The organism is Akkermansia sp., assembly GCF_020860705.1.
Classification (GTDB): domain Bacteria; phylum Verrucomicrobiota; class Verrucomicrobiia; order Verrucomicrobiales; family Akkermansiaceae; genus Akkermansia.
This window is the reverse complement of sequence record NZ_JAJBTT010000042.1, coordinates 1-56,519: the sequence shown is the minus strand read 5'-3', so window position 1 is coordinate 56,519 and position 56,519 is coordinate 1. Positions and strand designations below refer to the sequence as shown.

The window sequence follows — 56,519 nt, the reverse complement described above, 5'->3', positions numbered from 1 at the left end:
GCCAGCGGGTGCCCGCAAGAAGAGTAAGAAGCAGGCAGATGAGGGCCGGAACGGCAAAAATGACGTAGCGGTCGTTCGGCACGCTGCGCACTTCCTCCCGGCCTTCCGTGACGTCCAGGCGGTCCGCGATGTCCTTGACGAAGCGGTTCAGCGCCGCTCCGTCGGAAAGCTGCACGTATTGGCCGTCCGTCTGTCTTGCCAGATATTGCAGGCTTTCCGGATTGAGCTTGGAGATGACGTGCTGGCCGCGGCGGTCGCGGTACAGGCCGGAGGGGGATTGTTCATCCGGAATGGTGGTGCCGATGGTGGTGCCGATACCGGCCGTCACGATGATGAGCTGATGCTGCCTGGCGGCTTCCGCCGTCTTGTACGTGATGTTGACGGTGTCTTCCCCGTCGCTCAGGATGACCAGGGCGTTTTTAGCGTCCGTCTCCTTGTCCCGCTTGAAGGTCTGGAGGGCCAGCCGCACGACGTTTTCCAGGTTGGTGCCCCCCTGGGAGACCCAGCCGAATTGAAGCTGTTCAATGGTTTCCTTTAACGCGTTGTGGTCATGCGTAAGGGGCATGAGCAGGACGGCGTCTCCGGAGAAGATGATGATGCCGAAGTTGTCTCCCGGCAGGGCGTCCAGCAGGTCGTAGGCTGCGGTTTTCGCTCTTCCCAGACGAGTGGGGGAGGCGTCCTTGCTGAGCATGGAGCGGGAGCAGTCAATGGCAATCAGGATGTTGCGTGATTTGGGGATTTCCTTTACCTCCGTATAGCCGTCCACCGGGCGGGCGATGGAGAGGATGGCGAAGATGGAGGCCAGCACGGCAAAGATGACGGGAAGCACCCTGTGCCAAGTGGCCGGAGCGTGAACCAGCTCCTGCCTGTAGTCCGGGGAGACGAGCACTTCCCATTTTCTGGAACGGCGGCGCCACAGCCACCATGCCGCCGCTGCCAGCAGGGCCGGTAGGATGAGCGCGTACAGAACGTTGGGATAAAGAAAGGTCATGACGGGTGGAGGATGGTGTTACGGGGCGGGAGCGGGTTTGAGGACTTGCAGGGAGAGCCCCAGAAGCGTCAGCGCGGCGCCCGTGACGAGGAAGTACATGAAGTATTCTTCAATGTGGCGGACGGTCTGCACCTTGGCCTCGCTTTTTTCCAGCTTGCCGATGGAGGTGAATGCCTTGTTGAAGGAGGCCATGTTCGTGGCCCGGAAGTGTTCCCCGCCCGTTAGCTGGGCTATTTTCCGCAGGGTGGGTTCGTCAAATTCGCTTTGCACCACCATGCCGTTGGCCAGGGTGCCTTCTTCCGTGCCCACGGCGATGGTATAGATTTTAATGCCCAGCTTGGCCGCGTTTTCCGCCGCTACCAGCGGAGATATCTGGCCGGAGTTGGAGGCTCCGTCCGTCACCAGGATGATGATTTTGGATTTGGTGTTCTTCCGGTCATCCAGCCGGGTGGCCGCCGCCGCAATGGCGGAACCGATGGCCGTGCCGTCCGCCTGGATCATGCGCGGATGAAAGTCCCGGATGATGCTGTTGACCAGGGCGTGGTCCAGCGTGAGCGGGCAGAAGGATTTGGTTTTCCCGGCAAAGCCCACGATGCCGATGCGGTCGTCCGGGCGGCTGTCCACGAACTGGGTAATGACGTGCTTGGCAGCCACCAGGCGGTTGATGGGCATGCGGTTGAGGACCATGTCCGGAGTTTCCATGGAATAGGAAAGGTCAAAGGCGATCATGATGTCAATGCCGTTGACGGTGCGGAAGGTTTTGTCCTCCACTTTCTGGGGGCGCGCCAGGGCGATGGCTAGGGCGGCGGCGGCCAGCACAAAGCAGACGGCCCCTATTTTCCCGGCCAGGGACTGTGGCGTGCGCGCCAGGGAGGAGATGAAGCGTACGGTGGGGTAGGTAATGGAGCCTTCCGCGCCCCGCCTGCGGCGGAGGATGATGAGGCACAAGATGAAGGGAAGGACGTAGAGCCATTCAGGTTGTGCGAATTGGAAGTGTTCCGTCATGGTGTGCTAGCGTTGGTTGGAGCGTGGGGAAGTCTTTTTGACGACGAGGTCCGTTTCCTCTTTCGTGCGGTGGGCGTCCGCCTCTATGTCGTTGATGAGTTGGACTGTGTTGTCCGCCAGTTCGTTGACCAGGGAGTCGTTTTCCGGGGTGTCCGGTTCATATTTCAGGGAGGCCATGCGGTCCAGCAGGTCGCGCGTGGGGGCCTGGAGTTCCGAGGGGAGCGCGGTGAGCGCGTCCGCGCGGCGGTTGAATTCCTGCTGGGTTTCATACAGCGCCGGGTCCTTGGTTTCCCCCACCAGGTATTTCCGGAGGAGCAGGGAAAATTCCACGGCGGCCTGCCTGAGGGAGGGGTGCGTTTCCCGGAGGACGGTGATGTCCCGGATGGCGGTTTCCGCCGGGCTGAGCGGCGCGGCGGGGGTGCGCCCTTTCCGGCGGATGAGCACGATGACGGCGATAGCGACGGCCAGCAGGATGGCGGCCAGCATGATCCAGATGCCCCAGGCGTCCCAGAAGCCCGCGTGCAGGTAGGCGTCCGGGGCCTGCGTCTCCATCAGGGAGGGAAAGGCCGGCGGTTCCGGAATGGCCGTGGGGGGAGTCTGGAAAGTGGCGGGGGCTGGCATGGCTGGCAGAGAAGGGGATTAGCGTGAGAATTTGCGGGACCTTCTGGAAAAGAGGCCCTGGAGGGGCGGCATGAAGTTGTCCGTGGTCTGAAGATCCAGAAAGTCGATGCCCAGGCGGCGGAAGTCCTGCGTCCATTTTTCACGATGCAGGTGCACGACGTTGGCGTGGGCATCCCGGACATCCTGGCGGGAGAGGTTCAGGAACATGCTCCGGCTGGTTTCCGGGTCTTTCAGGATGACGCGCCCGGCGTCCGGAAGGTGGAGTTCCATGGGGTCCGCGATGCGGATGGGGATAAAGTCGTGCTTGAAGTTGAGCTGGCCCAGGGCGGCCTTGTTGTGCTCGCTCCAGAAGTCACTGATCATGATGACCATGGCCGCCTTTTTCTGGGAGAGGACGAGCTGCCGGGCTACGTCGGAGATGCTCTGGTCGGCCCCGTCGTTTTCACTGGCCACGATTTCACGCACGATGCGCAGGGTTTGCTTGATGCCCTTGGCCGGGGGGATGTAACGGGAGTGGCGGTTCCCGTAAATGAGAAGGCCGCACTTGTCCCCGCTCTGGGCTGCGCTGAAGGCGAGCACCGCCGCCACTTCCGCCGCGTAATCCAGCTTGGAGACGCGGGCGGCGGAGGAGGCGTAGTGCATGGAGCCGCTGACGTCCACCGCCAGAATGACGGCCTGCTCCCGTTCCTCCCGGAAGCGGCGCACGAAGGGGGAATTCATCCTGGCCGTGACTTTCCAGTCAATGAAACGGGGATCGTCCCCCGGCATGTATTCCCGGAAGTCGTCAAAGTCCAGCCCCTGGCCGCGGAAGCCGGACTGGTATTGGCCGGCGAAGTTTTCCGTGGCCAGATGCCTGGCGCGCAGTTCAATGCGGCGCACTCGCTTGAGAATGTCTGAGGCTTTATCCATGAAGTGATCCTCCCTGTTTGAATTCAATCAGGTTCCGGTGAGGCGGCCCGCAGGGCCTGAAGGATAAGGACGGGCGGCGGGACGCCCGCCTCCGTGCCGTCACGGTACGGGGACCTTCGTCAGGATGTGGTCGATGACGTCATCCGTGGAGATGTTTTCCGCCTCCGCCTCATAGGAGAGCAGAATGCGGTGGCGCAGGATGTCATGGGCCAGGTCCTTGATGTCCTGCGGAGTGACGAAGGAGCGGTGGTGCATGAAGGCGTTGGCGCGGGACGCCAGGGCCAGGTTGATGGTGGCACGGGGGGATGCGCCCGCGCGGATGAGGCCGCGCAGTTTCACGTCCACTGTTTCCGGGAAGCGGGTGGCGCGCACCAGGTCCACGATGTAGCCGCGCACGGCGTCGTCAATGTAAATCTGGTTCACCAGGTCGCGGGAGGCCGCCACCTGTTCCGGCGTGGTGACCGGGGAGGTTTCCGGCGGCTTGGCGGAACTGGCCATGAGGTCCAGCACCTGGAGTTCTTCTTCCCGGGAGGGGTAGGTGACCAGCACCTTGAAGAGGAAGCGGTCCAGCTGGGCTTCCGGAAGCTGGTAGGTGCCTTCCTGGTCAATGGGGTTCTGCGTGGCCAGCACCAGGAAGGGGTCCGGCAGGCGGTAAGTGGTTTCACCCAGCGTCACCTGGCGTTCCTGCATGGCTTCCAGCAGGGCGGACTGGACTTTGGCCGGGGCGCGGTTGATTTCATCCGCCAGGATAAGATTGGCGAAGATCGGGCCTTTTTTGGCAGTGAACTGTCTTTCCTCCGGATTGTAGATCATCGTACCCAGCAGGTCCGCCGGCAGAAGGTCCGGCGTAAACTGGATGCGGGCGAATTGCGCGTGCAGCGTGCCAGCCATGGCTTTTACGGAGAGCGTCTTGGCGAGGCCGGGCACGCCTTCCAGAAGCACGTGCCCCTTGCACAGGAGGCTGAGGATCAATCTGTCTACCAGCGCCTGCTGGCCGATGACCACCTTGCCAACCTCCGTTCTGAGAGCAGAAATCCACGATGAGTTCGCGGCGATAATTTCGTTGAATTCTCGGGTGTCCATGATTCTTAATAGCGGGTGAGACAGTCTGCCGGGTGCTTGCGTTGAAAAATTCCGATTATTTCCCAAGGGCAAATCCGGTTTTCAACAAAAGGTCTTCCTGGAAATGGGGGGCCATCATCTGGAAGCCCACGGGGAGTTCCTTCCCTCCTTCCCTTACGGATCCGCAGGGGATGGAGATGGCGGGCAGCCCGGCCAGGTTGGCGGGGATGGTGTAAATGTCCGCCAGATAGGTCTGAAGGTGGTCCAGCGCGGAGTCCCCAATTTTGGGGGCGGGGGCCGGGGAAGTGGGACCTACGATGATGTCCGCCCTGGAAAAGGCTTCCGCAAAGTCCCTGGCGACCAGGGAGCGGACCTTCTGCGCGCGGGAGTAGTAGGCATCGTAGTAGCCGGAGCTGAGCACGTAGGTCCCCAGGATGATGCGGCGCTTGACTTCCGGGCCGAAGCCTTCTTCACGGGTGCGTGAGAAGAGTTCCATCAGCCCGCTGGCGTCTTCCGCACGTTTGCCGTAGCGCACGCCGTCAAAGCGGGAAAGGTTGGAGGACGCTTCCGCACAGGCTATAATATAATAGGCGGCCACGACGGCGTCCGCATGGGGAAGGCTGATTTCCACCAGTTCCGCGCCCAGGCTTTCCAGCTGCTTCAAGGTGTTCTGCACGGCTTCCGAAATGCCCGGATGGTTGCCGGAGGTGAAGTATTCCGCGGGAATGCCCACCTTCAGCCCCTTGATGTCCCGGCCCAGGGCGGCTTCAAAGTCCGGAACGGGCTGGTCTGCGGACGTGGAGTCCTTCGGGTCGTGCCCGGAAATGGCTTGCAGCAGGATGGCGGCGTCTTCCACCGTTTGGGTCATGGGGCCGATCTGGTCCAGGGAGGAGGCGAAGGCCACCAGCCCGTAGCGGGAAACGCGCCCGTAGGTGGGCTTGAGGCCCACGATCCCGCAATGGCCGGAAGGCTGGCGGATGGAGCCGCCCGTGTCGGAACCCAGGGCGGCGATGGCGGTGGCGGAGGCCACGGCGGCGGCGGAACCGCTGGAGGAACCGCCGGGGATGTGATCCGGGGCGTTCGGGTTGCGCGTGACGCCGAACGCGGAGTTTTCCCCGCTGGCCCCCATGGCGAATTCATCCATGTTCGTGCGGCCCAGGGGGATGCCGCCCGCCGCTTTCAGCAGGCGGATGGAGGTGGCGTCATAGGGTGCGGTATACGTGGAAAGGAGGCGGGAGGCGCAGCGCGTCGGCTGGCCCAGGATGCTGATGTTGTCCTTGACGGCGATGGGGATGCCGGCCAGGGGGCTGTCCGTATCTGCCTCCGCCGCGGCCCGGAGGGCGGCCTCGCGGTCAAAGGAGATATAGGCGTTGGTGGTCCGGTCCGCCTCAATGGCGTCCGCTGCCAGGCCGACGAGTTCAGCGGGGGAGAGTTCCTTGCGGCGCAGGCGGTCGCGCCACTGGGCCAGTGTGCCTTGAATGCTTGACATGAAAAAGGGAGGGGTAAGAACGGTTGAAACGTGAAAAGGGGAAGACAGGTCGGGGTCAGGCGGATTCCACCACTTTGGGCGTGCGGAACTGTCCCTGGGACTGCTGGGGGGCGTTGGAAAGGGCTTCCTCCTGGGAGAGGCCGGGTTCCGGCACGTCCTTCCGCATCATGTCCATGGCGGGCAGCGGATGGTTCATGGGGGAGATTCCCGTGACGTCGTAGGATTCCAGCTTGGTGATGTAGGCCAGGACTTTGTCCAGGTCCTTGGAGAAGAGGGCGGCCTCTTCCTCCGTCAGGTCGATGCGCGCCAGTTTGGCAATGTAGGCTACGTCTATTTGGGGCGTGCTCATGATGGGAACGTGCGTGATATGGGAAAAGGGAGGGAAGGGATGCTTACTGCTGTTCCAGCAGGCGGACGATCCAGCAGAAGGAGGCGGCGATGGCGCAGACCAGCAGGCCCAGCAGCATGAAATTTTCACGCAGCTCCCGCCTCATGTTGGTGGCGCGGCCGTCGCGGGCCACCACGGCGCGCAGGGCGCGGTTCTGGGTGCCTTCCCGCACGCGGTCGGGAGGGGGCATGGTGTTGCGGTCCAGGCGCATGCGGGTTTGCTGGGCCGGGCGCTTGAGAGAGGCTTCCAATTCCTGGATGCGGTTCTCAATTTCACGTGAGGCGCGGTCCAGTTCTGCCAGTTCGGAGGAACGGCGTTTGGTTTTTCTTTTAATCATGATGCGGAGGGGCTGAAGATCCAGATAAAGAAGAGGATGATAAGGGCAATCAGGAGCAGGGGAAGATGGAAGGACAGGCCCTGGAGGAACTGGGTCATGAATTCGCGGGAGCTGATGCGCACCTTGCTGGAACGGCGCACCCCCGTGAGTACCTTGGTGTGCTGCATGCGGGCGCACTGCTGGACGGCGTCCGCGAATTCCTCCTCACACCGGTCCATGACCTGCTGGCCCTGGTTGATCAGGTTTTCCGTGTTTTCAATGGGCCATTCATCCGGGCGCACGGTGCTGAGCATTTTCAGGCTGCGCGTCAGGGTCATATGGATCTGCTCCAGTTCATTGCTTTCCTGGCGAAGGCTTTCCACCTCCCTGGCAATGAGGTCCGCGGCGTTGACCATGCGGTCGCCCAGTTCATTCTGCTGGTCCATGAACCGTGCCTTGCGCAGGTGGCTTTCCTCCAGGCGGCGGCGGGAGCTTTCCACCTCCTCCTTTTCCTTCCGCAGCTGTTCCAGCCTGAGCTGGGCCTGTTCCATGTCGGCATCCACCTGGTCGTCTGCCTGGGGATGGTAGCCGGGCTCGGCGTCCATGCGGCGGTATTGGGGATTGCTAGGTCTCATATGCGGTAAAAATGATGCGGGCCGGTTACGGGGATTGCAGTGTTTCCGGCCAGTATGGGTGTGCCGGGCAATCCCTGCACGTGTTATTATTTAACTTTCACAAAATAAATCAAGCCAAGAAGAAGGTAAAAAGTGATTTTCCGGATACGGCCGCGGAAGGGAATGCGGCGGCGTTTTTTCTCCCGGCGGCATGCGTCCGGACGGGCTGCCGGGCGGCATTCCTCCCCTCATTCCCGCAAAGGTGGACTCCGTGCGCTTTTTTTATGGTCAAGGGCATGGGATTGTTGGTATGTAAGAAACATGCAGTCTGACACGGTAGAATGTAAGCCGACCATGTGGTTTACCGGCAGGGCGGTTATCATGGCGCTCATGTTCCTGGGGTTCGGAGTGTATTTTTATTACGATGCTGCCACGGGGTATCCTCAAAAGAACCTGGAGTTTTTCATGCACAAGGCCTTTGTGGACGCCGGCGCCCTGTTTGACCGTGAGGTAAGCGGGAAAGGGGCGTCCCGGGAGGACTGGGAACGCACCGTCCTGGCGCGCACGGTGGAATTCCCGGAGGGATACCAGGTGCCGTCCGGCGTGGACAGGGACGGAACGCCGTGGCCCGCCGTGCTGGCGGATTACGGGGTGATGTCCGCTCCCGGCAAGGGGTGGAGCGCCGCATGGCAGTCTTATTCCGGAGAAATGCGCTACCCCATCAAGCCGGTGGACCATCCGTATGACGACTCCAAGATTTTTGAACAATGGGTGGCCGGGAGCGTCTGCCTGGTGCTGGCCATGGTGGCGCTGTTTTTCCTGGTGAGGACCCGCGGGCGGAAAATGGTTCTCAATGACGGTCAGGTAACGGCGGCTGGCAGGGTGTTCCGCGTGGAGGATATCGCCCGGCTGGACTTGCGCCGCTGGAAGATGAAGGGGCTGGCCCTGGCGACGCTGAAACCGGAATGCGGAGGCGCCAGAATCAGGCTGGACGGCCTGACTTACGGCGGTTTCCGGAAGGAGGACTCCCCCCATAACGCGGAAGATTTCATGAAGGCCCTTCTGTCCCTTTACCAGGGAGAGATTGTTGATTATGAAGAAACTCCGGATTCAGCCGACACGTCTGCCCGGAAGGATGACGAGGAACATGCGGAGCATGATGCTGTATGAGCGATTCCCCCCCCACTGGAAAAAACGCCCGTGACCGTGCGTTTGGCATCGCCTGCTGGACGCTGGGCGCGCTGGCGTTCGTCCTCCTGCTGATGGTGGGCGTTTCCTTCAGCCTGTCCGCCCGCACGGTGGTCATGGAAAAAGTGGTGGAAGTTCCCGTGCCCGTTCCGGCGGATGATCGGCCGCAGGAACCGTCCGGGAACGTTGAAGCCGGAGACGTTGCGGAGGCAGTCCCCATCCCTGCGTCTTCTTCTGAAAAACCCCGTTCCGTGGAGGAAATGCTCCGGGATGCCGACTTGTCCGATCCGGCGCGCGATGCCGCGCCTGCGCCCGCGGCGGCCTCCGTGCCGGGAGGGGAAAGCGTTTCCGCCCAGCCTCCCCTTTCAGCGGAGAATCCGGAGGAAGTCATGCCGCCCATGACGGAGGAGGTGGCGGAGCTTGTCAAGGCGGCGCGGTACGCCCAGATAGACGGGGACTTGAAAGTGGCGGTGGTCAAGCTGGAACAGGCCCTGAGGCTGGAACCGGAAAACCCGGTGGTGCTTTATTATTACGGCCTCACGTATGAATGGCTGAGGAATGCGGACAAATCCCGGGAGTTTTTCCTGAAGGTGTACACCCAGCGGGAAAAGGCGGGGAAATACTTTGCGCGTGCGGCCCAGCACCTGCAGGCCGGTTTTTCCAGCCCCGCAGACCTGCGCGGAGATATGTCCTTCGGCACCATCCTGGAATACCGGGACCCGGAATGCCCCGCCGGGGAGCGCGTCAAGCTGATCGTGCCCATCCTGATGAAGGACGGCCTGAACGTCAGGCCGGAGGACCTGCGCGTCATCATCCAGTTTTTTGACAAGGTGAACGGAAAGAAGGTGGAAAAGACGCATGCCCCGGAACCTGCCTCCCGGTGCATCACGGAACCTGCGGACTGGGCGGACGGTGAGGAAATCATGGAGGTGACCTACTACATGCCTCCTCTGACGGAAGAAGAGACGATCGCCTACGGAAGCCTCAAGTATTACGGGTACACCGCCAAATTGTACTATAAGGGTGAACCGATGGATTGCCATGCCTCCCCGCCTGTGCTATTCTTACTGGAACAGATGAACCAGAGCTCCCCTTCCGGCATGCCTGAAATTTATGACGGCGGCCTGCTTCCCCCCGTGGAGGCCGCTCCGGTTTCGGACTCCTATGACTCCCTTCTCCCTCCCTGATGCCTGAATTATCCATGTTCGACCTCCCTCACAACTTTGGCGACTATACGCTGGTGGCGTTCATCGGCCGCACGCGCGGGGGCATTCTTTACCAGGCGATCCAGCAGGGCATGGACCGCTCCGTGTTTCTGGAACTGCTGGATCCGGACAATGCGGAAGGCGTGGACGTGGAGGATTTTCTGATGAAGGCCCGCACGCGCGCGGCGGTCAGCGTGCCGGTGCTGGGCACCGTTTATGAGGCTTCCCAGGCGCAGGGTTACTGGTTTGTCACCAGCGAGCAGCTGGGAGGGGCCTCCCTCCAGTCCATGCTGGACCGCGGGCAGACCCTGTCCATGAAGGACCTGCTGAAAGTGATTGAAACGGTCGGCACCATGTGCGGCAAGTATGAACGCCTGCAGACCGCCTTCCACGTCATGGAGCCGCGCCACATCTTTCTGGATGACAAATCTACGGTGCGGCTGATGAATACGGCCGTGCCCGGCAATTTTCATGAGGAAGTGTCCCGTGCCCAGATGAAGCGCCTGGGGGCCGACCTTCTGCCCCTGGTGACGCCTGACGTGCCCGGAAGCACCCGCATGCGCACCCTGCTGGAATGGCTGCAGGAAGGCCAGAACGGCAAGCCGATGCAGTGGGACCAGGTCATGGAGCTGGTGGCTGCGGTCCGCGAACAGCTGGGCCTTTCTCCCCGGGCCACCACCCACCGCTATACCGTTCCCGTGGACCCCCGCAGAAAATCCGGGGCCTGGATGCTCTGGACGGGAATCGGCCTGTTGGGCGCAGGGGCTGCTGCCGCTGCCATCCTGCTGTTATTTCCGCGGGAGGAAACTCCTGCACCGGCGCCTCCCCCGGCTCCGAAACACTATCCTGATTTCTCCGCCAGCGACCACACGGAAGCTCTCGTGGACATTCCGGACGTGGGGCAGCTGATCGTGGGAGCCCATGAAATTACCCTGGAATCCTACCGCCTGTTTCTGGACCAGTGGGCGCGCCTCACTCCGGAACTGAGGGAGAAATATTCCCATCCGGACCAGCCGGACAAGCAGACCGCCATGCATGTTCCCGAGGACTGGGAAGCCATGTGGAAGGCGGCCACGACCCCGGGGGAAAAATGGAAGGGCAGGAAAATAACCCCCCGCTCCCCCGTCGTCAACGTCACCTTCTGGGATGCCTGGGCATATGCGAGCTGGAAGCCCGTCGCCCCTGGAGAGCCGCGCTACCGTCTGCCTGCGCTCCGGGAATGGATGGCCCTGGGGGCCATGATGAACACGAATGAAAAAGGGGACAAGACCCTGGTGATTGACCGGTACAGCAATGATTACGATTTAAAGACGGGCGTGTGCGGGATGGCTTCCGGCGTGATGGAATGGACTTCTTCCATGGAAAAGGACCCCGCGCGCGTGAAAGAGCCGCCTGGCCCGGTGGCCTGCGGCGGGGACTGGAGGCAGCCCGGCATTACCAACCGCGTGGAATACCTGCGCTCCCGCGGCGAATGCCGGGATAACCTGGGCTTCAGAATCGTGCGGGACGTCCGCTGACTCATTTAAAACACCTACTTGACACATACCATGAAACACATCCTTGCAATGCTGCTGCTGGCCCTGGCTGGGGCGTCCGGGGCCCTGGCCCAGATTTACGTGAAAGTCGTTCCGGAAAAGAAAACCTTCCTCAGCGGGGAGGCCATGTACATGCGGCTGACGATAACCAACAATTCCGGCGTTCCCATAGAATTGAAGAGCCAGGAGTATTCCTCTTGGCTGGACATCCATGTGGAGCACTCCACCGCGGGCGCGGAAATGCCCCAGTCCAAATTTGCCATGTTCCCTCCGCTCAAGGTTCCCGCCGGCATGAGCGTCTCCCGCAAGATTGACCTGCGGCACTTCTATGACCTGTCCCGTGAGGGGAACTACCATGTGCAGGCGGTCGTGAAAATGCCCAACCAGAAGGACATCTTCGCCTCACAGAAATCCCTGTTCGCTGTCCGGACCGGCACTCCCATGTGGTCCCAGACCGTAGCCATTCCGGCCAGCGCCAAGCGGTGTTCCTTCTCCATCTGCACCATTGCCGTGCGGGGAATCCAGAAACTGTACGTGCAGACGAAGGATCCTGATACGGGCGTGGCCTATAATGCCGTGTGCATCGGAGACTGGCTGGGCACGACGCGCCCGCAGTGCATGGTGGACGGCAAGGCGAACGTGCACGTCTTCTTCCCCACCACTCCCATGCTGGGAGCGTATGCCCGCATCAACTACCGCGGAACCATGGAAAAGCTCCAGTATTACAAGAAGGTGATGGGCACCCCGTCCATGGTCTTCCTGCCGGATGGCAGCGTGCGCGTGACCGGGGCCGTCCATTATGATCCCACCGTGCAGCCCAAGACGGTGCCGGATGCCGCGGACGTTCCTGGCATGTAAATGTGTTGTTTGGTGCGGTTCTGCGTGGGAGCAGGCGCACGGGGGACCGCCCGGTTCTTCCTGTCGGAAAAAATGGTTCAGGAATTTCCCTGCGGCTTGTTCCCCGGCTGCGCTGCGTTTTTCAAAATACGCTGCACGCTTTCCTGCACCACGCGGATGGGCAGGGCGTAATTTTCCGCCCGGTTTACTCTGGCAATGTTCATGCCGACGAGTTCTCCCCTGAGGTTCAGCAGCGGGCCTCCCATCAGCGTGTACCGGGAAGGGGTGTCATGCTGGAGGACCATGGGAAAATCATCCCTGCGCCTGCTGAAACCTCCGCTGATCTGGTCGTTGGGATTCTGGGGAGTGTTTTCCCCCAGGGCCTGCCGCCGGGAACCCAGCGTAATGGTATAGGAAATCTTTTTGCCTTTGCGTTTGACGTTCAGCGTCACTGGTTCCCCGATTTTTTTCTTGGACAGAATGGGGGAAACGGCTTCCAGCGTGGTGATGGGCGTGCCGTCCACGGACAATATCTCATCCCCGGCCATGGCTCCGGCCCTGGCGGCGGGGCCGTCCTTGATGACCTCCTGGATAGAGCAGGGAGTGCCGAAAATCACGCCCATGTAGGCCGTGTCCCCATTCGGAATGGGGCGTTGCGCCGCGCTGATGGTGCCAATCTGAGGCCGTCTGGAACTGCGGGTGGTGGAACCGTTGCTGACAACCAGCGTACCCATGGCAGCCTCATGGCTGACGGGGCCGGGAGCGTCCAGGCTGGCGGCGTCCACCTTGATCAGGGCGATGTCCGTGGCAGGGTCCGTGCCTATTTCCTTGAAATGATCGTACTTGGCAGAACCTATCCGGATGACCAGGTTCTGGTGGGAGTGGAATTCCGAGGCCTTGGTGGCGATATAGCCGTCCGGGCTCAGGATAACGCCGTAAACTACCACGTCATGGCCGGAAAAAAAGACGGCGCTCAGCTCCTGAAGCCGTTGGCGGATGGGTTCAATCGTCTTGAGAACGATTTTTCCGTTGATGCGCTGTTCAAAATCCAGGCTTCCGTTGAACCCTTCCGACAGGGCGGAGGGAATCAGGGAACAGGCCAGAGGAAGCAGGCAGGCGCAGGAGGGGAATTTCATGACCATGGGAAGACTAGCTGTCCTGTTCCGGTGAGGGGGGAGGGAGGGCCTTTTCTGCGGGGGGCGGTTCCATCAGCGCGTCGAATTCCTTCATGGGAACGTGGAGGTTGTCTTCCAGGCCGGAACCGACCCGGCTGTGAATGCCGATCAATTCTCCGTTCAGGTTGAAGAGGGGGCCTCCGGAATCCCCGCGGATCAATTTGCAGTCTGTCTGGATGACGCCATTCTTGAGGGAAACCACCCTTCCCAGGCGCACCATCGGGCCGCGTTTCCGGTCCAGGCCGCCTCCGTGGCCCAGGGCGAACACCCAGTCTCCCACGCGGGGCAATTTTTCCGCCCTCTCCACCCGGGGGAGATTCTTGTTCAACTTGGTGGTGATTTCAGCCATGCCGGCGTCGGACCCGCTGTTCTGTGCCGTGGTTTTTCCGGGCAGGCGCGTTCCGTCCGGCAGGATGATCTTGAGCACGGTGTCCTGCTTGTCCACGACGTGGGCTGCGGAAAAAATCAGGCCTTTTTCCGAAACCAGAACGCCGGTGCCGCTCCCGTTGTTCACTTCAATGCAGACCAGGGCGGGAAGAACCCGGGGAAGCATTTGCTGGAGCTGGTGTTCAATCCGCTGCAGATCTTCCACGGACTGCGGCGTCGTGGAAAGAATTCCGGCGCCGTCGTCAGACTGCGCCAGCGCCTGCGTGGCTGGAACCAGCAGGGCCGCTCCATAGAGAACGGCGGAAAAACAGGGTTGCCGGAAGGCTGTGTTCATGATGGCCGGGGCTATTGTTCAGCGGCGGGAGCTTCCGTCTTCTGCTGGCCTGCCTCTCCGTTTCCCACCAGGGAATCATGATAATGCATGCCGATGAACAGACCGGCCAGTGTGATAAGGGTAATGAGCAATTCCTTCATGCTGCCACAGCATAGAATTTGTCCTTTCCTCTGACGAGAGAATTTCATGGATAAGCCACACTTTGATGCAGTTCGGCAGGAATGGGAAGGAGAGAGAGTCTGGAAAATGCCAAAATAAAGATTGCTTTTCCCCGCAAGGGGCGTATAAACCTTCCAGCGGTCGTTCCGGTCCGCTAACCCATCCAAAGCGGATGTAGCTCAGGGGTAGAGCGCAACCTTGCCAAGGTTGATGTCGTGGGTTCGAATCCCATCATCCGCTCCATTTTTTCTTTTCCAACTTGCTCCTTCCGGGCAGTTTTTTTGTGTTCATTTACTGATTTTGGCGATGAGCCAAAATAGGCAGAGCTGAATCTCTGGGTTCTGCTTTGATTGGGGACGCATTCCTTGAGCCAATAGATTACGCTATGCCCAATCATTCACTGAATCAGTAATGACCACTTATAAACGTATTGACTGCCATTCCATTATTGATATAGTGAAAGTGGTTCTGGGTATTAAAGTTATTTCGCCATGAATATATTATTTCCAATAAGCGCATGTGCTCTTCTGCTCTCCGTTCATCCTTCCATGTCGGCGGAAGAAAAAAGCATTTCTCCTCCTGGCGACCAAGCCATCACGATCCCCGATTCCCTCGACGGCTACACGCTGACTATGACGAGCAAAAAGATAAAATACGTCCATATCAGCTTTTATACTCAAAGTCTTGACAATAGAGCAATCATTAGAAATGGAGGAATTGGAGACTACTACGAAAAATATAAAGAACGTGTATCATATACTTCCGATTCCTCCTATAATGCCACGATCGTATTTTCCAAAGGCCAATGGACAAAGGGGCAAGATTCAGAAAGTTATACTTGTGAAAAAATAGGAAAGGACAGATTGATTATCAAATCCGTAAAGATAGAAAAAGGTGTTCCCTGTGCGGTTGAACCCTATTTATTCCTTTATTTTAAGACATCTGATGCAGGCAATGCTTATATTTTTGAGGAGGAAAGTATAGGGGGAAACATCTCATTCATGTTGAAAAAATTTTCAGAAAAACAGTAAACGGAAAGGGACTGCCCGAGACTGGGGCAGCCCTTCTGATTGCTAAATCGGGAGGAAGTCTCCGCAGGACGATTTTCCATGTTTCATCCTAATGAAACATGGAAAATTGCGTTATTGAGCTACGGCGTTTTATCCATCATTGTTGCAGCAATGGGGAAAACAGAAGGAGAAAAAGAACATATGTTCCGGAATCAGCTCAGGCGCCGGTTCGGATGGCATATTCTTTATCCACCATGTAGTCGTAAATGCCTGATGCGATGGCTTCCGTAATCTCTTTGTGCATATAACAAAGAAAAGGGGCACCTGACGGTGAACTAACGAAGCCTGCTTCAACAATGACTGATGCATCCGTTACCTTGCACCACGCCATAGTAGAACCATCTGTATCATATCTTTGGTGATGAGGTATATCAGTCATTTTGCTGTTGATGCGCGCGGACAAGGCTACGGCTTCTGCGTTCGTTTTTACCTTAACGCATAAATGGCCGAGCACATTTTCATCATTGTAGGCATTGGGATGAAGTCCGACCGCTACCTGAGGTGTCCAAGACTTCACTGTCGTAATCATTGCATTGAAGCCATGATCCTTACCCTGGGATGGATAGTTCCCTCTGTTGAATATTCTTACAGAAAGCTCTGTGGAATCGGCAGCCTGTGTTTGGTGCGCTCAAATTCGTTGTAAATAATATCTCCGACCGTTTGAGCGTGTCTTGATCAATAATCGTATTCTCCTTCATAATTTTCATTAAAGGGTGGCTGAAACAGAGCTCCGGGATCGCCACCACCGTGACCTACTTCAATAGCAATTCTTATTTTTCGTACTCCTGACGAACTGTTGGCCTCCTGGGGACACTCGATGTGGAAGGGAGGCTGGAATTGAACATGTCCCGGTTCTGGGTCATCATTTCTTTGGCTTCATGGGTATCTGATAATTCAGTTTGCCTGGTATTATTGTTTTGTTTCTCGTTTGGAGGCTGGGCTACTGTCTTTCCCAGCAGACACCTGTCTCCCGGGAAAATCTTTTATTGATGTCTCTTCTTGCCTTGCCGCACAGCGCTGCAAGAAAGAAGACGCCTCCATCCTTGACACCATTCCATTCACCCCGCAACCGAGAAATTCCCATTTACCCCTCTATAGCTAACCGGCCACCGGAAATCGTTCCCGCTCCCTCTCCAACATCTCATTTCCTCTTCATCCTGAAAATTCCAAAAAACGTCTCCGCCACATCCGGAATTGCATATGGTAAAGGGAATTTCGTTCTTTGATCATCCCTTCATCCATCATCATGAATGAAAAGGAGCTCAGAACCTGGTACCCGGTAAAGTATTTCTCAAAAGCTCGTTCAATCGCTTGTCCATCTACTTTCCTTGGTAGCTTACTTCTGGAGAATTGTGCAAAGCTGAAACTCTGGATTCTGCTTTGATCGGTGACATATTCTGTGAACCTATAGATCACGCGACTATAATTGGGCGAAATCCAATTAAGTGGAAAATCAACAATGATCCATGATAATCATGTTGATTACTATTCCATCATTGATATATAGTAAAAATGATCCTGATTATTAGAGACAATTTACCATGAATATATTATTGCCAATAAGTGTATGCGCTTTTCTGCTCTCCGTCCATCCTTCCATGTCGGCGGAAGAAAAAAGCATTTCTTCTCCTAGCGACCAGGCCATTACAATCCCCGATTCTCTTGACGGGTATACGCTGACCATGACGAGTAAAGAGTTAAAATACCTTTATATCAGCTACTATCAGCTTGATCTTGACAATGGTGCAATCGTCAGAAATGGAGGAATTGGAGACTACTACGAAAAAAATAAAGAAAACAAAATACAAGGAGCATATACTTCAAATTCTCCCTACGATGTTACCATCATATTTTCCAAAGACCAATGGACAAAGGGACAGAATTCAGGAAGTTATACTTGTAAAAAAATAGGGAATGACAAGTTGATCATCACATTGGAAGAGATAAAGAATGGGGAACCTTCACTGGTTACCTATCTATTATTCCTTTATTTTAAGACATCTGATGCGGGCAATGCCTATTCTTTACTGGAAGAAAGTATAGGGGGAAACATCTCATTCATGTTGAAAAAATCTTCAGAAAAACAATAAACGGCTATTTCAAATGGTTGTCGTATTTCCGGTTTTTCCGGAACACGCATAAGTAAATGCAGGAAACGGAAAAGGACTGCCCGAGACTGGAGCAGCTCTTCTGATTGCTAAATCGGGAGGAAGTCTCCGCAGGACGATTTTCCATGTTTCAAGAAGGGAATCGTGTGTTTTATCCCGAAGGAATCTCATGCCCCTTTCCTTGACCAGGAGGAAGAAAGACGCAATGCCGGAAAATAGCGTCACACTATTTTATCAGATAATTACCTGATAAATGCCCTCACGTCCGATTCGTGTGATGAATCGCCCTCCATCCGATACGCCTCTCCATTTTTCCATCTGTGGCCTGCTTCATCAAGAGCAGGCTTTTTATTAGGGTCAACGCCAAAATCGGTGGGAAGAATGATTGTTTCAATTCCTTTTACTTCACTCTTGCGAATGCTTATCCACCGACCGATGTTGACGTTGAGCCGAAAACCCTGGACAATACATAGAAGAAGGGAAATTCCTTTTCCGCTGCGCTTCGGAAAATATTTCAACCCGAAGGCCGGGAAACCGGGCAGGCCCGGTTGATGGAAAGCACAGCTTGAAACCCGCAGGGTGAGTGAATCCAAAGGATGAACGAATCAAACCTTCGTTCCCACGTGACGAAGGTTAAGACATCTCCGCCTTCCCCTGTTTCCCCTCACTCCCAACGGCTGAATATGGAGTTATTCCATCATTGTGGAAAGATGGAAGAAGGCGGAGCTCCGGGCAAATCGGCGGAGTACATTTTCCTTCGGCAGGGCCGGACAGCCTGCCTTGTGTGGAAAGGAATGGAGTCCGTCGCGCTTACCTCCATGTTTTCATTCGGCCTTGCAATTGTCTTGGTATCCAAAGGGACGGGCAATAAACGCCGGAACAACCTGTTAATCAGCCCTCCGGGAAGTTATGGTAAATGTTATGTATCTAGGCTATGAATTTCATGACCGTTGGCACTTGGCCAAGAGGAAAATGCTTAGGATATTCGTTCCAGGGCCGTCGGTTATTTGTTCCGTTTCAAGAACAGTTTTGCCAGGTATTGACGGACGGGTTCATCGTAGAACTTCAGGCAGAGCCAAGCCAGCAGGATGCTTCCGATGACGACGGCCAGGGCGCCGGGAAGGGATTCAGAGAAGGAGAGGTCGCCGTTTTTCACCCATGCGTAGTACAGGTAGATGAACGGGTAATGCACCATGTAGAGGGGGTAGGAGATGCTGCCCAGGAATCGGCATATTTTGTCCGTATAGGGATCGGTGATTTTACCGGAAGCGCCGAAGAGGAGGATGAGCGGGAAGAATACCGCGAAACACGCGGTTTCATAGAGGCTGTTCATCCAGAAAGCGTCTTCTCCTCCCAAACGGGGAACGGCCAGCAAAATGGCGAGGGACAGGCCGCATATCCAGAAGGATCCCTTGATGTTGACCGGTTTGAACAGGCGGAACAAGAGCAGTCCTGCGGAGAAGGAGTACAAGAGGCGCAGGGAGCCGCCCGTCCATTCCGTTCCGGTCATGGCAAATCCGGAGCATATGTCTCCATTAGGCCCCCAGAAGCTGAAGGAAGCCAGTCCGCACCCGGCCAGGACAACCAATACCGCCAGGGAGCGCGTAGAGAGTTTCCGGATAAACAGGGCATAGAGCAGGTTGCCGATGTATTCGAAAAACAGCGACCAGCTGGGACCATTGAGCGGATACATTTCTCCCAGGCCGCGAATTTCAAGGCTGGGAGGAGAAGGGATCAGCAGAACGTTGACAAAGGTGGCGACCAGCAGGGAGATGACCGTGATTTGCGATACATCCCACACGGAACAGCCTTGAAAGTAAAACAGGAGCGCGCCAATGGCCGCCCCTATGGCCACCATGGGCTGCAAGCGTATGAGCCGCCGCTTGATGAATTCTTTCGTCGTCATCGTTTTCCAACGGTTGTCATAGGCGTAACCGATGACAAAACCGGAGAGCATAAAGAAAAAGTCGACGGCCAGGTAACCATGGTTGATGATTTGGTCCACATGGCTTGTTGCGTATGCTTCAAAGATATGGAACCATACGACGACGATAGCGGCCACTCCGCGCAATCCGTCAAGAATATGGTAGTGATGTTTTTCGCTTCCGGGTGGAATGGGGAAATTTTGTGCTTTCAACATAGGAGCAGCAGTTTTTAATTTTGTTTTCGGTTTGGTTGGAGAGATCAGCCCATTTCCCGCTCCGGATTGGTTCGTACAAGGCAGAACCTATCCGGAGGCGCTATTGTCGCGTTACCTAAGCAAATACCATTTCCCCCTGCAAGTTCTTTCATTCATTGTCCCCTATTTGTTGTGGAGCAAGGCGCAGACCGAAAGACCGTTTCCGGAAGGAGAAAATCATCCACAGGTGCCGGAAGGCGCGGGCATGGGACGAAGAGCAGGACGTCCTTTAGCACAGAAGTATTTTCCGGGAGCCGGTTTTCAGTTTGCTTTCCTGCACACAGAGGTCTTTTCCCAAAAAGCGGCAAAGAGAGGGTATGAAAGAGGAATTCGGTTGCGCGTGACAGGGGGAACGGTGGCAGAAGGAAGGCGACAATAATGGGGCAGGCGATCGCCCGGAAGGGGCAGGAAAGAAGGGAGAGCCCAATATTGCCGAAGGAAACGGGGGCATCTTAATGAAGCGGGCAACCCTATCCATTTTATTCAGGATGGAACCGTCTCCTGATCTTAACGGCGTCCAGAATGGCTTACCTGCCCGGCCAGCGTACAGTCACAGATGCCGAGACATGCTCCCGGAGCACGGACGTTGGCGCTGTAGGGGAAGGAAGAAACAGGGGCCAGCATGGCCGGTGGAACCGGAGTGCCGGAAGCAATTTTTTCGGGAACAGGCAGATGGAGTTTATCCCTTGCGATAGTTGGCAAGCGTTTCCACATATACTCCGGAAATGCTGCCTCCGTCGATGGGGTCAATGTCCTTGAACGCGGGATTGATGGGTTGCAGCACGTGTTCCGTTTTCCCTGTTTTCGCGTTTTTCCTGCATACCAGCTTTTTCAGGGTGACGCCGCGCCCGTCATTGTATTCCACGATCGTGCCCGGTTTGGGGATGGGCGGGGCCGTATGGCGCCGCATGACCACCAGCGCACCGTCCATGATGAGGGGTTCCATGGATTTTCCTTCTACGCGGACGACGTATTCATTCCTGCCCAGGGGCTTTTTCAAGTAAATGGTGGACGGTACGGTATCGCTTTCCGACAGAGAACCTGCGGCAATGTTGCCGACAATCTGCGTACTGTATTCGTGAACGGCGTGTCCGGCAGGGACCGGGAATTTTTCAATCATGGGAACGGAGGGAGTTCGTTCAGGGCGGCGTTGATGCACGTCCGCAGCTTCATCCGCCAGATCCGTCAGCCACTGGCGGAGGGGAACGCCTTTTTCAGAGGCTGCCGTTTCATACTTCCGCATGCGTTCCTCCGTAATTTCGAGCACCAGGCGGTTGAGCTGAATGGGAACGTCTTCCGGCTGAACGGGGGTGCCTTGAGACATCAGGGAGTGAATTTTTAAAATGGCGTTTGCAGGAAAGGGGCCGGAAGGGGAAAGCCAGTTATTCACCGTTCCCTTTTCCGTGCCGCATTCCCTGGCCAGCCAGTCACGGTCCTTGCCAATGGCTTTCAACCAGTTTTTCACATCCTCCTTTGTCGGGGTCATGGCTTAATGATACACGATTTTCGTGAATTGTCGATAGAAAGAAATAAATTAAATTCGTGAAATTAGGTTGACTGATTAACGAAAATCGTTAAAAAGGCGTTATGAAGTACATGCCTTTAGACCTTTCCATGATGAAGCCTGAGCCGTTTCCCTGTCCCCTGGGCATGAGGTCCGACCTTTATTCCAACAGACAGCCTCCGGAAGAAGAAGGATGGCGTGGCCGGATCCATTCGGTTTTCAGGGGGGCGCAAGCGTTGATCCATCAATGCAGGGCAAAGATGGAACGGGAGAAAATACTTCAAACCATTTTTTCCATTGCAGGAGCCTGCGCTTTTGGCCTGCTGGCTGTCGGAGTATTCTGGCTGGCTGTGGAAATGGATAATTCCGATTTGCAGGCGGCCAAGGCCTCCTGTGCCGAGAGGCAGTAAGCGTGCTTATGCCAACTCTCCGGAACGGTTCCTTTTTGATGCCGTATCCGGAGAAATTCGGGGCCATGTTTGATGAAGAACCCGGCATTTTCCTCCGGTGGAAACGGCCCTGTGCAGGCATGAAAAGTTCAGATGGGGAACCGGCGTCTGCATGGATTTTCTTTTCCTGCTTCCCCTGACTCTTATTCTGGAAGATTACGGCGGTACAGAGAAGATCGGCCCCTTGTCCGGCAAGTTGTCCACGGACGGGGCTCCCGCCATGGGAGAACCTTTCCGCGGGGCGATTGCCTATTACGACCCGTGGGGCAATTTGTGCATTTTCAGGAAGGATTTCAGGCCCTCCGGCAGCCTGGTCATTCCGGGAAGCGTGGATGGGGAAGACCTCAAGTTCCTGGATGTTCCCGGGAAGTTCCGCGTGACCATTGACGTGAAGCGATGACTACGCCAAGTACCGTTCCAGCGCAGAGGAAGCGGTCAACAACGTAGGCGCTTAGGGGAACCTGTTGGTAACCGTCGTTTTGGGTGCGCGGCCGGAGTGAAAGGGAAGAATGAAGATGTTTTCATGTATCCCCGTTGATGGGGAGATTGTTATGACAGTTAATATTTGCTGAATATGAAAACATTATAAATGATGAACCAGAAAATGCTAAAAATGCTTTGCATTACAGTTACTATAACGAATAGCCTGAAGAAAGAAAGAAGAAGGCATGGAGGGCGGCCAGCCCGTTCCCCATCTTTCTCCGGCTCTCTCCTTTTCCGGAAATCGGCCGCTGCTTAAACGGCACGCCATGAAGGCCGGAAGAACATTTTACCAGATCATCACCATGACCAAGAGAATTATTAAAAACACTTCCTACGAGGGGGAGCGCCCCTTGTTCGCCTCCCATCATTTGAGGCTGGAAGACGTTACGATTTATCCGGGGGAGTCCGCCCTGAAGGAGTGCTCCGACATTGAAGCCGTGCGATGCGAGTTCCAGGGGAAGTACCCTTTCTGGCACAATGACGGGATCCTGATTCAGGACTGCCTGTTCAAGGAAGGCGCCCGGGCCGCCATCTGGTATTCCCGGAACCTGCGCATGAAGGATACGCGGGTGGAGGCCCCCAAGATGTTCCGGGACATGGACGGAATGGTTCTGGAGAACGTGGTCCTGACGGATGCCCTGGAATGCTGCTGGCACTGCCGGAATGCGGAGTTGAGCAATGTGCAGGCGGACAACGGAGATTACCTGTTCATGCATGGGGAGAATATCCGCATTGACCGGTTCCGCCTGAACGGGAATTACTCCTTCCAGTATTGCCGGAACGTGGTGATCCGCGGGGCGGAGATCCATTCCAAGGATGCCTTCTGGAATACGGAGGATGTTACGGTGCATGATTCCGTGCTGGACGGGGAATACCTGGGCTGGCATTCCAAAAACCTTCGTCTGGTGAATTGCCGGATCTCCGGCACGCAGTCCTTGTGCTACGCGGAAAACCTGGTGCTGGAGAACTGCACGTTCGGGGAGGATGCTGACCTTTGCTTTGAGTGTTCTTCCGTCCAGGCGGAGATCAAGGGACGCGTGCACAGCGTCAAGAATCCGCGCAGCGGCCGCATCGTGGCGGAAGGGTATGGGGAAATCATTCTGGACGAGCACTGCAAGGCGCCGGGCAACTGTTCCATTGAAACGGGGAAAAAACAATCGGGAGAAGCCGCATGAAGTACGATTTTGATACCGTTGTTCCGCGCCGCGGCACGAATTCCTACAAGTGGGATTCCATGCCGCAGGCGGATATTCTGCCCATGTGGGTGGCGGACATGGATTTCCGGACGGCCCCGGCCGTGACGGAGGCCCTCCGGAAGAGGGCCGAGCACGGCATTTTCGGCTACACCCGGGTGCCGGATTCCTATTATGAGGCGGTCACGAACTGGTTCGAACGCCGCCACGGCTGGAAGATCAATCCGGAGTGGATGATTTACACGACGGGGGTGGTTCCCGCGCTGTCCGCCATTATCAGGGCCCTGGCGTCTCCGGGGGACAAGGTGCTGGTGCAGACGCCCGTGTATAACTGCTTTTTCTCCTCCATCCGCAATAACGGATGCGTGACGGAGGCCAATCCGCTGAAGTACGAGAACGGAAGATATACGCTGGATGTGGAAGACCTGGAGCGGAAGGCGGCCGATCCTGCCGTCAAGCTGATGCTCCTGTGCAATCCGCATAATCCCGCCGGACGCGTCTGGACGAAGCCGGAGCTGGAGACGATCGCGGCCATCTGCCGGAAGAACGGCGTTTTTGTGGTGTCTGACGAGATTCATTGCGAATTGACGTATCCGGGGCATCCCTACACTCCTTTCGCCTCCCTTTCAGAGGATGTCCTGCTCCATTCCGTCACCTGCATTTCACCCAGCAAGGCGTTCAATCTGGCGGGCATCCAGATCGCCAACATCGTCGCGGCGGATGAAGAGGTGCGGAAGAAGATTGACAAAGCAATCAACATCAATGAGGTGTGTGACGTCAACTCCTTCGCCGTGGATGCGCTGGAAGCGGCCTACAACCACGGGGAGGACTGGCTGGAGGAGCTGAAGCTTTACCTTTACGGGAATTACGGGACGGTCAGGGATGTGCTGAAGGAACGCCTGCCGCAGCTCCGCGTGCTGCCGCTGGAGGGAACCTATCTGGTCTGGATAGATTGTTCCGCGCTGGGGCTTGCCTCCGGGGAAGTTGTCCGTCTGCTGGAGGAAGAGGGCCGGGTGCTGGTGAACGGCGGGGAAATGTATGGGGAGACGGAGGGGTGCTTCATCCGCCTGAACATCGCCTGTCCCCGGAAATTGCTGCTTGAGGGGCTGGAAAGAATTTGCCGGACCCTGGGCGGCCGCGTTGCCGGAACATGAACGCTCCCGGCGTACGGAGTCTCTTACCAATAGGGAGAAGAACAATCAATCATCAATCACAAACAATCAAGTTACCATGGGAAACAATCTGACTAGAAGAGCGTGGCTTCAATCCTCCACCGCCATCCTGGCCTCTCTGGCGCTGCCGGAGTACGCCCTGGGCGCCGCAGGGGAGAAGAACGGGGCCTCCAGGGTATGGATGACGAAGGAGATTTCTCCTGAGGCTCTTGTAAGGATTTACCAGGCTCTGGGGCGACCGGCTTCCGGCAGGGTGGCCGTCAAGATCAGCACCGGGGAACCGGGCGGCCATAACTTCCTGAGTCCGGATCTGATCAAGGATCTGGTGCATCACGTGAAAGGCACCATTGTGGAGTGCAATACGGCTTACGGCGGCAAGCGCTCCCGGACGGAGGACCACCTTAAGGCGGCGAAGGACCACGGTTTTTCCGACATTGCCCGGGTGGACATCATGGACGCGGAGGGAGAGTTCACCATTCCGGTGAAGGACAGGAAGCACCTGGAATTCGACATCGTGGGGAATCATTTGAAGAACTATGATTTCATGATCAACCTGGCCCATTTCAAGGGGCATGCCATGGGCGGCTTCGGCGGGGTGATCAAGAACCAGTCCATTGGCGTGGCTTCCGCGGGCGGCAAGGCGTACATCCATTCCGCCGGAAAAACGCGGGACGTTTCCGCCGTGTGGAACAATCTGGCCAAACAGGATGATTTTCTGGAGTCCATGGCGGCTTCCGCGCAGGCGGTGGCCGATTACTTCGGGGACAGGATTTTGTACATCAACGTTATGAACAAGATGTCCATTGACTGTGATTGCGACGCCCATCCCCATGATCCGGAAATGAAGGACATCGGCATTCTGGCCTCCACCGATCCGGTTGCGCTGGACCAGGCCTGCCTGGACCTCGTTTACGCCGTCAAGCCATCCGAGGGTGACAACAGCAAGCCCCTGATAGAGCGTATTGAGAGCCGCCATGGCCGCCATACGGTGGATTACGCTGAACAAATAGGCCTGGGCACCAGGAAGTATGAGCTGAAGGAGCTGCCGCCGCAGACAGTCGCTTGACGAAACATTTCCCTTTAATATTAAGAAAATAATACCAACAGAAACAATGATGGAAGAAGTTACATTGAATAACGGAGTGGTCATGCCCATCCTGGGCTTTGGAGTTTTTCAGATACCTGACGCCGCGGAGTGCGAGCGCTGCGTTCTGGACGCGATCGACGTCGGTTACCGTTCCATTGATACGGCCCAGATTTACGGCAATGAGGAGGCCGTAGGCCGTGCGGCGGAGAAGAGCGGGGTGCCGCGAGAAGAGCTGTTCCTCACCACCAAGGTGTGGATTACCAACGGCGGTTATGAAAAGGCGAAAGCTTCCATAGACGAATCCCTGCGCAAGCTGCGCACGGATTACGTGGACCTGCTGCTCATCCACCAGCCCTTCAACGATTATTACGGCACTTACCGGGCCATGGAAGAGGCGCTCCGGGCCGGCAAGGTCCGCGCCATCGGCGTGAGCAATTTTTATCCGGACCGTTTTGTGGACCTGGCGGAGTTCTGCGAGATCAAGCCCGCCGTCAACCAGGTGGAAACGCACGTGTTCAACCAGCAGGTGAAGGCCCAGGAACTCATGGCCAAGTACGGTACCCGGGTGGAATCCTGGGGGCCTTTTGCGGAAGGGCGCAACGGATTTTTCACGAACGCGGTGCTGAAGGACATCGGAGAGAAGTACGGCAAGACCGCGGCGCAGACGGCCCTGCGCTTCCTGATTCAGCGCGGGATCATCGTCATTCCGAAGACGACCCACCGGGAAAGGATGGAGGAGAATTTTAACGTCTTTGACTTTGAACTTTCCCAGGAAGACATGGGAGCCATCGCCAGGCTCGACCGCGGGGAAAGCCTTTTCCTGTGCCATCAGGATCCGGAATCCGTCCTGTACCTGATCAATTACGGGAGATAGGGTCAGGGAAGAGAGAAGGAAAGCCCTGTCCCGGCCGGGATAGGAGCCGTTGGGCTAGGGGAAGCCTTTTCTTTCCTGCGGCCATGGCAGGAGACAGGGAGCGGCCCGGAGGCCGTCTCCGGATAGGACGGCATGGCATCTTCCCTTTCACGGTAGGGGGATGCCGCCGGGTTTCCCTCCCTACGGCCATACCAATTCAGCGGAGTTTAATGAATTTTTACTGAAAAAACACATGATACTGATTTTCGGGGCATTGCTCGCCGTTTACGTTTTCTGCCGCGCCATCCTGCCATTGCGGCTGAAATGGGGCTGGAAGCTCCTGCTGGCCCTCCTTCTGGCGGTGGCTGCCTTTAAATTCCATCTGCTGCATTTGTTCGGCGGCCCCATGTTCTTTTCCCCGGTTCTGCCTGAAGGAATCCTGCTGGCGGCCGCATGGCTGTTTTCCGTTCTTTTCCTGTTCTTTTTCCTGCTGCTGGCGGCGGACGTGGTGCGCGGCCTGTATCTGCTGGTCCTGCTTTGCCTGCGTAAGAAGAGGACGGAACAGTTCCGCATCATCGGCAACCGGGTGAATCTTGCCCTGCTGGTTCTTGCCGCCGTGCTGGCTACCGTGGGCATCATCGGCGGCACCGGCGTGCCGCAGGTAAGGGAGGAAACGATTGCCGTGAACCATCTGCCGGAACGTGCGGAAGGCCTGACGGTCGCTGTGCTGGCGGACCTTCATGTGGACGGCATCACGCGGGCGGACCGCATCAGGAAGATCGTGCAGCGCACGAACGCCCTGAATCCGGACATCGTTATTATTGCCGGGGATTTTGTGGATGGAACGGTTCCCGTGCATGGGGAGGACTTGAAGCCGCTTGCGGAGTTGAAGGCCAGATACGGGGTGTTCGGCGTGCCGGGCAACCATGAGTATTATTCCGGGTATGAGGAATGGATGGAGTTTCTTCCCTCCCTGGGTATCAGGATGCTTTCCAACGAGCATGTGCTGACGGGAGGGGACGCCGTGGTGCTGGCGGGAGTGACCGATCCTGTGGCCGCCATCATGGGGAGGGAGGAGCCGGACATCGGCAAGGCCCTGGCGGGAGCTCCGGAACGGGGCGTGCGCATTCTCGCCGCCCATCAGCCGCGGCTGGCGCCGGAGGCGGCGGAACACGGCGTGGACCTTCAGGTTTCCGGTCATACGCATGGAGGCATGATTTCCGGAATTGACCGGATTGTGGCCCGGTTTAATGAAGGCTTCGTTTCCGGATTGTACACGGTAGGAGGCATGAAGCTGTATGTCTCCAACGGGGCGGGAATCTGGAACGGTTTTCCCATTCGCATCGGCGTTCCTTCGGAAATCGTGCTGCTCCGGCTTCGGAAAGAGTAGCAAGAGTGTGGAGAATGCAGAATTTAGAGTAGGGTGGATGCAGTCTTTTGGAAAGATGAAAAAACATATTGACTTATAGTTACTCTAACCTTTAGAGATGGATAAGAAACAAGACTTGTGCAGGAAGACTGCCGGATGAAACCGTGTTTCACCGCAGGCCGTTTTCCGCCTCTTCTTTCAATCAAGACCATTCAATATATGAAAACAATATCAATCATATGCACGCTGGCAGCCGCCCTGATGACGGGGGCGGGCTGCTCAGGGGAGGAACAGCCCAAGGTTTCCGCGGAACCGGGAAAGGTTCTCATTGCCTACTATTCCTGGGGCGGCAATACGAAGTACGCTGCTTCGCAGATTCAGAAGGCGACGGGCGGAACCCTGTTTGAAATCAAGCCGGTCAAGCCTTACCCCTCCGAATACCGGGAATGTACCGTACAGGCCAAGAAGGAGATTCAGGACGGAGTTCAGCCGGAGCTGGCTGCCAAGGTGGAGGACATCGGCAAGTACGACGTGATTTTCATCGGCAGTCCCAACTGGTGGAGTTCTCTCGCGCCTCCGGTCGCCTCTTTCCTGTCGGGCCATGACCTTTCCGGAAAGACGGTGATCCCGTTTGTGACGCACGGGGGAGGCGGCATGGCGCACTGTGAGGAGCAGGTGCGCAAACTGTGCCCCAAGTCCACCGTTCTCAAGGGCGGGGCCTTTTCCGGAGCTGGCATCCGTACGGCAAGGGCCGCTCTGGTCAAGTGGGTCAATGACACGATCACCATCAACAAATAACGCTCTCCATGAAACGAATCCTGATGGGAATGGCTTTTTCCCTCGCCTGTCTGATGAACCTTTCAGAAGCTCAAACCATGAATAACGATACAAGCGCCTTGTCGCCACAGGAACGGCAGATCGCCGCCATCAGCGCCCATACGGCCAGGGGGGACATGCCCGGCCTCCGGAACGCCCTGGCTGCGGGGCTGGACGCCGGCCTGACCCTGAATGAGATTAAGGAAGTCCTGGTCCAGATGTATGCCTACTGCGGTTTCCCCCGCAGTCTGAACGCCCTGAATGAATTGATGGCCCTGGCGAAGGAGCGCGCCGCGCGAGGCATCAATGATACGCTGGGAGCGGAGGCGGGAGCGCCTCCCGCCGGAAAGAGCATTGACTTCGGCACGGCCAACCAGACGAAGCTTTGCGGCGCTCCGGTGAAGGGAGATCTCTTCCTGTTTGCCCCGGCCATTGACGAGTTCCTGAAAGCGCATTTGTTCGGGGATATTTTTGGCCGCGACAACCTGGACTGGAAAACCCGGGAGCTTGCCACTATTGCGGCCCTGGCTGCCATGACGGGAACGGAAAGTCAGTTGAATTCCCATATCCGCATCGGCAGGCACAACGGCCTGACGGACGAGCAGGTGGAGGCCATTCTGGCGGTGTCCGGTGCGGCGGCGCAAAAAGACGTCTTCCCCAAAGGGGAGCCGGCTCCGGCCAATTTCACCGGAAAAGCCTGGGTAGCCATGCTGGTGGACAACAAGAATTACGACATGTCCGCCTATAACGTCACCTTCGCTCCGGGTACGCGGAACAACTGGCACAGCCATTCCGTGGGGCAGGTGCTGCTCTGCACGGAAGGCGCGGGGTATTACCAGGAGCGCGGCAAGGCCGCACGGCGCCTGGCTTCGGGGGCCGTGGTGGAAATCCCGGCGAATACGGAACACTGGCACGGCGCCGCGCCGGACAGTGAATTCGTCCACCTCGGCATTACGCCCAGGGCGGCTTCCAACAAGACGACATGGGGAGGCCCCGTGACGGATGCGGAATACGCGGAGGCGACGGGGAGTAAATAAAGACCCGGGATTTTCCGGAGTTCCCCTCCTTTCCCTCCGAAGCGGGGGCAGGGAGGGGAAATGTTTTCTCCTTAACGGAAAAATAGAGCGTCCTGGAATTTCACTGAAATTCCAGGACGTTGCCTGTTACGGTTGTTGATGGAAGGGGTTATTCCTCCGGCGCGATGTTCGGTTCGTTTGCGCTGAGGTGGTTCAGCGGATTGCAGCTGTCCGGCCTGCGGTTGTTCAGGAGGTCCTGATAGAATTTCTTCTTGTACTTCAAGACTTCCATTTGTTTTTTCAGGATGCGGAGCTGTTCCCGCAGGCTTTTCTCCTGCTTGAAAATCAGTTCGGCGCGTTCCGGAATGGTGGTGTCCCCTTCCTGGCACAGGTCAATGTAGTGCTTGACGCCCTCAATCGGGAGGCCCGTCATCCGTAGGCAGTGGACCAGGCGGAGCCATCCCAGCGTGTAGTCGGAAAACATGCGGGCGTTTCCTCCGCTGCGGTCCACGTCCGGGATTAGCCCGGCGTTTTCATAGTAGCGGATGGTGTAGGCGGACATTTCCATCATTTCCGCAACCTGCTTCACGGTATATTTGGGGGTTCGGTCATGAGAGGGTCGATAGGTGCAGGATTGATTCTTCCGGGTGATCATCGTGTGGTGGATTGCTTATAGTTACTCTAATATACCATCCGCCACGACCTGGCAAGTTTTCCCCGTGTTTTATGGTTAATAACATGTTTATATACAGGGAAAACAACAGAAGCCTGGTTCTGGTGCCGTAGGGAGTTTTTTTTAACTCTGTTCAGCCGGATTGAAAAAACGGAAAAAGCATGGCACAGGAAAGACAGCTGTTTTTTAAACGCCCGGACATGAAAAAGGCTGTTCCCGTTCCGGAACAGCCTTGATTCACCGAAAGAAAGCATATTTCAGGACCGCACTCTGCGGCGGCGCAGCATCAGGCCGGCGAGGCCCAGCAGCCCCAGGGAGGCCGCCGCCGGTTCGGGAACGGCTAACGTCCCTTCCAGGGAAAAGTCTTCAATAGTGGCGTTATCGCCTCCGTTGCCGCCAGTGCTTCCCACAACGGCATAAACCTTGCCGTTGCCGTTTTCCTTCATGGCTTTCAACTGGTCTTCCGTGAGGTCATAGTGCACGTTCCAGGGGGTACCGTTATTGTTCCTCGTTTCCTTGCAGAGTTCCACCATTTCCCCGTCATTGGTTTCATACCAGACGGAATAGGTGTACGTGCCGGTAGTTCCGGAAGGGGTGAGGTTCATGCTGAAACTCAGGCCGGAATAGTCCTGGATGTTTTCAATGGTCATTTTCAGGCCGAAGCAAACGCCCGCCGTGCCGTTCATGCTGGGAAGGTTGATGGTCTGGTCCTCCGGGTTGGAGGTGGCGTTCCCCCAGCGCATGTCGCCGTTGCCGGTGGTGGTGTACCATCCGTCAGAACGGGAACCGAGCCAGTTTTTAACGTCGTCTCCCGTAATGCTGCCGCCGGAAAGGCGGCCGTTGGAGTTATAACCCTGGCCGGTCATGGAGCCAATGTCCGGCATCAGCTCGACGGTTGCAGCGGTAGCGACGCCTGTCAAAGAGACTACGGCCAGGTGGATGATGAGGTATAATGCTTTCTTCATATTCGTGTGAAATGATTGAACTATTCGCACGCTACCGGATTAGCAATCCGCGGAGTTCCGGAGACGTTTCAATCGGAAACTTTTAAAAGAGAAAATACCTGTTTAACAAATACTTGCACGTTTTTTACGGCCACCTGTCGCCTGGGGATTAGTGGGAGTTAGGGCCTCCCGGCCCTAATAGATATTTTGGCGAGCAGGATGGCTGTTATTGAAGGAGAGCTTCCGCTGCGCTCCAGAAAAGCTTTCAACTACGAAAGGCAGGAGCCTTCCGTTCCCAGTCGCCGGAGGCGCAAATCTGCTGTGAGCAAACATTTCCGCCGTTTTTTTGCAAGTTTCTCTCCTGGGAATTAGGGCCTCCCGGCCCTAATGGATACTCTGGCGGAGCGGAGTGAAGGCTAGTAACCGAGAGCTTCCGCTGCGCTCCAAAAAAGCTTTTAACCACGAAAAGCGGGAGCCTTCCGCTCCCAGGCTCCAGAGGCGCACATCTGCTTCCTGAGCAAAAGTTGACGATTCACGGAGGATGGGCAAGGGAAATTTTCAGGAAACGTTTTTCTTCCAAATGTTCTGGCTTGACTCCGGATTGCTAATCCGAGCGTGGGTCTTTTCTATATTTTGGATGATTGAAAAAGAAAGTATTATGGAAACGTTAAGAAGATTTTCTTCTCCTTTGTTAATGTCTGTAGATAGGGGAAAAAGGGGACAAAACGTCTCCATGAAGGGAGGTGAATGGAGGCGGTATTTTCGCCGTCCGTTTCCTGAAGCTCAGCTTTCACCGGCTTTTCATTCGCCGGACAGAGAGGCCCGGTAGCGAAGTATCTGGAACGGGAATTCCGGGAAATCCCGTGGCGAGGGTTCAAAGGATTTGACGGACTATTCCTGCTTATTACAATAGGGGCCGCTCCAGCATGGAGCATGCGCCATGATTATTGCCTCCCTTTCCGATTCCTTCCGTTATGAGACGCTGAATCCCCTTTTCAAGCGGGCCTTTGATTTTGTCAGGGAAGCCGATCTGGATTCCCTGGAACCGGGGCCTCATGTGTTGGAGGAGGACGCCCTGATCGTCATGGTGAATGAGCCGTTGATGAAGAAGCCGGAGAAGGCGCGCATGGAAGTGCACGACAGGTTCATTGACATTCATGTCCCCCTCTCGCGGGAGGAAGGGTTCACCTGGAAGAACCGGGCGGATCTGGAAACTCCCTCCGAACCGTTTCATGTGGAAAAGGACGCTCAGCATTATGACGATGCGGCGGATGCCTCCTTTGTCGTGAAGCCTGGGCAGTTCGCCGTCTTTTTTCCGGAGGACGCCCATGCCGGCTGCATCGGGGAAGGGACGATCCGGAAACTGGTGATTAAAGTCAGGACGGCCTGACCCGCATTCCGGAAGATGATCCGGAGATGGGGCCAGGCCGTTCATCAGCTCCCGGGCAGGCTTGTCTGCCGCCGGGGCAGCGGTTCAGCGTTTATTGTTCATCTTCCACCCTGGCGTCTTGCTTGGGATCCTGAGGAGCGTTTTCCGGAATCCAGACGGCTACGTTGCCGCCGTGGACGATGAATTGTCCGTTGCCTTCTTCGTCAATGGTGACGGTTTCCTCCACGTTGCCGGTGGCTTCCTTCCAGGTTTCTCCCGCGTGCGTCTTGCCCACGTTCATGACCTTGTCTCCGTCCTCCCCGTTGGAGATGAGCACGGCCACGCCGGAATGCGGGTGGTCTTCATCCCCCACGCGGGTGAAGCCGATGGTGTTCGGGTGGTCAAAGTAGTAATTCTGCTCGCCGAAGGCATGGTTTTTGCGGATTTCCAGCAGGTTGTCGATGATGCCGCGGTGCATGGGAGGATTGCCGCTCACTCCGTAATAGTCCCCGTAAAAGATGCAGGGGTAGCCTTCTTTCATGAGCAGGATGAGTGCATAAGCGGAAGGCTTGAACCAGTCTTCCACGGCTGATTCCAGGGAACTGCCCCACTGGGAGTCATGGTTGTCCACAAAGGTGACGGCCAGAGTGGGATGGTTCTGGACCAGCGTATCGTCCAGAATCTTGGACAGGTCGTAATCACGGCCCTGCTTGGAAGCCTGGTACATGTTGTAGTGCAGGGGCACGTCAAACAGGTCCACCTTGTAGCGTTCCTCCTTCAGGTAGGCGTCCAGGGAGTCCTTGTCCTGTTTCCAGTATTCCCCCACGGCATAGAAGTCTTCCCCCCTGTCCTTGCGCACGGCAGCCAGGAATTTTTTAATGAACTCATCATTGATGTGCTTGATGGCGTCCAGCCGCATGCCGTCCAGATCCAGTTCACGGGACACCCAGACGCCCCATTTTTCCATCTCCTTCACCACTTCCGGATGGTCGAAGTCCAGGTTGGCGAACATGAGGTAGTCATAATTGCCGTTTTCCTCATCCACGCCCTCGCTCCAGTCCTTGCCGTCCCCCATGATCTTGAAGATGGCGGTTTTTTTCGTAGCTGCGTCGTAATCCGTGCCGGTGAAATGGTACCAGTGCCATTTGAAGTCGGAATACTTGTCTCCGCGGCCGGGAAAGTTGAAGCCGGTCCAGCCTTCGATTTCATAAGGGTCCGTGATTTCCTTCTCCCGGTCCCCCTGGTCCACTTCCTTCACCATGAATTTTTCCGTATAATCGGCTCCGGCCTTGTGGTTCATCACGGCGTCCAGGTAAACGCCCACATGGTGTTCATGAAGGGCCTTGATGGCGTCCTGGAGTTCCTGCTTGGTGCCGTACTTTGTCCGGACCGTGTTCTTCTGGTCGAATTCCCCCAGGTCGAACAGGTCGTATGTGCCATAGCCCACGTCATTTTGCTCCTTGGCCTTGTAGGCCGGCGGAATCCAGACGGCCGTGACGCCGATTTCCTCCAGATGGGGAGCGTCTGCCTTCAGCTTGTTCCAGAACTGCCCGTCATTGGGCAGGTTCCACTCAAAGTATTGCATCATGATTCCGTTTTTCATTTTGTCAGATTCCTTGTAAGTTGATTTCGTATTGGTCTGTCTTGAGGCTTGCCGGCTGATGGGAAAAGCGGTTCCCTGGCGCCGGGCGGCACGGCTCCGGAGGATGATTTCACACGGAGACCTTAACAAGATAGATTCCAAAAAACGCGGCGCGTTCGGCATACTGCCGGTGTTATGTCCCGCAAAAATGGCGGGGAAGGGGATGAAAAGCGGGAAAAAAGAGGCTTTTCCGTCCAGCCGTTCCGCGTTCCGGGAAGGCCAGGGGACGGCTGCTTACGCTTCCGCCAGATAATGCCTGTTTTTCAGGCGGTAGTATTTGAGGAACCGGCGAATGAACAGCAGGGTGACGATGAAGGAAAGCACGTCCGCCAGCGGGAGGGAGGCCCAGACGCCGTCCTGCCCCCAGAACCTGGGCAGCACCAGCAGGAACGGCAGCAGGAAGAGCATCTGGCGTGTCAGGGAAAGGAAGATGGCCAGCCGGGGCTTGCCGATGGCCTGGAAGAAGTTTCCGATGATGATCTGGCTTCCGATGAGCGGAAAGGCCAGCATGCAGATAGTCAGGCCGTTGGCCGCCAGGCCGATGAGAGCGGCGTCATCCGTGAAGATTCCGGCAATGCCGCGGGGAAAGAGGATGCAGGCCAGGAAGCCCAACGTGGTGAAGGAGGTTGCCGCCAGGACGCCGTATTTGAGGGTGAGCAGGACGCGGTCCGGCTTCATGGCCCCGTGGTTGTAGCCGATGATGGGCTGCATGCCCTGGGTGAGGCCTATGACGAGCATGGCGAACAGGATGAGGATGCGGTTGATGATGCCGTAGGCTCCGATGGCCAGGTCTCCCCCGTGGTCTGCAAGCTGCCTGTTGATGGCGACGGTGACTGCGCTGCCGCATACGTTCACCAGGCACGGGGCCAGGCCGATGGACAGGATGCTTGTAACAATGGCTTTTTTCAACTGCCAGATTCCATGGCGGAAGCGGACCGTGCTGGCCGGATCTGAAAAATGGAGCAGCACGCGCACCATCCCGGTGATCTGGGCAAGGAGGGTGGCCAGGGCGGCCCCGGTGATGCCCCACTTGAACCAGAAAATGAAGATGGGCGCCACGGTGATGTTGATTCCCACGGAGAGCAGGGTGGAGCCCATGGCCTTTTTCGGGTAGCCGGTGGCCCTCATGACGTGGTTGAGGTTGAAGAAGACGTACGTGACGGGCAGCCCCAGCAGGGTAACGAGCATGAAGTCATACGCATAGGAGAGCGTTTGCCCGCTGGCCCCGAAGGCGGTCAGGATTTCCTTCAGGAAAAGAAGCGTGGGAATCGCCAGCACCACGGCGGCGATCAGGCTCATGATGAGGACGTGCCCCAGCGTGCGCTCCGTTCCCTCCTGGTCTTTCTTTCCCAGCCGGATGGAGCTGATGGCCGCCCCGCCGATGCCCACCAGCGTGCCCAGCGCGAAGGTCAGGTTCATGATGGGGAAGGTAACGGCCAGGCCGGAGAGGGCCAGGGGCCCCACGCCATGGCCGATGAAGACGCTGTCAATGATGTTGTACAGGGAATACACCACCATGCCGGCGATGGAGGGCAGGGAGTACTGGACCAGCAGACGCCATATGGGGGCATTTTCCAACTCTGCGATATTGCGTGACTGGGCTGCCATGAAGGGACCTCCTTTTCAGACGGGAGGCAAACTATAGGAATGCCGGAAGGGGTTGTCAAGCTGTCCACCCGTCCGGAGAGGAGCCATTTTTCTGCCGGATCAGCCGAAAGGCCTGTTTTTGATTGACTGGGGAAGCTTTTGGAGGTTGATTCCTTTCCGCCATTTTTCAGGAATACGCCATGTCTTTATCCGTTTTCCCTTTCCTGCGCGCCGCCGTTTGCGGAGCCGCCCTTCTGTGCGCCTCATGCCTGCCCATGCTCGGCACCGGGCAGATGCTGGCAGGCAGCAGCCTTGCGGACGGCCTGCTGTCCACCTCTTCCCTGGAACTGGTCTGGAGGGGAGACCTTTGCTCCTTTCCTTCCTCCGGGCTGGAGACGCCCCGCGGCTTCAGGGTCTCTCCCGCTGATTCCTATTCCCTGCTGATGGAGGCAAGGCCCGGCATTAGCGGGGAATGGGCCTGCTACCGCGACCGGAACAATTACTACTGGTCTTTCGTTGCCGGGAAGAAGGAGGATGAAGCTGGGCTGTATGCCGTGCGCCACGGGGTAGCCGTGAACGGAATTACCGGGGAAATTGAAGACCGCCCCGCTGTGCAGGCTCCCCCGTCTCCCTCCGTCATGTAGGAGGGGGTTCTGGTCTTTTTGCAAAAATCGCTCTAAAAAGCCCGTTTTACGGATAGCTGAACACGATAGGTTTGACAGGCGGGGGGTGTTGCAGGCGTATTATTGGCCGCATGAAGTTCCTTTTACTCTCGTTTGCATGGCTGTGCATGGCGTGCGCTGGTTCGTGGGGGCAGGATACGGCTCCTTCCTTCCCGGCCAACGGGGCCAATTATAAATTGTTCCCGGCGGACCAGCCGCCGCTGGTTCCCAAGCCCCAGCAGCTGCGCTGGGACGGCAAGGCCATTCCCGTGCAGTCCGTGCGCATCCTGGCTCCTTCTCCGTCCAAGACTTCCTATCCGGAGCAGATGAAGTTCATCGTTTCCGAATTGAAATCCTTTCTGGCAGACCACCGCGTGAAGGTGGCTCCGGACGGGGCGTTTGCCATCAAGTTCGTGAAAGGGGACGTCAAGGCCGGCACGGAAAATCCCAAGCTGAAGGAGGAGGCCTATTCCCTCCGCGTGACGCCCGGCGGCGCGCTCATTACGGCAAAGGACACCAAGGGGTTTTATTACGGCATGAAGACGCTGGAGCAGCTTCTGTTACGGCGCGGCGGAACCACGACCGTCGCCGCGTGCGACATTGTGGACTGGCCGGATTTTGAAATCCGCGGGTTCATGAACGACGTGGGCCGCAATTACATGCCGCTGCCCCTCATCGCGCAGGAGCTGGATTCCATGGCGCAGCTGAAGCTGAACGTGTACCACTTCCATTTCACGGAGCATCCCGGCTGGCGGCTGGAATCCAAGATTTATCCGGAGCTGAACGATCCCAAGAACTTCACGCGCATGCCGGGCAAGTTTTATACGCAGAAGGAGTTCAAGCAGCTGGTGGAATACTGCCGCCTGCGGAATATCCTGCTGATTCCGGAGATGGACATGCCGGGGCACAGCCAGGCGTTCCGGAAGGCGCTCAACGTGAAGATGAGCGATGAGAAGGCCACCAAGGCCCTGGTGGCCCTGATCAAGGAGATGTGCTCCCTGGTTCCCAAGGAGAAGATGCCCATCATCCACATCGGCACGGACGAGGCGCACGGCAAGGACGAGCAGGTGAACAATGACATTCTGAAAGAGTACGTCAATGCCGTGGAATCCTGCGGGCGCACGCCCATGAGATGGCATCCCGGCCTGACTCCGAAAGGATACAACGGCTCCATCCAGCAGTTGTGGTCCGGCCGCCAGAACCGCGGCGCATGGCCTACCAACGGGGCGAAGTACGTCGATTCCCTGGAAACCTACCTGAACCATATTGATCCGTTTGAAACGGCCATGACCATGTATTTCCGCCGGGCGTGCCCCTTCCAGAATGCGGACGGCCTGGGCATGATGCTGTGCTCCTGGCCTGACCTGGAAATCACGGATCCGCGCAACCAGGTTCTCCAGACGCCCGTTTACGCCGGCATGGCGTTCGTTTCCGAGCCCTTGTGGAACAACCCCCATGAAAAGGTGCAGGGAGACCCCAACCAGGATGAGTACATGAAGTATTTTTCCAATCTTCCCGTGCAGGGCGATCCCCTCCTGAAAGGGTTTGCGGAGTATGAAAACCGCGTGCTCGCCATCCGGGACCGCTTTTTCGTGAACAAGGAGTTCAATTACGTGCGCCAGGCGAACATTCCCTGGAAGCTGCTGGGGCCCATTCCCCACAACGGCAAGACGGAAACGGAATTTGCCCCGGAAGAGGACAACAAGACCGGGAAGATGAAGGATTCCTATGAGATTGACGGCGTAACCTATGAGTGGTCCAAGGACGCCTACACGGGCGCCACGATCATCTTCAAGCATTACTGCGATTTTCCGACCCTGTTCAACGGGGCGAAGATGGGAGCCTTCCCCCACAAGAATCATACTTATTACGCGCAGACCTGGATTTATTCCCCGAAGGCTCAGACAGTGCCTTTCTGGATCAGCGGCCATACCTGGGCCACGTCGGACTGGCGCAACGGTCCGGCGAGCGTTCCCGGCAAGTGGTTCCATGCGAATCCCAAGTTTTTTGTGAACGGCCAGGAAATTGAACCGCCCAAATGGGCCAAGCCCCGCAACGGCGGCGTGATGGTGGATGAAAACTACCATTTCCGTGAACCTTCCATGGTGCCTCTCAAGAAGGGCTGGAACCGGGTGCTGGTGAAGAGCCCCAACAACAATTCCACCCGCAGATGGATGTTCACGTTCGTTCCGGTGCAGGTGAATCCCAAGACGCCCGGCTGCAATGTGAAGGAATACCCCGGCCTCAAGTTCGCCGCGGAACCGAAGTAAAGGTTTTTCCGTTGTTCCCGTTCCATGATAAAGGCATGAAGCGCTTTCTGCTTCATGCCTTTTTTGTGCACGGACGGGCGCGACGGGAAAGGAGGGAAAGGAGGGAAAGGAGGGAAAGGAGGGAAAGGCTGTCAGAGTTTTTTCCAGGGCAGGGCTTCCAGCATGGAATCAAAGCCCAGTCCGGTGCCGGACGGTACGGCTACTTGCGGGTTCATGCCGCCCATCTGGTCAATGAAGGGGTCCGGTTCAAAGAGGAGGTGCGTGCAGAGGCCGCAGAGCGGGATCTCCGTGGGAAGGGCGTTGCGGTAATAGTCCGCTGCCCGGTAAACGGCCCAGAGCTGCCCCACCGGATGGTCCATGACCGTGGTGAAGACGGGGGACCCGTAAAGGTTGGCGGGCGTGGCTTCCCGCGCTGGCTTGACAATGCGGATGATGGGAAGGTCAGAGGAGATGGCCGGCTGATGCTCCGAGTCCGAACCCATGTCCAGGGCCAGCGGCATGCCGGCGTCTACCAGCCGTTCCCAGCTCTGGATGGAGAAGGGGCACGGGTCTTCAATGAAATCTATCCGGGTTTTCAGGTGGTGGGGCAGGGATTTCCAGAATTTCAGGGCGTCGTTTTCATTCAGGCAGCCATTGAAATCCAGCCGCCAGCGCCATAAGGGGACCATGGAAGCCAGCATCGTCAGCCGTTCCAGAGCGGCGGCCAGGTTGGGACTGGCCTTGATTTTTCCGGCCTTGAATCCCTTGGACTCCATGATGCGGATGGTGGCGGGGCTGACGCAGGAGGGCAGCGTGGCGTGGCTGGCGGGAATGTGGAGGCCGTCAAAAAGGCTGACGCCCCGCGCCCGCGCCTCTCCGTCTATCAGGGCGCATTCCAGGGCGCGGATGCCCAGAGGCAGCGGGTTTCCTTTCCTGAGGGCGTCCAGTTCCTCCTGCAAGGTGGCGTCGCCCAGCTCCGGCCAGGGCTGGATGCAGCCGTACCCTCCCTCATCCGTTTTAATGAGGGCCCCTTTCCTGCACACTTCCGCGGCTCTGGCGTTCAGAGGACCGCAGGCTGTTAAAGAATATTCATGGTAAAACACAACTTTCATTCAAACAACCTTTCCATCTTTTGTCACGATGAAAAAAGGTTTTCATTGGATTTTGGAGGGGGAATGGATAAGCTCTGCGTCATGTACAGAACATTGGTGTTCGGGGCATGCGGCCGGGTGGGGAGCCGCCTGGCGGCGCATCTGCGGGAAGAAGGCATGGACGTGGTAGATTGCGGACGGGATGCCTGTGATTTAAGGGATTTAAGCGCTTTGAAACGCGTGCTGCTTTCTTCCGGCGCTACCCATGTGATCAATTGCGCGGCCGTGAGCGGACTGGAAGCCTGCCTGGATGATCCGGAGACGGCCCACCGCGTGAATGCCATGGCTCCGGAGATGATGGCCCGCATCTGCCGCATGGAGGGCATGCGCCTGATCCATTTGAGCACAGACTACGTGCTGGACGGCAGGAGGGGCGGCCTGAAGACGGAGGCGGGGAAGTGCCGCCCCGCCAATGTGTACGGGGAATCCAAGCTGGAAGCGGAGCTCCGAGTGCGGGAGGAGATGCCCGAGGCGCTGGTGGCCCGCGTTTCCTGGGTGTTCGGCAATCCGGCGCGGCCTTCCTTCCCGGAGATGGTGCTGCGGAAGGCGGTGAACGGGGAACCTCTCTCTGCCGTGGCGGACAAGTGGTCCATGCCCACGTGGGTGGAGGATTTGTGCGGGTGGCTCCGTTTCCTGGCTTATGAAAGTGATGCGTCCGGAGTGCTGCACCTGTGCCAGTCCGGGGAACCCGTCTCTTGGCACGGGTATGCCGTGGCAGTCCTGAAAAGCGCGGCAAGGCACGGACTGCTGCCTTCTTTGCCGCCTGTGGCGGAACAAAAGCTCGACGAACAGTCCGGTTTCAGGGATGCTCGGCCCAGGCATACCGCCATGTCCTGCGAACGGCTCGCTTCCCTGATGAAACGGCCTGTGAGGACGTATGAAGAGGCCATTGACCTGGCCGTAGCGCACTATGCTTCAGATCCAACATTCCGCTCCTGCATTTCATGAACGATTTCCGCAATTCCCGTGATTCCCGTCCCAAGCCCTCCTACCGGGACCGGCGCTCCCAGACGGCGCGTCCGCGCACGTCTCCCAAAAAGAACCTGTTTGTCAACAAGTCCCCGGAGGGCAGCGGACAATGGCTCGCGCCGTGGGTGGAGCTGAAGTATTTTACGTATAATCCGGCCGTGTTCCCGCGCATGCTCGGCTCCGTCAGCGGGGAAATTGCGCCGGGAAGCCTGGTGCACGTCTATGACAAGAACGGGGAACTATTCGGCGCCGGTTTCTGGAATGAGGCGAGCCGCACACCCCTGCGCATGGTGTACCACGGGAAGGATGCTTTTTCCGAACGGGACCTGGACGCCGCTCTGGAACGCGCCGTCAAGCTGCGCCGGGAGATTCTCCGCCTGGATGAGACCACCAACGCATACCGTGTGCTGCACGGTGATTCCGACGGCCTGGGCGGCCTGGTTGTGGACCGTTATGCGGATGTACTGAGCCTGGAGGTAAGCACGCTGGCCGTCTGGCAGCGGCTGGACCGCTGGCTCCCCCTGTTGCACCGCCTGTGCGGCACAAAACGCCATGTGGTGCAGGTGGATGAAGGCATTGCGCGCATGGAGGGCATCCGTGCGGAGGACGCCCCGGAATCCCCGGCCCCCGTCAGGCTGGTGAAGATTGTGGAGAATGGCATCACTTACGAAGTGGACTTTGCCCAGGGGCACAAGACGGGCTTTTTCTGCGACCAGCGGGATAACCGCCTCAAGTTCGCCTCCCTGGTGAAGGGGGCGACGGTGCTGGACCTGTGCTGTTACAGCGGCGGTTTTTCCATTGCCGCCAAAATGCTGGGAGGGGCAGCGGAAGTCACGGGCGTGGATCTGGACGAGAAAGCCATCGCCATGGCGAAAAGGAACGGGAACATCAACCAGCAGCGCATTGAGTTCGTGCATGCGGACGCTTTTGTTTACGCGCGCCAGATGGTGCGCAACGGCCGCCTGTTTGACGCCGTGCTGCTGGACCCTCCCAAATTCATCATCGGCAGGGACGGTTATGAGGAGGGCATCAAGAAGTACCATGACCTCAACATGCTGGGGCTGCAATGCGTGCGGCCCGGCGGCCTGTTCGTCACCTGTTCCTGTTCCGGGTTGCTCTCTCCTTCGGAGTTTGAGCAGACCGTCATCAAGGCGGCCCAGCGCCAGGGGCGCAAGCTCCAGATCATGGCCATGACCGGCCCCGGCTGGGACCACCCCTTCCTGAGCACGTATCCGGAGGGCCGCTATCTGAAGGTTCTCTGGGCGATTGCCCTGTAACCGGGTTGCGCGGCGTGCGGAACGCATCTGAAAAAAGCTGGAAGAACCTTTCCGGCGTGTTGACGGGTTTTCCTCCTCCCTGCTTTCGTGGGGAGGAATATGGCAAAACAAGTATTACAGCGGCTTAGTTTCACAGCCGGGGAACTGACCCCGTGGCTGGCCGGCCGCGCCGACCTGGACCCTGTGTCCCGCGGCGCTTCCCGGTTGATGAATTTTCTGGTCAGCCCCTTCGGCGGCCTCCGGCGCAGGCCGGGAACGCGCCTGGTGGCCCGTGCGGGATGCACGGAGGGGGCCGTGAGGCTGGTCTCCTTCAAATATTCTACAGGCGTCCAGTTCATGCTGGAAGTGGGGCGCGGCTACATCCGTTATTTCAAGGATGGCGCGCCCCTGCCGGATGCGGAGGGCGGCGTGCTGGAAACGTCCACCCCATGGAAGACGGATGAACAGGTGAGGAATCTCCGGCTGCAGCAGCTGAATGATGTGATTTACTGCGTGGAGCCTGCCACCCCGCCCATGACGCTTGCTCGCCATGCGGATGACGATTGGCGGCTGGAGGCGCTGGAGTTTTCCGGTATGCCTTATGAAAGCTCCCTGTTCAATGATGTGAGGCTGGAATGCCGGGTCATGCGGGAAGGGAACGTCAACAGGTTGCTGGCAAGTACGGACGAGGATGTTTTTACGCCGGAAATGGAGGGAAAGGAGTTCCTGTGCGTCACCAGGAAGTACGGAGAGGCCGTCGTGGAAGGAACCCAGATGCCTTTTTACCATCTGACGAACCTGGACCGGGATCTTTACAAGGGAGAGACGTTTTCCATGGACAGGGAGGACGGCTGGCGCCAGACCTATACCTGCATCCGTGATTTCAGCAGGAAGGACGACTACCAGGCGGGAGTGAACCGTCCGGAGCGGTACACGGCCTTTTTTGAAAAGGGCTCCGATGCCAGCGCCCGCGTTTATGTCCGCGGCGCGTGGACGCTGGAAACGACGGGTAACTGGGATGCGGAGTGGGAAGTGTGCCGGGGGTATCCGGACGGGTCCAACTACCTTCCCAACCAGCCTTCCCTGGTATGGCATTCCGTGAAGAGTTTCCAGCAGAGGGAAGGGTTCCGGAACAACTTCGCCCTGAGCGGCAATGAAGAGGAAATGTCCTATTACAAAATCCGCCTGATGGCGTACAAGAATGGCAGCTCCACGGGAAAGCCCGTGTTCCGCGCCTCGGCGGGTTCCTTCAACCATGAAATGGTGGTGGAGGAATACGTTTCTCCCCGCAGCGTTTATCTCGCGAACGCCCTTCACCTGTCCTATTACGGGCTGAGCGACTGCGAGACCAATGACTGGTCCTTCGGCGCGTTCGGCGTCAGGAACGGGTATCCGTGCACGGTGGAATTCCATCAGGGGCGCCTGTGGTTCGGCGGCACTCCGGGGCAGCCCCAGACGCTATGGGCCAGCAGAGTGGATGATTTCTCCGCGTTTACGCCCGGCATTCCGTCGGATTCCCCCATGATCCTGACCATGGCGGCCTCCCAGCAGAACAGTATCTCCTGGATTTCCTCCCTCCGCGGGCTGATGATAGGAACCAGCGAGGGGGAATGGCGGCTGGGCTCCTCCGGCCAGGAAGGAATGAATGCAACCAATGCGGAGTTTGAGCGCCATTCCGGAGTGGGGTCCGCCTCCCTGGACGCCCTGACGGTGGAAAACAGCCTTCTTTTCGTGCAGCAGGGGAGCATGAAGGTGCGGGAATTGTTCTATTCCCTGGAGGCGGACGGGTTCCTGACGCGTGACGTCAGCCTCCTGTCCGATCATTTGCTCACGTCAGGGATTGTGGACTGGACGGTTCAGAGAAGCACGGCCTTCCATGTCTGGTGCGTGCTGGGGGACGGCAGTGCCGTGTGCATGACGCTGAACAAGGAACAGAACGTGGTGGCGTGGCATGCCCACCGTCTGGAGCATGGCCGCATTTTATCCGTGGCGTCCCTGCGGGGTTCCCGTGACACGCCGGATGAGGAAGTGTGGTTTGCGGTGGCGCGCGGGGAAGGGGAGCAATCCTGCATCACCGTGGAACGCCTGGCGGACGGCAATGCCTGCATGGACGCCTGCACGGAGACAGTTGTGCAAGGGGAGGCTCTGTCCGGGCTGGGCCATCTGGCTGGGTGTGAGGCTCTCCTAGTGGATGGGAATGGCATGTGCACGCCTGTCAGCATTGACCGGGAGGGAAGGGGGGCCTGCCCGGGAAGGAGGGACGGGGAACGCGTGTCTGTGGGACTGCCCGCCCCGGCGGAGGTAAGAACCCTGCCGCTGGAAACGCTTGAGACGCTGGGGAGGTTTAAAAAACAGCTTGGAGCCCGGGCCCTCCTTCACGAAAGCTCCCTGAAGTTCCGCTACGGAACGGGGCACCCGGATGCGTGGAGGGACTTCCAGCCCGGCAGGTATGGCGTGGAGGAGCCTTATTCCGGTTACGTGCGGATGATCCACAATTACGGCATGGATGAGCAGTCCTCCTTTGCCCTCCGCGCGGAAAGTCCGGAACCGTTCAATTTGCTGGCCCTGGTGCTGGATGTGGAATTATAGGCGGGAAAGGGGGCGTTTACGGCTGTTCCGCCGCTTCTTCATGGGAAAGCATGTGCACGATGACCTTGATGCCGTGCTTTTCCCCGGCCGCCTTCGCCAGGGAGCGGATGGCGGAAGCCGTCATTCCGTTGCGGCCGATGATGCGGGCCACGTCCGTTTTTTCCAGAATCAGGCGGAAGCGGACGGCGTCTCCCTGCGGGGACTCCGCAACGCGCAATTCCGCCTGTTCCGGGTGTTGCACGAATTGCAGGGCGATCAATTGCAGGTACTGGCGGATTTGTTCTACGGCAGGATGCATGAAGGGAAATGTGGGTTATTTCCCATACCCTACTATAAAACCTCCTGATTGGAAAGATACAATTCCAGACATTCCCCGAAAAAGAAAGTCGCCCCGGCCGTAAAACGACCGGGGCGCCCCAACTACCCTATGAAACTGGATCCGTTAAGATCCAGAGAGCTTTTTTAACGAGCGCTCACCTGCTCGAAACGCAATATAGGGCAGCGGAAAGGGATAAGCAAGTATTTTTTCATTAAAACGATTGTTTTTATTCAGGAAAAATAACATCGTTTTTTTTACAATATCAGTCCAGAGAAAATGATATTGTTATTACAACGAAATCATCTTCCCGGAAGCAGTTCATAAGTGAAGCCCTTAAGATATTCCGTTTCTGGAATGTTCAGTAAAACCGGATGGTCCGCCCTCTGGCCGTGTTGCTGTATCAGGCGCAGGGTGGCGGGCGCGTCTATGGCGGCGTCCAGCACGCTTTCCCTGAACAGGTCCGCTCCGGCGTGGTGGGAACAGCAGAAGGTGGAAAGAATGCCTCCCGGGGCCAGAAGCTTCATGGCGCGGAGGTGGATTTCCTTGTATCCGCGCATGGCGTCATGCACGGATTTTTTGTTTCTGGTGAAGGAGGGCGGGTCAAGGATGATGAGGTCCCACTTGTGTTCCCCTCCGTCCCGGACGAGGGCCGCCTCCTTTTTCAGGAAGTCAAAGGCGTTATCCGTAACGCCCCGCACGGAAACGCCGTTCAGCTGCGCGTTGCGCGCCACGGCGTCCATGGCATCCTGGGAGACGTCCACGGCCGTTACCTCGGCGGCTCCGGCCAGGGCGCAGGCCAGGGCAAAGCCGCCCTGGTTGCAGAAGCAGTCCAGCACGCGGCGCCCGCGGGCAAAGCGCGCGACGGCCGCGTAATTGTCCAGCTGGTCCATGTACAGCCCGGTCTTCTGCCCCGTCTGGAGGTCTATCATGAACTGCACGTTGCCGCTGCGTGCGGCAAAGGGTTCCGGTTCCTGTCCGCGCGCCACCCGGACGGAAGGTTCAATGCCCTCCGCCGCCAGCATGGGGGAATCATTCCGGACGATTATTCCACTGGGGGAGAGGAGTTCTTCCAGAACGTTCAGGATAATGGGAAGGCGCCGCTCCATGGCGATGGTCAGCGTCTGTACGACCAGGTAATCCGTATAACGGTCAATGATCAGGCCGGGCAGGCCGTCAGACTCGCTCCAGACAAGGCGCGTAAGCGTTTCTTCCGGCAGTTGCCGGCGGCGCAGCTCCACCGCCTGGCTGATGCGCCGGAAAAAGAAGTCCGCATCCAGTTCCTGCTTGCGGCGGGAGAAGCGCCTGGCGACGATCTGGGAATGGGGATTGAACATGGCGGACCCCAGAAAGCGGTCCTTGAAGTCTTTCAGCGCCACTACGTCCCCCGGCTGCGGATTGCCGAAGACCTTGCGCACTTCCGTGCCGTAAACCCAGTCATGCCCCTGAAAAATGCGTGCTCTTGGAGAAATAATCAAACCTGCCATGTCAGGAAAGGCAATACATGATCAGGGTGAAAAGTTCAAGGGTAATGCGGACGGCCTTCCGGGAGGCGGGCGGCAGGCTGCCTTTTTTAAAGAGCGCCGGGCTGCGGTTGAAAAATCCCTGCATTCGCATCACGCTCCCGGGGACGAGCCGCCCTCTTCCGGATGATCCGGATTTTTTTCCTGCTGGCGGACGGGTGGCGGCTGCCGTTTCCGGGAATTTTCCGCACAAGCGCGTCCATAGGCATCATTCCGGGACTATTTCGGTTGAAAATGCCCGGAAACGAAGTAAAATGCGGCGCGTTATGAAAGTAGAAACTTTTGAAACTCCCCAGGATGCTGCCAAATCACTGGCAGGAGAAGTTGCCGCGTTGATCCGTACGCGCGCCGCCGAAGGCAGGAACGTGGTTCTTGGCCTTGCCACGGGCGCCACTCCGCTGCCTTTTTATGCGGAACTGGTCCGTCTGCACAAGGAAGAAGGCCTTTCCTTTGCCAACGTCATCTCCTTCAATCTGGACGAATACAGCGGCCTGGACCATGACCATCCGGAATCCTACTGGTACTTCATGCACACCAATCTTTTCAACCACATCGACATGAAGCCGGAAAACATCAATCTGCCCTCCGGCACGGTGAAGGGTGATGAAATTGCCGCCCACTGCGCCGCCTATGAACAGAAGATCAAGGACTGCGGCGGCATTGACCTCCAGATTCTCGGCATCGGCCGCACCGGCCATATCGGTTTTAACGAACCCGGCTCCGACGATACCACCATTACCCGCCAGGTGCACCTGGACGAACTGACCCGTTCCGACGCCGCTCCCGCATTCGGCGGCATTGAAAATGTTCCCACCACGGCCATTACCATGGGCGTGGCCACCATCATGGGCGCCCGTGAAGTGGCCCTGATGGCCTGGGGTGAAAAGAAGGCTTCCATCGTGAAGAAGGCTGTCCAGGGTCCTGTGACGGTGGACGTGGCCGCCTCCTACCTGCAGAAGCATCCGAACGCCAAGTTCCTTCTGGACAAGGGCGCCGCTTCCCTGTTGTAACCCCTCCGTTTCAACACGAACACGCCGCTTTTCCCGATTGGTGGGAAAGGCGGCGTTTTTTTGATGAAATGAAGGAAGGCTGAATCTTCCTTTCCAGCGGGGAGATGCCGGAGAGTCTCGCGTCATGTTCAGACGGAGGGTTTCAACGAATAAGGATTTTGTGTCATTGGGGGAAGCGCGGAACGGATGTGGCTGTTCCGGCGAACGCAGGGCGGCAGGGAAGGGAGAGGAACCGTTTTTCCCCTCCATGGCCAATTCGGCAGGATGAATGAAGAATGGATTTTTACAGAAACTTGGCAATGAATGAGTTTTGGTGTTGGTTGGGGATATGGTTTCCCGTGATTTCCTGTTTGCGGAGATAGCTCTGAAGCCCGGAGGAAAACCCGGAGTTTCCGCGGAGAATTCCTTTTAAAAGAGGCACGGCAGGTTGGTCCTTTAACCGGCTGCGCGTTTTTATTAAGATGGAGTGATGCATTGACAAAGGTTCTGTTTTCCGCGCATGGTTGAAGTGCCAATAAATGAAAAATAACATATGGCCGGCAGTGTATCATTAATAGTTCATTCATGAATTACAGATGATGGCCGATTTTATATATAGAACAGGAGAAACAGAAAAATGAAACAAATGAAGATACTGATGGTCGTCACCGGAACCGGGATGTTCCCCGACGGAAAAGATGAAACGGGATTGTGGCTCAGCGAGCTTACCCACATGTACGACAGCGCGAAAAAGCAGGGATATGAGATTGTCATTGCGAGTCCGAAGGGAGGCGACATCCCGGTTGATCCCACGAGCCTGAAGACGATGTACATGGACAAATTGTCCAAGCAATACTGGGACGATTCGGAATTCCGGAATGTGCTGCGGCACACGAAAAGCCTGGATGAAGTTTCCGGACAGTTGTTCGACTGCATTTATTTGGCCGGCGGCCACGGTGCAATGTTTGATTTCCCGGATAATGCCGTTTTGCAAACGCTCATCAAGGAGCACTATGAAAATAATAAAGTAGTTGCGGCTATTTGCCATGGCGTATGCGGATTATTAAACGTGAAACTCTCTGACGGGCAATATCTGGTAAAAGATAAGAAAGTCACGGGATTCAGCTGGTTTGAGGAAGGCCTGGCCGGAAAGAAAAAGGAGGTGCCTTTCGATCTGGAATCCGCATTGAAGGAACGGCGGGCGGATTACAAGAAGTCTTTGATCCCGATGATGCCGGAAGTCGTGACCGACGGAAACCTGATCACGGGCCAGGACCCGTTCAGTTCGGAGAAAATGGCTGAAACGGTGATGGACCGGTTCAATCAATAATAAGTGGCAGTGAACGTGATGAATTTGGAAGAAGCCTTGATTTACCGGCGGGCTGTGCGGGTCTTTGATAAAAATAAACCGCTGGACCCCGAGAAGGTAAAGCACTGCCTGGAATTGGCCGCCCTGGCTCCCAGCAGTTCAAACATGCAGTTATGGGAATTCTTCCAAATCACCCGGCCCGAATTGATAGCCCGCATTGCCGGGGCCTGTCTCGGCCAGTCGGCTGCCGTCACGGCTTCGGAAATAGTCGTTTTCGTGACGCGGCAGGACCTGTACCGGCAGCGGGCGCAATCCGTCCTCGAATTCGAGCGTGGAAACATCCGGCGGAACAGTCCGGAGGAACGCCAGGCCAAGCGCATCAGGGACCGGGAGTTATATTATGGGAAGCTGATGCCGTTCCTTTATGCTCGTTGTGGCGGCGTTTTGGGTGCTTTCCGGGCTTTGCTGGCCAGGGGAATAGGACTTTTCCGCCCTATGATGCGCGAAGTTTCCGAGTGCGATATGCGCGTTACGGTCAACAAGTCCTGCGCCCTCGCCGCCCAGACGTTCATGATTGCCATGGCCGCTGAAGGGTACGATACCTGCCCGCTGGAGGGATTTGACAGCAAGCGTATGAAAAAGCTGTTGAAATTGCCTCATGGCGCCGGGATCAATATGGTTGTTCCCTGCGGAATACGGGACGGAGAGAAAGGTATCTGGGGCGAGCGGTACAGAGTTCCGTTCGACGAGGTTTACCGCAAGCTCTGACCCGCCTGGAAAGGAAAGTCCAGCTCCGTCGGCAACGTGCAGTGTCAGGGGGAAGCGGGGGTGGACCGCCTGTTGCGGCGTTCCGGCGGCATAATATGCCTCACAGGAAAGGGCCTCCGACTACTTGAGCCACGCCAGGAATTCATGGTTGCCGTCCGTGCCGGTGATGGGGGAGGGTTCGCATCCCATCCAGGAGCGGTTCAGATCCTCCGTGACGAAGGAGCGTATGGAATCCACCGCCCGCTGATGCAGGGCCGGGTCCCTGACGATGCCGCCGGGGCCGATGTCCTCCGGCTGGAGTTCAAACTGGGGCTTGATGAGTACCAGGGCGTCCCCTCCTTCCTTCAGCAGGGGGAAGGCGGCGGGAAGGATTTTTTTCAGGGAAATGAAGGAGACGTCGGAAACGATCAGATCCACCTGCTCCCCGATGTCCTCCGGAGTCATGTAGCGGGCGTTGAATTTCTCCTTCACGATGACGCGGGGGTCCTGCCGCAGTTTCCAGACGAGCTGGTTGGTGCCGACGTCGATCGCGTGGACTTTGACGGCGCCATGCTGCAGCAGGCAGTCCGTAAACCCCCCGGTGGAGGCGCCGATGTCCAGGCAGACCTTGCCCTCTGCGGATACGGGGAAGGCGTTCAGGGCGCCCTCCATTTTCAAGCCGCCGCGGCTGACGTAGCGGGGACGGTTCCTGATGGCGATGTCCGCGTCTTCATTGACCTTGAGCCCCGGCTTGGTGGAGGGGTGGCCGCCCACGCTGACTTCTCCGGCAATGATGAGCCTCTGGGCCAGTTCCCGTGATTCTACGAGGTTGCGGGAAACCAGAAGGACGTCGAGTCGTTGCTTGCTCATGATGGGGAAGAAAGGTGCGTACGCAGGTATTTCATGAAACCGCATGGGGAATCAAGAAAAACCGCGCGCAAAGGGCGTTTGGGGATAAAATTGCGGCATGGCGCCCGCTGGAGCATTTTACGATTGATTCAGCGCGGATTTATACGAGACTTTGCGGCGAATGGAACACCGCTACAGGCAATTGATGCGCAAGGTCAGGCTTTACCTGCTGACGGAGGTGCGCAAAAAATCATGGACCAGCAAGTTCCTTTCCGCCCGGATTTTCGACCATGTTTACTGGTCCTGGGACAGGCAGTCCGTGGCTACGGGCGCAGGGTGGGGCGCGGCGGCGGCGATTGCCCCGCTTCCCATGCAGAGCCTGTGGGGCGTGTTCGCCTGCCTGTGGCGCAAGGGCAATATTCCCGTAGCCATCCTGATGGCGTGGCTTTCTCCCCCCGGGTTTACCTTCTTTGCCATTCCGGCCCAGTGGTGGCTGGGGTGGTTCCTTTTTTCCATCGTGGGCCTTCCCACGTCCGGAGCAAACTGGCAGATGCTGAAAACAGCGGTGCAGCAGTGGTCCTGGGCTCCCTTTGACGGGCTGGGCATCGGCATGGTCAGTTTGGAATTCGTGACGGGCTGGATTATTTCCAGCGTCGTATTGGGATGCCTGTGCTATGGACTGGTGCAGGCTGCCTGGGGGATAGGCCTTTTTCTGCGCAGCAGGAAAAATTCGGGTAAGTCTTCTTCCGGGAAAGGTTTTAGTAAATAAATCTACCCATTCTATCCTGTGTTGTGCAGTAAGGAGTATCAGTTCAATCCTCAAACGCAAAGAATAAGTGGAGTTTGTGAGGACGTGTCGAAATTCGGATGTACGGCTGAGGCTTATTCAGATGGTACCGGAAATCATTATAACTATTTAGGGCCTAAAGAAACGGATTAACGGAATTAAATTATGAAAATGCAGTCTTGTCTTCTCTCCCTCTTTATGGGAATCGTGGTTTCTTCACATGCGTCAGATTTTCCAGTTCCCTTGGAGAAACCCAGTAGTGTCAAATTCTTAAGTAATGTTCCAGAAGATTTCAAAGCCTTGGATGTTTTGCTCAAGGAAAACAAGCTCAAGGAATTTTATAAAAAATCTCGTGTTTTTTATATTAAAAACCATCCAAAATCTCAAGATCTTGAATCCATCCGGGAGTTTTTCTGGCTTGCCTATTATGTTTCCTTCGCTCCTCTTTTTCCTTTTGAGGATTACGATTGCAGGACAACGGCTTCCTTTAACGACAATATAGATTTACGGCTTTTGGGAAATGTTTTTAATCGTTTTCTCAAAATAGCCCGGAATAATCTGGATGAATTCACAACCCAGCAGCCCCTGAAACGGAAGGAATTGGCGCATCTTTTCAGCCTTTATGCCGCCCGCATGCTGCACAGAGTGCGGGGTGCCTATGTTGGCGATTTGCCGGAACGGGAAAAGGCCGCCCGGCTGGACTATAAGAAAGCGCTTGCCGAACGCAGGGAAAACGCAACTACGCTGGAAGAAAAACTTGATCCGTTTGGAGCGGAGACTGGAAGGATGGCTACTAATTTGAATAATAAAATAGTGGCCAACGACGGAAGGAACATGGAGATTAAAAATACCCTCGAGAGGATGGAAGAAGATTTCGTGCCCACTCTTGTCCGTCTGTTTCCCGGAAAAAAGGGAGAGGTCATCAAATATATCCGCATGGCGGGCTATCAGGAAGGGGAAATCAATGACCTTGTGGACCGTACGGTGGGGCGGGATTCCTCCACGGAATTCCTGTACAAGGGACGCAGTAAAAAGGATGCCAGATAAAGTCTTGTTAATCCTTCTTTTTTACGGTCCCAAGCCCTTCGTGGTTGCGGCTGGAAGTTGAAATCACGGAGATTCCCCGGTGTGCCTTATGTAGGGCGAAGCCGGAGCATCGTTCCAGCCGTCAGACGGCCACTTCCATCAGCAGAACGGTTGAATTCTGAAGGGCTTCTATGGTGATGGAGTCCGTATCCGTGATTCCGGCTCCGTCCCGGCGGTGCAGCACCGTATCTCCGATCTTGATTTCCCCGTCGATGACGAAGACGTAGACGCCCGTGTTCTGGCACTTGAACCGGTATTCCCGTTCAACGCCTCGGTCCAGCTCCGCCCAGGAGAACCAGGCCTGCTGCATGATGGAGATATCCGTTTCCGGCGCCAGGAAGGTGGAGATTTCATTGTGTTTCAGCAGGGGCTTGATGTCGTAATCCCGGTATTTGGGGGGCGTGTTGACCCTGTCCGGAATGACCCATATTTGCAGGAATTCCAGGAGTTCCGAGGAACTGCCGTTGAATTCACTGTGCTGGATGCCCGTTCCGGCGCTCATGACCTGGATTTCCCCGCGCGTGATGGTATGGCTGTTGTTCAGGCTGTCCCCATGGCGCAGCTTTCCTTTCAGGGGAATGGAAATCACCTCCATATTCTTGTGCGGATGGGTGCCGAAGCCTTCATCCGGCAGAACCGTGTCGTCGTTGAGAACGCGCAGGGCGCCGAATTGCATGCGGTCCGGATTGAAGTAATTGGCGAAGCTGAACGTGTGGTACGTGTTCAGCCATCCGTGGTTGGCATGCCCCCGGGATGATGCACGGTCAATGATGATATTCATGTTGATAAGATTGGTATTGAAACCGGTTTTTCGCCGGTAAATGGTTTGACCGGATGGGATGCCAAGCCGTTCAAGGAGGATGACAGCATGCCCCCGTGGCTGTAAAATAAATCGGCAACGTAAATTGATGGTGCAATGTCTCTTATTTTAAGGTACCGTGTCGGGGTACCTGTGCAAACAATATAAGGCGTATGGCTCATCGGACATTCATGAGATGGATCAAGGGATTGATTCCCTCAATGATTATTTTGCTGTGCGCCTTGGTGCTGGGGTGTATTTGCTATGTGGCCATCTGGGGCGTTCCCTCTTTCGTGGTGCAGCGCGTGGAACAGGCTCTTCTGGAAAAAGGCGTTCCCGTTCATATAGAAACGCTGAAAATTTCCCTGTGGCCCCGTGCCGTGGTGACTTTGAAGAACGTGGAACTGCTGGATCCGGAGGCTCCTCCGGAAACGCGCAGCTCCGTAGCGCTGCTGCATGAAGCGGATGTGGCCCTGAACTGGAAGGAGCTGATGGACGGGCAGGTGGTGCCGGAACGGCTGAATGTGAAAGGTTTGGACATCAGGCTTCCCGTGGATGCGGAAAAGCCGGAGAGGATTTTTTCCACCACAGGGCTGAATGCGGAGCTGGATCTGGGGCGTCCCGGCATGGTGGACATTGTGAAGGCTGACGCCCTGGTGCAGGGTATCCGCGTGACCGCCCAGGGCGCTTTTTCCGTCGGGCAGGGGGATTCCGGTGATTTTGTGCTGAAGCCCGCGGACGTGGCTGCCGTCAGGAAACAACTGAACCTGGTGCTGAAGTACCTGGACCGGGTGAAATGGCCTGAAGCGTCTCCGCCCGAACTGGCCGTCAATCTAAGCGACGATCCGAACGGGGACTTGCGCGTGGGAGTGGACTTGCAGGCGCTTTCCCTGAGGTACGGGAAAATCCGGGTCAGGAATTTCCTGTTCAGCGGAGATTATGCGGATTCCGTCATTATGGCCAAGCGCTTTACCATGCGGGATGCGGAAACGGCCGGTTTTGTCAATCTTTCCCTCCAGGCTGATTTGAAGAAACGTTCCCTGATCTGGGATGTCCGCAGCACGGCTCCTCTGGTGTCCTGGGCCGTGGCCGTTGTTGACGAAGCCCTGGTTCCTCGCGAAATGAAGTTCTTGAGCGAGCCTCGCGTGCAGGTTTCCGGCCGTGCTGTTTTTACGGAGAACTGGGAGGGCGTGGAGCATGTGAACATGACGGGGTCCGGCTCCATGGGCGCCTTTTCCGTGCTTGGGGAGAAGTTTGAGAGGGCTTCCTGCGATTTCAGCTACGAGGATGGCAATTTTTATGTAACGGATCTGGATATACGGCATCACGGCGGCAGCTTTTCCGGCAGGGTGATGGGCGTGGACGGCGAGATCAAGGTGGATGTGCACAGCACGCTGCCCATGAATGCCATGCTGGACATGGCCCGGTCCATTGCTCCTGAAGACGTCAAACTGCCGCCTACGCTTGAGATCAACGGAGATCCTGAATTGAAGGTGTATGGCACCGTTGAGATGGGAAAGGACTGGAAGGGGCCGTTCCGGGTGGACCGCCTGCAGGTTGAGGCCGCCGTAACGGATATATCCTACCAGGGAGTGGAATTTTCCTCCGCTTCCGCCAGGGGGGAATTGATCGGCCGTTCCATCAATATCACCGGGATGGACCTGGTGCGGGAGGATGGACGTGTGAAGGTGGAGGGCAGCTACCTGGGGACCGATCTTGTTTTTACGCTGGAGTCTGATTTGAAGCCGGAGCTGCTGGTGGCTCTGGCCGGGAATTTGGCTCCCGTGCCGGAGAGTTTGAAGCTGCCGGAAAAAGCGGTGTTGAGAGTGCATGGCAGACTGGACATTCCGGAAGGAAAGCCCGTGGAGCCTACACTGGTCCGCGTGCGCGTCAATGCGGAAAACCTGGCCTGGAACAAGGTGCCCGTCAAGACGGCGAATGTGGAGGTGGAGTACCGCCCCAACCAGCTTTTTGTCCAGAATTGCCGGATAGAGTTGGGAAAAGGAGTTTTTGAGTTGTTTGCCAACGGTTTTCTGGACGGCCAGATGTTTGTGATGGGGCAGTCTACGGTTCCTCTGGAGACGGTGGACCGGCTGCTCAACATCAAGGAGGACGATTTTTTCATGAGCCGCTTCGTGTTCCGCAAGGATTCAGGCCTGGAGCTGTCTTTCCAGGGAACGCTGGGCCTGTACAATCTGGAAAAGGCGTATGACCTGCAGGCCACTGTTTCCGCAACGAATACCCGGTACAAGGGGGTGGACCTGAAGTCCGCCCGGGCGGATGCCCACCTGGTGACGGACCAGCTGGTTTTGACTAATGTAACCACGGTGGTTTCCAATGGGGATTACTTGTCTTCCGCAGGGTTGTCCGGCGGTCCTGCGGAGTGCACCCTCAAGGCCAAGAGCATAGATTTCCATTTTGTGCAGGATACGGTGGAGGTGCTGGGCATGGAAGGCCAGGCCTATCCCGGCTATACCATACGCATGTTTTCCGACAGCGCCGCCAAGGTCTTGAAGGAGTTCGTCTTTACGCGGCCCGTGACGCTTTCCGGCGGAGGCATGTTCCCGATGGGGGATGACATGAAGCTGATGAAGGGGCGCATCCGCTTTGACGCTTCCGCGGGGCGCGTGCGCTATCCGTTGCTGGGAACTACGCTGGACCTTGGGAATACGAAGGGGGAAGTGCTTATTTCCCCGCAGTGGGTGGTAGTGGATAAAATGAAGGGTACTATTTGGCAGGGCTCTTTTACGGGCCGCGTGCTGGCCCAGATTGACGACGGGGACGCCCTGAACGGCTCTTTTGTCCTTCAGGACATGAACCTGACGGCCATCGGGAGGTCCTACGACAAGAAGATGGACAAGGCCACGGTGCACGGGGCTATTGAATTTTCATCCAAGGGGGGCAACATGGATTCCATCCAGGCAAAGGGGGAAGCCGCCCTGGTGCATGGGAATCTGGTGGAAATCCCCCTCTTCGGTTTTTTGGGAGAAGCCCTTTCCAATTATATTCCGGGGCTGGGCCACCTGATCAATTACAAGATTACCAGGGCCGATTGTGATTTTTCCATTGAAAAGGGTTATATCCGCACCAGCAATTTCTCAGCCAAGGGCAGCAATATGTCCCTGGAAGGGGGCGGCTGGATACGCCTTTCCGATTTGCAGGTCAATTCAGATTTCAAGCTAAGGCTCCGTGGTTTTCCGGGAATTATTACTTCTCCCGTTTTCCTGTTGGCCGGGGGATTGTTCCAGGTGCGCGGTACGGGGCCTTTAAGCAATGTTTCCTGGAGTTTTGCGCCGTTTTCCGGCGGGAAAGCTCCTGTTCCTCCCGCTGCTGCCCCGGCGCGGAGGAGGTAGGAGGGGATGGAGTACGGTTAAGAGTTGAGAGTTAAGAGTTAAGAGTTAAGAGTGGAGTTACCATTAACTGTTCCCTATTAACTGTTAACTAAAAAAGAGGACCGCTCCGGCTCTTGTCCGGAACGGCCCTGGAAGTCCGGAGAGTGAAAAGTATCT

The 56,519-nt window shown here is 57.0% G+C and carries 53 protein-coding genes and 1 tRNA gene (1 of these 54 running past the window's edge); 29 read left to right on the top strand and 25 right to left on the bottom strand.

Features of this window, described 5'->3' with window-relative positions:
- From LIO64_RS10010 to LIO64_RS09970, 9 genes are all read right to left on the bottom strand, one after another.
- On the bottom strand, positions 1–991 hold part of the coding region annotated (locus tag LIO64_RS10010; protein ID WP_290549300.1) for a VWA domain-containing protein (this coding region is incomplete at its 3' end). Its footprint begins 727 nt before the window's first position; 991 of 1,718 annotated nt are visible.
- Positions 992–1,009: 18 nt separating this feature from the next.
- Positions 1,010–1,996 carry a VWA domain-containing protein gene (locus tag LIO64_RS10005; RefSeq protein ID WP_290549299.1) on the bottom strand — a complete coding sequence of 329 codons (987 nt, stop codon included), beginning with the start codon at positions 1,994–1,996 and terminating at the stop codon, positions 1,010–1,012.
- A 6-nt stretch (positions 1,997–2,002) separates the two neighbouring features.
- A complete protein-coding gene (locus tag LIO64_RS10000) occupies positions 2,003–2,617 on the bottom strand; it encodes a hypothetical protein (RefSeq protein WP_290549298.1) in 615 nt (204 codons plus the stop codon).
- 18 nt (positions 2,618–2,635) lie between these two features.
- Positions 2,636–3,526: a DUF58 domain-containing protein gene (locus LIO64_RS09995; RefSeq protein ID WP_290549297.1), complete on the bottom strand. Its 891-nt coding sequence runs from the start codon at positions 3,524–3,526 to the stop codon at positions 2,636–2,638.
- Between the two features lie 99 nt (positions 3,527–3,625).
- A complete protein-coding gene (locus LIO64_RS09990; protein WP_290549296.1) occupies positions 3,626–4,609 on the bottom strand; it encodes a MoxR family ATPase in 984 nt (327 codons plus the stop codon).
- Between the two features lie 55 nt (positions 4,610–4,664).
- Positions 4,665–6,077 carry an Asp-tRNA(Asn)/Glu-tRNA(Gln) amidotransferase subunit GatA gene (gene gatA, locus LIO64_RS09985; RefSeq protein WP_290549295.1) on the bottom strand — a complete coding sequence of 471 codons (1,413 nt, stop codon included), beginning with the start codon at positions 6,075–6,077 and terminating at the stop codon, positions 4,665–4,667.
- A gap of 55 nt (positions 6,078–6,132) precedes the next feature.
- Positions 6,133–6,426 carry an Asp-tRNA(Asn)/Glu-tRNA(Gln) amidotransferase subunit GatC gene (gene gatC / locus LIO64_RS09980; RefSeq protein WP_290549294.1) on the bottom strand — a complete coding sequence of 98 codons (294 nt, stop codon included), beginning with the start codon at positions 6,424–6,426 and terminating at the stop codon, positions 6,133–6,135.
- Between the two features lie 43 nt (positions 6,427–6,469).
- Positions 6,470–6,802: a hypothetical protein gene (locus tag LIO64_RS09975; RefSeq protein ID WP_022397158.1), complete on the bottom strand. Its 333-nt coding sequence runs from the start codon at positions 6,800–6,802 to the stop codon at positions 6,470–6,472.
- The gene (locus LIO64_RS09970; RefSeq protein WP_290549293.1) at positions 6,799–7,416 is read right to left on the bottom strand and encodes a hypothetical protein; all 618 of its coding nucleotides are present in this window, start codon (positions 7,414–7,416) and stop codon (positions 6,799–6,801) included. The genes LIO64_RS09975 and LIO64_RS09970 overlap by 4 nt, the downstream gene beginning before the upstream one ends.
- 300 nt (positions 7,417–7,716) lie before the next feature.
- Between LIO64_RS09970 and LIO64_RS09965 the strand changes: the two genes are divergently transcribed.
- The 4 genes from LIO64_RS09965 to LIO64_RS09950 are packed head-to-tail and all read left to right on the top strand — an operon-like array spanning position 7,717 to position 12,181.
- Positions 7,717–8,565 carry a hypothetical protein gene (locus tag LIO64_RS09965; protein WP_290549292.1) on the top strand — a complete coding sequence of 283 codons (849 nt, stop codon included), beginning with the start codon at positions 7,717–7,719 and terminating at the stop codon, positions 8,563–8,565.
- On the top strand, positions 8,562–9,770 hold the full coding sequence (locus LIO64_RS09960) for a hypothetical protein (RefSeq protein WP_290549291.1): 1,209 nt from the start codon (positions 8,562–8,564) through the stop codon (positions 9,768–9,770). The genes LIO64_RS09965 and LIO64_RS09960 overlap by 4 nt, the downstream gene beginning before the upstream one ends.
- Positions 9,770–11,305: an SUMF1/EgtB/PvdO family nonheme iron enzyme gene (locus tag LIO64_RS09955; RefSeq protein WP_290549290.1), complete on the top strand. Its 1,536-nt coding sequence runs from the start codon at positions 9,770–9,772 to the stop codon at positions 11,303–11,305. Before LIO64_RS09960 ends, LIO64_RS09955 begins: the two co-directional genes overlap by 1 nt.
- 30 nt (positions 11,306–11,335) lie before the next feature.
- Entirely contained in the window at positions 11,336–12,181 is an 846-nt protein-coding gene (locus LIO64_RS09950; RefSeq protein WP_290549289.1) for a hypothetical protein, read from the top strand.
- Between the two features lie 77 nt (positions 12,182–12,258).
- Here LIO64_RS09950 and LIO64_RS09945 read toward each other — a convergent pair whose 3' ends face one another.
- From LIO64_RS09945 to LIO64_RS09935, 3 genes are read right to left on the bottom strand one after another with little or no spacing between them, the layout of a single operon-like run.
- Complete coding sequence (locus tag LIO64_RS09945; RefSeq protein ID WP_290549288.1) at positions 12,259–13,296, bottom strand: PDZ domain-containing protein; 1,038 nt, start codon at positions 13,294–13,296, stop codon at positions 12,259–12,261.
- Positions 13,297–13,309: 13 nt separating this feature from the next.
- Positions 13,310–14,056 carry a serine protease gene (locus tag LIO64_RS09940; protein WP_290549287.1) on the bottom strand — a complete coding sequence of 249 codons (747 nt, stop codon included), beginning with the start codon at positions 14,054–14,056 and terminating at the stop codon, positions 13,310–13,312.
- Positions 14,057–14,067: 11 nt separating this feature from the next.
- Positions 14,068–14,196 (bottom strand): hypothetical protein, encoded by a 129-nt coding sequence (locus tag LIO64_RS09935; RefSeq protein ID WP_290549286.1) that lies wholly within the window; start codon positions 14,194–14,196, stop codon positions 14,068–14,070.
- A gap of 187 nt (positions 14,197–14,383) precedes the next feature.
- Here LIO64_RS09935 and LIO64_RS09930 point away from each other — a divergent pair.
- Positions 14,384–14,458 (top strand) — tRNA-Gly (locus LIO64_RS09930).
- 248 nt (positions 14,459–14,706) lie between these two features.
- A complete protein-coding gene (locus tag LIO64_RS09925) occupies positions 14,707–15,246 on the top strand; it encodes a hypothetical protein (protein WP_290549285.1) in 540 nt (179 codons plus the stop codon).
- A gap of 196 nt (positions 15,247–15,442) precedes the next feature.
- On the opposite strand, the gene LIO64_RS09920 is transcribed toward LIO64_RS09925, so the two are convergent.
- Positions 15,443–15,814 carry an N-acetylmuramoyl-L-alanine amidase gene (locus tag LIO64_RS09920; protein WP_290549284.1) on the bottom strand — a complete coding sequence of 124 codons (372 nt, stop codon included), beginning with the start codon at positions 15,812–15,814 and terminating at the stop codon, positions 15,443–15,445.
- Between the two features lie 1,012 nt (positions 15,815–16,826).
- On the opposite strand from LIO64_RS09920, the gene LIO64_RS09915 reads away from it, so the two are divergent.
- Positions 16,827–17,375, top strand: a complete 549-nt coding sequence (locus tag LIO64_RS09915) for a hypothetical protein (protein WP_290549283.1) — start codon at positions 16,827–16,829, stop codon at positions 17,373–17,375.
- A 260-nt stretch (positions 17,376–17,635) separates the two neighbouring features.
- On the opposite strand, the gene LIO64_RS09910 is transcribed toward LIO64_RS09915, so the two are convergent.
- Positions 17,636–17,986 (bottom strand): hypothetical protein, encoded by a 351-nt coding sequence (locus tag LIO64_RS09910; protein WP_290549282.1) that lies wholly within the window; start codon positions 17,984–17,986, stop codon positions 17,636–17,638.
- A 410-nt stretch (positions 17,987–18,396) separates the two neighbouring features.
- Complete coding sequence (locus LIO64_RS09905) at positions 18,397–19,533, bottom strand: acyltransferase (protein ID WP_290549281.1); 1,137 nt, start codon at positions 19,531–19,533, stop codon at positions 18,397–18,399.
- A gap of 31 nt (positions 19,534–19,564) precedes the next feature.
- On the opposite strand from LIO64_RS09905, the gene LIO64_RS09900 reads away from it, so the two are divergent.
- Complete coding sequence (locus tag LIO64_RS09900) at positions 19,565–19,951, top strand: hypothetical protein (RefSeq protein WP_290549280.1); 387 nt, start codon at positions 19,565–19,567, stop codon at positions 19,949–19,951.
- A 300-nt stretch (positions 19,952–20,251) separates the two neighbouring features.
- Here the strand turns inward: LIO64_RS09900 and LIO64_RS09895 are convergent, their stop codons facing one another.
- The gene (locus tag LIO64_RS09895; RefSeq protein ID WP_290549279.1) at positions 20,252–21,058 is read right to left on the bottom strand and encodes a S24 family peptidase; all 807 of its coding nucleotides are present in this window, start codon (positions 21,056–21,058) and stop codon (positions 20,252–20,254) included.
- Between the two features lie 278 nt (positions 21,059–21,336).
- On the opposite strand from LIO64_RS09895, the gene LIO64_RS09890 reads away from it, so the two are divergent.
- The 9 genes from LIO64_RS09890 to LIO64_RS09850 all read left to right on the top strand — a co-directional run bounded on the left by LIO64_RS09890 (position 21,337) and on the right by LIO64_RS09850 (position 29,535).
- Positions 21,337–21,486 (top strand): hypothetical protein, encoded by a 150-nt coding sequence (locus LIO64_RS09890; RefSeq protein WP_290549278.1) that lies wholly within the window; start codon positions 21,337–21,339, stop codon positions 21,484–21,486.
- A gap of 151 nt (positions 21,487–21,637) precedes the next feature.
- Entirely contained in the window at positions 21,638–21,925 is a 288-nt protein-coding gene (locus LIO64_RS09885; protein WP_290549277.1) for a cyclophilin-like fold protein, read from the top strand.
- A gap of 385 nt (positions 21,926–22,310) precedes the next feature.
- A complete protein-coding gene (locus tag LIO64_RS09880) occupies positions 22,311–23,183 on the top strand; it encodes a DUF3737 family protein (protein WP_290549276.1) in 873 nt (290 codons plus the stop codon).
- Positions 23,180–24,355 carry a MalY/PatB family protein gene (locus LIO64_RS09875; RefSeq protein WP_290549275.1) on the top strand — a complete coding sequence of 392 codons (1,176 nt, stop codon included), beginning with the start codon at positions 23,180–23,182 and terminating at the stop codon, positions 24,353–24,355. Before LIO64_RS09880 ends, LIO64_RS09875 begins: the two co-directional genes overlap by 4 nt.
- Before the next feature lie 76 nt (positions 24,356–24,431).
- Entirely contained in the window at positions 24,432–25,439 is a 1,008-nt protein-coding gene (locus LIO64_RS09870) for a DUF362 domain-containing protein (RefSeq protein WP_290549274.1), read from the top strand.
- Positions 25,440–25,488: 49 nt separating this feature from the next.
- The gene (locus LIO64_RS09865; protein WP_345779585.1) at positions 25,489–26,334 is read left to right on the top strand and encodes an aldo/keto reductase; all 846 of its coding nucleotides are present in this window, start codon (positions 25,489–25,491) and stop codon (positions 26,332–26,334) included.
- 232 nt (positions 26,335–26,566) lie between these two features.
- Positions 26,567–27,703 carry a metallophosphoesterase gene (locus tag LIO64_RS09860; RefSeq protein ID WP_290549272.1) on the top strand — a complete coding sequence of 379 codons (1,137 nt, stop codon included), beginning with the start codon at positions 26,567–26,569 and terminating at the stop codon, positions 27,701–27,703.
- A 198-nt stretch (positions 27,704–27,901) separates the two neighbouring features.
- Positions 27,902–28,480 carry a flavodoxin gene (locus LIO64_RS09855; protein ID WP_290549271.1) on the top strand — a complete coding sequence of 193 codons (579 nt, stop codon included), beginning with the start codon at positions 27,902–27,904 and terminating at the stop codon, positions 28,478–28,480.
- 8 nt (positions 28,481–28,488) lie between these two features.
- Complete coding sequence (locus LIO64_RS09850; protein WP_290549270.1) at positions 28,489–29,535, top strand: carboxymuconolactone decarboxylase family protein; 1,047 nt, start codon at positions 28,489–28,491, stop codon at positions 29,533–29,535.
- A 148-nt stretch (positions 29,536–29,683) separates the two neighbouring features.
- Here the strand turns inward: LIO64_RS09850 and LIO64_RS09845 are convergent, their stop codons facing one another.
- Together LIO64_RS09845 and LIO64_RS09840 are read right to left on the bottom strand one after the other, a co-directional pair.
- The gene (locus tag LIO64_RS09845) at positions 29,684–30,169 is read right to left on the bottom strand and encodes a MerR family transcriptional regulator (RefSeq protein ID WP_290549269.1); all 486 of its coding nucleotides are present in this window, start codon (positions 30,167–30,169) and stop codon (positions 29,684–29,686) included.
- A 275-nt stretch (positions 30,170–30,444) separates the two neighbouring features.
- A complete protein-coding gene (locus LIO64_RS09840) occupies positions 30,445–31,152 on the bottom strand; it encodes a PEP-CTERM sorting domain-containing protein (protein ID WP_290549268.1) in 708 nt (235 codons plus the stop codon).
- A 919-nt stretch (positions 31,153–32,071) separates the two neighbouring features.
- On the opposite strand from LIO64_RS09840, the gene LIO64_RS09835 reads away from it, so the two are divergent.
- The gene (locus LIO64_RS09835; protein ID WP_290549267.1) at positions 32,072–32,521 is read left to right on the top strand and encodes a YhcH/YjgK/YiaL family protein; all 450 of its coding nucleotides are present in this window, start codon (positions 32,072–32,074) and stop codon (positions 32,519–32,521) included.
- Between the two features lie 91 nt (positions 32,522–32,612).
- Here LIO64_RS09835 and LIO64_RS09830 read toward each other — a convergent pair whose 3' ends face one another.
- Positions 32,613–34,103 carry an alpha-amylase gene (locus LIO64_RS09830; RefSeq protein WP_290549266.1) on the bottom strand — a complete coding sequence of 497 codons (1,491 nt, stop codon included), beginning with the start codon at positions 34,101–34,103 and terminating at the stop codon, positions 32,613–32,615.
- 273 nt (positions 34,104–34,376) lie between these two features.
- Positions 34,377–35,750 carry an MATE family efflux transporter gene (locus LIO64_RS09825; RefSeq protein WP_290549265.1) on the bottom strand — a complete coding sequence of 458 codons (1,374 nt, stop codon included), beginning with the start codon at positions 35,748–35,750 and terminating at the stop codon, positions 34,377–34,379.
- A gap of 179 nt (positions 35,751–35,929) precedes the next feature.
- On the opposite strand from LIO64_RS09825, the gene LIO64_RS09820 reads away from it, so the two are divergent.
- Both LIO64_RS09820 and LIO64_RS09815 read left to right on the top strand, forming a co-directional pair.
- Positions 35,930–36,373, top strand: coding sequence for a hypothetical protein (locus LIO64_RS09820; RefSeq protein ID WP_290549264.1), 444 nt, complete (start codon positions 35,930–35,932; stop codon positions 36,371–36,373).
- A 110-nt stretch (positions 36,374–36,483) separates the two neighbouring features.
- A complete protein-coding gene (locus LIO64_RS09815) occupies positions 36,484–38,661 on the top strand; it encodes a family 20 glycosylhydrolase (protein WP_290549263.1) in 2,178 nt (725 codons plus the stop codon).
- Between the two features lie 131 nt (positions 38,662–38,792).
- Here the strand turns inward: LIO64_RS09815 and LIO64_RS09810 are convergent, their stop codons facing one another.
- Positions 38,793–39,752, bottom strand: a complete 960-nt coding sequence (locus LIO64_RS09810) for an enolase C-terminal domain-like protein (protein ID WP_290549262.1) — start codon at positions 39,750–39,752, stop codon at positions 38,793–38,795.
- Positions 39,753–39,833: 81 nt separating this feature from the next.
- On the opposite strand from LIO64_RS09810, the gene LIO64_RS09805 reads away from it, so the two are divergent.
- From LIO64_RS09805 to LIO64_RS09795, 3 genes are all read left to right on the top strand, one after another.
- On the top strand, positions 39,834–40,739 hold the full coding sequence (locus tag LIO64_RS09805; RefSeq protein WP_290549261.1) for an SDR family oxidoreductase: 906 nt from the start codon (positions 39,834–39,836) through the stop codon (positions 40,737–40,739).
- Positions 40,736–42,037 (top strand): class I SAM-dependent rRNA methyltransferase, encoded by a 1,302-nt coding sequence (locus LIO64_RS09800; protein ID WP_290549260.1) that lies wholly within the window; start codon positions 40,736–40,738, stop codon positions 42,035–42,037. The genes LIO64_RS09805 and LIO64_RS09800 overlap by 4 nt, the downstream gene beginning before the upstream one ends.
- Positions 42,038–42,136: 99 nt before the next feature.
- Positions 42,137–44,605: a hypothetical protein gene (locus LIO64_RS09795; protein WP_290549259.1), complete on the top strand. Its 2,469-nt coding sequence runs from the start codon at positions 42,137–42,139 to the stop codon at positions 44,603–44,605.
- A 16-nt stretch (positions 44,606–44,621) separates the two neighbouring features.
- On the opposite strand, the gene LIO64_RS09790 is transcribed toward LIO64_RS09795, so the two are convergent.
- Entirely contained in the window at positions 44,622–44,903 is a 282-nt protein-coding gene (locus LIO64_RS09790) for a KH domain-containing protein (protein WP_012420852.1), read from the bottom strand.
- Between the two features lie 320 nt (positions 44,904–45,223).
- A complete protein-coding gene (locus tag LIO64_RS09785; protein WP_290549258.1) occupies positions 45,224–46,408 on the bottom strand; it encodes a class I SAM-dependent rRNA methyltransferase in 1,185 nt (394 codons plus the stop codon).
- A gap of 302 nt (positions 46,409–46,710) precedes the next feature.
- On the opposite strand from LIO64_RS09785, the gene nagB reads away from it, so the two are divergent.
- From nagB to LIO64_RS09770, 3 genes are all read left to right on the top strand, one after another.
- Positions 46,711–47,454 carry a glucosamine-6-phosphate deaminase gene (gene nagB, locus LIO64_RS09780; protein WP_290549257.1) on the top strand — a complete coding sequence of 248 codons (744 nt, stop codon included), beginning with the start codon at positions 46,711–46,713 and terminating at the stop codon, positions 47,452–47,454.
- A 616-nt stretch (positions 47,455–48,070) separates the two neighbouring features.
- Positions 48,071–48,763, top strand: coding sequence for a type 1 glutamine amidotransferase domain-containing protein (locus tag LIO64_RS09775; RefSeq protein WP_290549256.1), 693 nt, complete (start codon positions 48,071–48,073; stop codon positions 48,761–48,763).
- Between the two features lie 18 nt (positions 48,764–48,781).
- Complete coding sequence (locus LIO64_RS09770; protein WP_290549312.1) at positions 48,782–49,510, top strand: nitroreductase family protein; 729 nt, start codon at positions 48,782–48,784, stop codon at positions 49,508–49,510.
- Positions 49,511–49,630: 120 nt separating this feature from the next.
- Here the strand turns inward: LIO64_RS09770 and LIO64_RS09765 are convergent, their stop codons facing one another.
- The gene (locus LIO64_RS09765) at positions 49,631–50,359 is read right to left on the bottom strand and encodes a TlyA family RNA methyltransferase (RefSeq protein ID WP_290549255.1); all 729 of its coding nucleotides are present in this window, start codon (positions 50,357–50,359) and stop codon (positions 49,631–49,633) included.
- 160 nt (positions 50,360–50,519) lie between these two features.
- Here LIO64_RS09765 and LIO64_RS09760 point away from each other — a divergent pair, with 160 nt between their 5' ends.
- On the top strand, positions 50,520–51,107 hold the full coding sequence (locus tag LIO64_RS09760; protein WP_290549254.1) for a DUF2062 domain-containing protein: 588 nt from the start codon (positions 50,520–50,522) through the stop codon (positions 51,105–51,107).
- A gap of 183 nt (positions 51,108–51,290) precedes the next feature.
- Complete coding sequence (locus tag LIO64_RS09755) at positions 51,291–52,172, top strand: hypothetical protein (protein ID WP_290549253.1); 882 nt, start codon at positions 51,291–51,293, stop codon at positions 52,170–52,172.
- Positions 52,173–52,293: 121 nt separating this feature from the next.
- Here the strand turns inward: LIO64_RS09755 and LIO64_RS09750 are convergent, their stop codons facing one another.
- Positions 52,294–52,992, bottom strand: a complete 699-nt coding sequence (locus tag LIO64_RS09750; RefSeq protein ID WP_290549252.1) for a pirin family protein — start codon at positions 52,990–52,992, stop codon at positions 52,294–52,296.
- A gap of 209 nt (positions 52,993–53,201) precedes the next feature.
- Between LIO64_RS09750 and LIO64_RS09745 the strand changes: the two genes are divergently transcribed.
- On the top strand, positions 53,202–56,363 hold the full coding sequence (locus tag LIO64_RS09745; protein WP_290549251.1) for an AsmA-like C-terminal region-containing protein: 3,162 nt from the start codon (positions 53,202–53,204) through the stop codon (positions 56,361–56,363).
- The last annotated feature ends 156 nt before the right edge of the window (positions 56,364–56,519 follow it).

Coding starts and splice junctions, on each gene's coding strand:
- LIO64_RS09975 (WP_022397158.1), bottom strand. CDS start 6,802: ATGATTAAAAGAAAAACCAAACGCCGTTCCTCCGAACTGGCAGAACTG.
- LIO64_RS09995 (WP_290549297.1), bottom strand. CDS start 3,526: ATGGATAAAGCCTCAGACATTCTCAAGCGAGTGCGCCGCATTGAACTG.
- LIO64_RS09775 (WP_290549256.1), top strand. CDS start 48,071: ATGAAACAAATGAAGATACTGATGGTCGTCACCGGAACCGGGATGTTC.
- LIO64_RS09875 (WP_290549275.1), top strand. CDS start 23,180: ATGAAGTACGATTTTGATACCGTTGTTCCGCGCCGCGGCACGAATTCC.
- LIO64_RS09810 (WP_290549262.1), bottom strand. CDS start 39,752: ATGAAAGTTGTGTTTTACCATGAATATTCTTTAACAGCCTGCGGTCCT.
- LIO64_RS09745 (WP_290549251.1), top strand. CDS start 53,202: ATGAGATGGATCAAGGGATTGATTCCCTCAATGATTATTTTGCTGTGC.
- LIO64_RS09885 (WP_290549277.1), top strand. CDS start 21,638: ATGGATTTTCTTTTCCTGCTTCCCCTGACTCTTATTCTGGAAGATTAC.
- LIO64_RS09835 (WP_290549267.1), top strand. CDS start 32,072: ATGATTATTGCCTCCCTTTCCGATTCCTTCCGTTATGAGACGCTGAAT.
- LIO64_RS09915 (WP_290549283.1), top strand. CDS start 16,827: ATGAATATATTATTGCCAATAAGTGTATGCGCTTTTCTGCTCTCCGTC.
- LIO64_RS09840 (WP_290549268.1), bottom strand. CDS start 31,152: ATGAAGAAAGCATTATACCTCATCATCCACCTGGCCGTAGTCTCTTTG.
- LIO64_RS09925 (WP_290549285.1), top strand. CDS start 14,707: ATGAATATATTATTTCCAATAAGCGCATGTGCTCTTCTGCTCTCCGTT.
- LIO64_RS09755 (WP_290549253.1), top strand. CDS start 51,291: ATGAAAATGCAGTCTTGTCTTCTCTCCCTCTTTATGGGAATCGTGGTT.
- LIO64_RS09785 (WP_290549258.1), bottom strand. CDS start 46,408: ATGGCAGGTTTGATTATTTCTCCAAGAGCACGCATTTTTCAGGGGCAT.
- LIO64_RS09860 (WP_290549272.1), top strand. CDS start 26,567: ATGATACTGATTTTCGGGGCATTGCTCGCCGTTTACGTTTTCTGCCGC.
- LIO64_RS09870 (WP_290549274.1), top strand. CDS start 24,432: ATGGGAAACAATCTGACTAGAAGAGCGTGGCTTCAATCCTCCACCGCC.
- LIO64_RS09805 (WP_290549261.1), top strand. CDS start 39,834: ATGTACAGAACATTGGTGTTCGGGGCATGCGGCCGGGTGGGGAGCCGC.
- LIO64_RS09815 (WP_290549263.1), top strand. CDS start 36,484: ATGAAGTTCCTTTTACTCTCGTTTGCATGGCTGTGCATGGCGTGCGCT.
- nagB (WP_290549257.1), top strand. CDS start 46,711: ATGAAAGTAGAAACTTTTGAAACTCCCCAGGATGCTGCCAAATCACTG.
- LIO64_RS09940 (WP_290549287.1), bottom strand. CDS start 14,056: ATGAACACAGCCTTCCGGCAACCCTGTTTTTCCGCCGTTCTCTATGGA.
- LIO64_RS09825 (WP_290549265.1), bottom strand. CDS start 35,750: ATGGCAGCCCAGTCACGCAATATCGCAGAGTTGGAAAATGCCCCCATA.
- LIO64_RS09905 (WP_290549281.1), bottom strand. CDS start 19,533: ATGTTGAAAGCACAAAATTTCCCCATTCCACCCGGAAGCGAAAAACAT.
- LIO64_RS09935 (WP_290549286.1), bottom strand. CDS start 14,196: ATGAAGGAATTGCTCATTACCCTTATCACACTGGCCGGTCTGTTCATC.
- LIO64_RS09895 (WP_290549279.1), bottom strand. CDS start 21,058: ATGACCCCGACAAAGGAGGATGTGAAAAACTGGTTGAAAGCCATTGGC.
- LIO64_RS09765 (WP_290549255.1), bottom strand. CDS start 50,359: ATGAGCAAGCAACGACTCGACGTCCTTCTGGTTTCCCGCAACCTCGTA.
- LIO64_RS09955 (WP_290549290.1), top strand. CDS start 9,770: ATGCCTGAATTATCCATGTTCGACCTCCCTCACAACTTTGGCGACTAT.
- gatA (WP_290549295.1), bottom strand. CDS start 6,077: ATGTCAAGCATTCAAGGCACACTGGCCCAGTGGCGCGACCGCCTGCGC.
- LIO64_RS09920 (WP_290549284.1), bottom strand. CDS start 15,814: ATGATTACGACAGTGAAGTCTTGGACACCTCAGGTAGCGGTCGGACTT.
- LIO64_RS10005 (WP_290549299.1), bottom strand. CDS start 1,996: ATGACGGAACACTTCCAATTCGCACAACCTGAATGGCTCTACGTCCTT.
- LIO64_RS09965 (WP_290549292.1), top strand. CDS start 7,717: ATGCAGTCTGACACGGTAGAATGTAAGCCGACCATGTGGTTTACCGGC.
- LIO64_RS10000 (WP_290549298.1), bottom strand. CDS start 2,617: ATGCCAGCCCCCGCCACTTTCCAGACTCCCCCCACGGCCATTCCGGAA.
- LIO64_RS09990 (WP_290549296.1), bottom strand. CDS start 4,609: ATGGACACCCGAGAATTCAACGAAATTATCGCCGCGAACTCATCGTGG.
- LIO64_RS09865 (WP_345779585.1), top strand. CDS start 25,489: ATGGAAGAAGTTACATTGAATAACGGAGTGGTCATGCCCATCCTGGGC.
- LIO64_RS09850 (WP_290549270.1), top strand. CDS start 28,489: ATGAAACGAATCCTGATGGGAATGGCTTTTTCCCTCGCCTGTCTGATG.
- LIO64_RS09945 (WP_290549288.1), bottom strand. CDS start 13,296: ATGAAATTCCCCTCCTGCGCCTGCCTGCTTCCTCTGGCCTGTTCCCTG.
- LIO64_RS09880 (WP_290549276.1), top strand. CDS start 22,311: ATGACCAAGAGAATTATTAAAAACACTTCCTACGAGGGGGAGCGCCCC.
- LIO64_RS09750 (WP_290549252.1), bottom strand. CDS start 52,992: ATGAATATCATCATTGACCGTGCATCATCCCGGGGGCATGCCAACCAC.
- LIO64_RS09800 (WP_290549260.1), top strand. CDS start 40,736: ATGAACGATTTCCGCAATTCCCGTGATTCCCGTCCCAAGCCCTCCTAC.
- LIO64_RS09770 (WP_290549312.1), top strand. CDS start 48,782: ATGAATTTGGAAGAAGCCTTGATTTACCGGCGGGCTGTGCGGGTCTTT.
- LIO64_RS09950 (WP_290549289.1), top strand. CDS start 11,336: ATGAAACACATCCTTGCAATGCTGCTGCTGGCCCTGGCTGGGGCGTCC.
- LIO64_RS09795 (WP_290549259.1), top strand. CDS start 42,137: ATGGCAAAACAAGTATTACAGCGGCTTAGTTTCACAGCCGGGGAACTG.
- LIO64_RS09855 (WP_290549271.1), top strand. CDS start 27,902: ATGAAAACAATATCAATCATATGCACGCTGGCAGCCGCCCTGATGACG.
- LIO64_RS09830 (WP_290549266.1), bottom strand. CDS start 34,103: ATGAAAAACGGAATCATGATGCAATACTTTGAGTGGAACCTGCCCAAT.
- LIO64_RS09820 (WP_290549264.1), top strand. CDS start 35,930: ATGTCTTTATCCGTTTTCCCTTTCCTGCGCGCCGCCGTTTGCGGAGCC.
- LIO64_RS09845 (WP_290549269.1), bottom strand. CDS start 30,169: ATGATCACCCGGAAGAATCAATCCTGCACCTATCGACCCTCTCATGAC.
- LIO64_RS09890 (WP_290549278.1), top strand. CDS start 21,337: ATGGAACGGGAGAAAATACTTCAAACCATTTTTTCCATTGCAGGAGCC.
- gatC (WP_290549294.1), bottom strand. CDS start 6,426: ATGAGCACGCCCCAAATAGACGTAGCCTACATTGCCAAACTGGCGCGC.
- LIO64_RS09790 (WP_012420852.1), bottom strand. CDS start 44,903: ATGCATCCTGCCGTAGAACAAATCCGCCAGTACCTGCAATTGATCGCC.
- LIO64_RS09960 (WP_290549291.1), top strand. CDS start 8,562: ATGAGCGATTCCCCCCCCACTGGAAAAAACGCCCGTGACCGTGCGTTT.
- LIO64_RS09760 (WP_290549254.1), top strand. CDS start 50,520: ATGGAACACCGCTACAGGCAATTGATGCGCAAGGTCAGGCTTTACCTG.
- LIO64_RS09970 (WP_290549293.1), bottom strand. CDS start 7,416: ATGAGACCTAGCAATCCCCAATACCGCCGCATGGACGCCGAGCCCGGC.